Below are 57,671 nucleotides of genomic sequence, written 5' to 3' on the forward strand. Positions count from 1 at the left end.
CGAACAGGATGGAAACGAATCTCCATCCTGTTCGATAGGTCTTACCAGATCCTCATCCAGCCCAACTTAAGTGAACTGCATTAGCTCGAAAGCGCCGCTCTTTTGTTGGGGTAAGTCCCTATTCCGCAGCCACCTTGGCCATCGGATTGTTCGGGTGCGTCGTCCAGTTGGCATAGACCGGCGATACCGGCCTGCCGGTGCGCTGGTCCATCACGCCTGCCGCCAGCGGTTCCATGGTGATGCAGTTCTCGACCGGGCAGACATTAACGCACAGATTGCAGCCGACGCATTCGGCCTCGATCACCTCGAAGTGCCTGACGCCGTCGACCATGCTGGTGATCGCCTGGTGCGAAGTGTCCTCGCAGGCGATGTGGCAGCGGCCGCATTTGATGCAGGCATCCTGGTCGATACGCGCCTTGGCGACGTAGTTCAGGTTGAGATACTGCCAATCGGTGACATTGGGCGTGGCGCGGCCGACGATGTCGTTGAGCGAGGCGTGCCCCTTCTCGTCCATCCAGTTTTCGAGGCCCGCGATCATTTCCTGCACGATCTTGAAGCCATAGGTCATTGCCGCCGTGCAGACCTGCACATTGCCGGCGCCGAGCGCCATGAATTCGGCAGCATCGCGCCAGGTGGTGATGCCGCCGATACCGGAGATCGGCAGGCCGCGGGTTTCGGGATCGCGCGCGATCTCGGCCACCATGTTCATGGCGATCGGCTTCACCGCCGGGCCGCAATAGCCGCCATGCGAGCCCTTGCCGTCGATTGTCGGCTGCGGCGCGAAGCTGTCGAGGTCGACACCGGTGATTGAATTGATGGTGTTGATCAGCGACACCGCGTCAGTGCCGCCGGCATGTGCCGCCCGTGCGGGCTTGCGCACATCGGTGATGTTGGGCGTCAGCTTGGTGATGACGGGCATGCGGGTGTTCTGCTTGCACCAGCGCACCACCATTTCGATATATTCCGGCACCTGGCCGACGGCGGCACCCATGCCGCGTTCCGACATGCCGTGCGGGCAGCCGAAATTGAGCTCGATGCCGTCGGCCTCCGTCTCCTCGACCACCGGCAGGATCGCCTTCCAGGCCTCCTCGACGCATGGCACCATCAGCGAGACGACGATGGCGCGGTCGGGCCAGTCCTTCTTGACCTGCTTGATCTCGCGCAAATTGACCTGCAGGTCGCGGTCGGTGATCAGCTCGATGTTGTTGAGGCCGAGCAGGCGGCGGTCGGCGCCCCAGATCGCGCCGTAGCGCGGGCCGTTGACGTTGACCACCGGTGGGCCTTCCTCGCCCAGCGTCTTCCACACCACGCCGCCCCAGCCGGCCTTGAAGGCGCGGATGACGTTGTAGGCCTTGTCGGTCGGCGGCGCCGAGGCCAGCCAGAACGGATTTGGCGATTTGATGCCGACGAAATTGTTTCTGATATCTGCCATGCTCATGCCCTCCCGTTCGAGGTCAGTGCCCGATTGATGCTCTCCGCAGCGTCGCGGCCTTGCGCGACCGCCGAGACGGTCAGGTCGTCGCCACCGAAGATGCAGTCGCCGCCGGCCCAGACCCTGGCGAGAGAAGTGCGCCCTTCCGCATCGACCTTGATGCGGCCGGCTTCAAGATCGATCGACGCACCGCTGCCATTAAGGGCGACCGGCACAAAACTCTGTCCAATCGCCTTGAACACCTGGTCGGCAACGAGCGTCAGTGTCTCGCCGGTGCCGGCAAGCCTGTCGCCGTTCAGCGCCGTGTATTCGAGTTCGACGGCGGTGACCTTGCCGCCTTCGGCGATCACCCGCTTCGGCTGCAGCCAGTGGCGGATGCTGACGCCGTTGGCTGCCGCCAGATCCTGTTCGAATTCGGAAGCGTTCATGTGCTCCTGGCCGCGCCGGTAGCAGATCGTCACCTCCTCGGCGCCGAGCAGCTTCGACTGTACCGCGGCGTCTATGGCCGTCATGCCTCCACCGATGACGACGACACGGCGGCCAACCGGCAGGCCGGAAAGGTCGCTGGCCTGGCGCAGTTCGGCAATGAACTCGACCGCGTTGATGACGCCGTCGGCCTCCTCGCCATCAGCACGCAGCGCGTTGACGCCGCCAAGGCCCATGCCGAGAAACACCGCATCGTAATTGCGGATCAGGTCCGACAGCTGGTAGTCGCGGCCGAGCGCCTTGCCGTTCTGGATGTCGATGCCGCCGATCGCGGTCACGTAGTTGACTTCGGCTTGGGCGAAATCGTCGACACTCTTGTAGGCGGCGATGCCGTATTCGTTGAGGCCACCGGCCTTCGCGCGCGCTTCCAGGATGGTCACGTCATGGCCGTGGCGGGCGAGCCGGTGCGCGGCGGCAAGGCCGGCCGGCCCGGCGCCGACCACGGCGATTGTCTTGCCGGTCGGCTCGGCGCGCGGATAAAACTGCTTGTTCTCGCCCATGGCGACATCGGTGGCGTAGCGCTGCAGGCGGCCGATCTGCACCGGCTTGCCTTCCGCCACCTCGCGCACGCAGACTTCCTCGCACAGCGTTTCGGTCGGGCAGACGCGGGCGCACATGCCGCCCAATATGTTCTGGTCGAAGATGGTCTTGGCCGAACCGATCGGATTGCCGGTCGAGATCTGGCGGATGAACAGCGGAATGTCGATCGAGGTCGGGCATGCATTCATGCACGGCGCGTCGTAGCAGAAATAGCAACGATCGGATTCGACCAGCGCCTCGTGGTGATCGAGCGGCGGATGCAGGTCGGAAAAATTGTCCGCATACTGGTCGGCCGAGAGCCTGCCGCCCGCAATGCCTTCCCTGAATTGGCCTTCTGGCATCGTCAGTTCCCCATGTTTTCTTTTGAGGAAGGCTAGCACGTTTTATTTTTTTATCAATTGGTCAATTTTCGGCGCAAGCCCCTGAAAAGGCTCGACAATAACATGATTTTTTTAGTCATGTTATTGGAGGCGAGGGCCACTTTTCAGTGCGCGCGAATGGCCGGGTTCAAGCTTACAGCCATGAATGGTCTTGACCTCGTCGGCTACCAGTTGCTGCAGCCGCCACAGATTGCGGTCATGGATGCCGAATTCCTCGAGATGGCTGACCGTGTTGTAGAGATATTCGGCGCCGGATCCAATATGCCCGCAGGCTCTGGCCAGCACGCTCGCCACTCTGTCCAGCGGCTGGTTCAGCGACGTTCCCCTGCCCTTCACGCCGACCCAGAAGCCAAGCGCGCGCAGCGTACCTTGCGGCGTATGCACCGGCAGCCACCGGACCGTCTCGATGCTTTCGTGGTCGCTGATCTCGCGTCGCAGCAGCCTTTCGATCTGCGCCGGCTTTTCGCCCTCCGGCAAGCGGTAGATCACGCCGTTGCAGCGTCCGCCCCGTTCGAGCGCCATCATCAACCCCGGCTGCTCGGCGCTGCCCCGCCAACGCACCATGTCGAGGCAAAAAGAGCGGTGCCAGCCAAAGGCCGTGGCGAGCTGTTGCTCGACCGACTCGAATTCCGGCTTCCAGATCAGGGACCCGTAAGCGAACACCCATAGTGGTCCCTCATCGGCTTCATTGGACAGCCGCAAGGCAAGGGTGCGGAAATCCTCGTCGTTCATGTCTGTCCAACTCGGGTCCGGGCCGGGATCGGCCTCTTCCCGATGGCACAGTGCGACAAGCTCGGGCGTGAGCGACATCAAGCGCATGGACGACAACCCCTCATCACCGCAGAGAAATCGAAAACCAGAGCTCGCGCAACCAGGGAACGCTTGGCACACACACCCATTGTTGTCCGGGCGTGTCGGATTTCCGTCGTGAGGATCGTCCTAAGATGGACGACGATCGATCCATGAAAGGTGAGGAGACCGAAAATGCCGAAAACCCCGATGCCCTTCTTCTGGTACGAATTGATGACATCAGATCTCGACGCCGCCGAGGCGTTCTACACCCAAGTGGTCGGCTGGACGGCGCAGCCCTTCGATAAGGCACCCGGCATGCCGCGCTATATCGTGATGAATGTCGGCGAACGTGGCGTCGGCGGACTGATGACCTTGCCCGAGGATGCCGCCAAGATGGGCATGCCGCCTGCCTGGCTTGGCTATATTCACACCAAGGATGTCGACGCCGCCACGGCATCGCTGGAGAAAGCCGGCGGCACCGTTCACCGCCAGCCCGACGACATGCTGGGTGTCGGCCGCTTTGCCGTCGTCGCCGATCCGCAAGGCACGACCTTCATGTTCCTGCAGCCGAACGGTCCCGACCAGCCTGTCGTGCCGGCCGGCACGCCGGGCCACATCGGCTGGCACGAGCTTTATACGAGCGACTGGAAAGCCGCGTTCGATTTCTATTCCGAGCAGTTCGGCTGGATCGACGCCGGCGATTTCGACATGGGTCCGATGGGCACTTACCAGACTTTTACGGCTGGCCCCGAATCCGGCGGCGGCATCATGAACAAGCCGGAGCAGATCCCGGTGCCGGTCTGGCAATTCTACTTCAACGTTGCGGCCATCGACGCGGCCGCAAAACGGGTCACCGACAATGGCGGCAAGATCCTGATGGGCCCGATGGAGGTCCCCGGCGGCAGTTGGATCGTCCAATGCCAGGACCCGCAAGACGCGCACTTCGCCTTGATGGCGCCAGTCCGCTGACCGCGATCGAAAACCGCTGACACAAAGCGCGGGTTTTCATCAGACCACCAATGAAGGCCTCTACCCCTGCCTGGCGCCGTCTCATTCCGGCGCCAGCACCGCAACCTTCAACTCAGCTTTTTTCGCGCCGCTGAACTGGACGGTGGCCGGGCCGGGCGCAAGCTTGAAGCGCACGCTCTTGCGGATGCCAGGGCATGTTTTCACGCCACTATAGCCCGCCGACTTGATGGCCTGGCCATCCTGGATGACATCGATCCAGGCCTCCCCCGAGAGACTGATCTGGATGGCTCCCTCGGATGGCACTTCCACGCTGGCGACGGCCCCAAACGTGTCTGATGCCGGCGCACGTTCGGGCGCCACCGCAAAACCGGCTTTCTCTACCGGCACCAGCGCCAGGTCCGCAGCCGCACCAACCGCCAGCGCCGCTCCGGACGGCGTTGCCGGTGCCGCGGCAAACAGGGTCTGCTCCCGCGTCACCGGCCATTTGAAGGCCTCACAGCCGGCGTCCTCGGCCATGGCGAAGCTGGTGCCTGCGACGATCGCGAACAGGCTGATGACGACTTTTTTCATGGCAAGACCCCCACACATTCAGATTGTTGTACACGCATTAATACAACCATAGAGGTATTAATGCAACCCTGGCGAGAAACATTTGAAGGGAATTGGGAACATTCCCAATCACTGATTGTTGATGGCAAACCAGGGGAAATGAATGGTCCAATGCCGGGCGATAAACTATGGCCGATCCCGGAAGCTAAAGGGAGTTTTAGATGAAGCTTTTCGACGGCCTTGCCAAATATCAGCCGCAGGCACTCGGCATTCTGCGCATCGTGACCGCGCTGCAGTTCATCGAGCATGGCAGCCAGAAACTGTTCAACTTCCCCGTCAGCGCCGATCCCCACGCCCTTTCCGGGCTGACCATGACCGCCGGCATCCTCGAATTCGCCGGCGGCATCCTGCTGGCGCTGGGCCTGTTCACCCGGCCGGTCGCGTTCCTTCTGGCCGGCGAAATGGCGATCGCCTATTTCATGGCGCACGCGCCGCGCGACTTCTTCCCGGTCAACAATGGCGGCGATTCGGCGATCTCATTCTGCTTCATCTTCCTCTATCTGGTGTTTGCGGGCGCCGGCGCCTTCGCGCTGGACAACCGCCGCAGCGCCTGACGCCCAGAAGAAGGGGCGGGCCTAGTGCATGTCGCCCAAAAGTGCCCGCGGTTTTGGGACAACGACATGTACAAAACAGGAATCTGAAGCGCATCGGCGAAGCCGAAGCGCTTCAGGCACGCATCCGTTCGAAATTGGCGTCGAAAAGCGGCACCACCTGAATGCGCGCCGCATGGCGCTTGCCCAGCAGCTCGATTTCGAAGCCGTCGCTCTCATCGGCGATCTCCTTCGGCACATAGCCGATGGCGACGGATTTCTTCGAATGATGCGCATAGCCGCCCGACGTCACCCAGCCGCGCACCGCACCATCGAACCAGATCGGCTCGTCGCCAATGACATCGGCATCGTCGGCATCGACGATAAAGGCGCGCAGGCGCAATTTGCCGCCCAGCTTGCGCTCGGCCAGCGCCGCGGCCTTGCCGATGAAATCGGCGTCCTTGCCGTAAGCAACGAAGCGGTCGAGCCCCGCTTCCAGCGGTCCGTAGATCGGCCGGTACTCGCGCCCCCATGAGCCGTAATTCTTGTCCAGCCGCAGCGCATTGAGGGCGCGCGAGCCGAACAGGCCGATGCCGAATTCCTCGCTCGCCGCCATCAGCGCTTGATAGGCGGCGCGCTGGTATTCCGGCGTCACCCAGATTTCGTAGCCGAGATCGCCGGTATAGCTCACACGGCCGACCAGGCACGGCGCCATGCCGATATCCATCCGGCCAATGGCCATGAAGGAAAATGCCGCATTGGAGACATCCGAACGCGTGGCCTTTGCCAGCACATCCCGCGCCTTCGGCCCCGCGATCGACAAGCCGCTGAGCTTCTGGCCCAGCGCCTCGATGCGGACCGAGCCGTCGTCTGGCAGGTGCTGCTCGAACCAGCGCATGTGGTATTGCTCGGCGATGCCGGAGCCGGCGAGGAACCAGCCGTCTTCCCCCAGATTGGCCAGCGTGAAGTCGCCGATCAGCCTGCCGTCCTGCTTCAGCATCGGCGCCAGCGTCATGCGGCCGGGTTTCGGCAGTTTGCAGGCAAGCATCCGGTCGAGCCAGGCGGCCGCCCCCTCACCCGTCACCTTGTATTTGGCGAAGCTCGAAATCTCGGACAGGCCGACACCGTCACGAACCGTCGCGACCTCCCTGGCGACCTGCGTGAAGTCGCTCGAGCGGCGCCACGAGAATTCGTCCTTGACGCCTTCCGGCGCGTACCACAGCGGCACTTCCAGCCCATAGGCAACGCCCCATTGCGCACCCCCAGCAGACAGCAGATCATAGATCGGCGTCGTCTTCAGCGGCCGCCCGGCGGGCAACTCCTCATTGGGGAAGCGGATCGAAAAGCGCCTGGAATAATTCTCGCGCACCTTGGCGTTGGTATAGGCCATCGTCGCCCAGTCGCCGTAGCGCGCGACATCCATCGCCCAGATATCGGCGCCGGGATCGCCCTCGATCATCCAGTTCGACAAAGCGAGGCCGACGCCGCCGCCTTGCGAAAAACCGGCCATGACGCCGCAAGCGACCCAGAAGCCCGGCAGCCCGCGCACCGGCCCGACCAGCGGGTTGCCGTCCGGCGCGAAGGTGAAGGGGCCGTTGATGATCTGCTTGATGCCGGTGTTCTGGAAGGCCGGGAAATGGCGGAAGCCGACCTCCAGCGACGGCGCGATGCGGTCGATGTCCGGCGCCAGCAGTTCATGGCCGAAATTCCATGGCGTCTGGTATTCGGACCACGGCTTGTTGGCCTTCTCATAGGTGCCCATCAGCATGCCGCCGCGCTCCTGGCGCAGGTAAAGCTCGCCATCGAAGTCGACCGCGTGGATGATCTCGGTGCCGGTCTTGGCGTTCCAGGCGGCGACCTCCGGCATATCCTCGGTGATCAGGTACATGTGCTCCATGGCCAGCACCGGCAGTTCGAGACCAACCATGCGGCCGACCTCGCGCGCCCACAGGCCGCCGGCATTGACGACATGCTCGGCCACCACCTCGCCCTTGTTGGTGATGATGCGCCACAGCCCGTCAGGACGCCGCACAATGTCCTCGACCTTGGTGAAACGCTCCACTTCCGCCCCAAGTTTCCGCGCGGCCTTGGCATAGGCATGGGTGACGCCCGAGGGGTCGAGATGGCCGTCCTCCTTGTTCCTGACGGCGCCGACGAACTGCCTGGGGTCGAGAAGCGGCATCAGTTCGGCCGCCTCGTTGGGCGAGATCTCCTCCAGCTCGATGCCGAGATAGCGGCCCTTGGCGACGACGCCGCGCAGCCAGTCCAGCCGCGCCTCGGTTGCCGCCAGAAGCACGCCACCGGTCAGATGCACGCCGGTCGCCTGCCCGGAAAGCTCCTCGATCTCCTTGTAGAGGTTGATGGTGTATTTCTGCAGCTTGGCGACGTTAGGGTCGCCATTAATGGTGTGCATGCCGCCGGCCGCGTGCCAGGTCGAGCCGGACGTCAATTCGTCGCGCTCCAGCAGGACAACATCGGTCCAGCCGTGGCGGGCGAGATGGAACAGCACGGAGCACCCGACGACGCCACCGCCAATGACCACGACCTTTGCATGCGATTTCATGAGTTTTGCTCTGTTATCAGTGAGTTGGATGGGTGAGTGGATTCAAGCTGGGAACGATCACGGCTCGCCCTGCCCGATCGCTTCCTTGCGCCTGGCCATGTAAGCCTCCAGCGCCTCGCGCACGGCGATATCCATCACCGGCTCGACATAGTCTTCCAGCGCCTTCTTCCACAGCCGCGTCGCGCGCGCCGTCGCGTCGAGCCCGCCAGCCTCCTGCCACGCCTCGTAATTCTGCCAGTTGGACAGCATCGGCTGGTAGAAGGCGGTGGCGTAGCGCTCCAGCGTGTGCGGTTCGCCGAAGAAATGGCCGCCGGTCGGCACCGCGCCCAACGCCTCGACGGCGAGCTCGGCCTCATTGACCTCGATCGGGCGCAAGAACTCCATCATGTGCTGGATCATCTCGACATCGATGATGAATTTTTCGAACGACGCCGTCAGCCCGCCCTCCTGCCAGCCGGCGGCGTGGTAGACGAGGTTGCCGTGGCCGAGCACCGCGCCCCACAGCGCCATCAGCGTCTCATAGGCGCCCTGCGCATCGGCAGCGTTGGAAGCCGAGCCCGGCGTCGTGCGGTACGGAAGCCCGTAGCGCCGCGCCAGTTGCCCCGACGCAATGTTGGCCTTGGTGTTCTCAGGCGTGCCGAAGGCCGGCGCGCCGGACTTCATGTCGACATTGGAGGTGAAGGCGCCATACATGACCGGCGCGCCTGGACGGACAAGCTGCGTCAGCACGACGCCGAACAGCGCCTCGGCGTTCTGCTGCGCCAGCGCGCCAGCCAGCGTCACCGGGCTCATCGCCCCCATCAGCGTGAACGGCGTCACCGCCACCGACTGGCCGAACTCGGCCATGGTCATCAGTCCTTCGGCCATCATCTCGTCGAAGCGGCGCGGCGAGTTGACCGAGATGATCGTGGTGATGCCGGGATCGTCGCGCATCTGATCGAGCGTCAGCCCGCGCGAAATCGCCATCATCTCGATGCCGTCAAGCGCCCTGCCCCTCCCGATCGCCGAGACATGGAAACTCTTGTCGGTCAGCGTCAGATTGGTGAAATAGGTGTCGAGATGGCGGGAATTGGCCGGCAGTTCCACCGGTGCGCAGACCTGGTTGCCCAGCATGTGGATGCAGTTGAAATGCTGCGCCAACCGGGTCAGATCCGCATAGTCGCGCAAATTGCCGGCGCGGCGGCCGCGCTCCATATCGTGCACATTGGGCGGTCCGGCAACCAGCGTGAAATTGATGGTGTTGCCGCCGAGATGAACCGCGTTGGCCGGGTTGCGCGGCGTCAACACATAGCTGGACTGCGTGGTCTTCAGCACGTCTTCGACCAGGCCGCGATCGATGCGGACATTCGCCGAGGCATGATCGACTTTGGCGCCGGCCTTCTCGAACAGCGACAGCGCCCGCGGGCTCATCACCTCGATGCCGAAATTCTCCAATATGTGCATCGACGCCTGATGGATCTGCTCGATCTGGTCGGGCGACAGCATCGCCATTGGCGGATAGGGATTTGTCACCCGCCTGAGCGACAGTTGCGGGATGGCCGATGGCCCTCTGTTGCTGGTGCGCTCGGCGCCGCGTTTGCGTCTTGGTTCGTTCATGCCGGTATCAAAGCCCCGGCAAACCGGGCAAGCTGTCAGAAATACGTCGTCTGCGGGCGCGATTTTAGCCACGGCGGCATTTCTGCAATGTCTGTTTAGAAAAAGCGACGAAGTGCGTCGGATTATCGATACTGGATTTCCTTAGAGACTGCGCCGGCGAAGCGTTAACGGACGCCGCAAGATTCCCTTTATGATTTCGGCCTATTGCTCTGCCCATGCGTAGTTCGAGTTTTAGTAAAATTGGTGCGGTTTGCGTGCTGCTGGCGCTTTCGGCCTGCGCCACGCCGCCCAGCCACATCAACAATGTCTGTGCCGTCTTCGACCAGAATGACGGCTGGTTCGACAACTGGCAGTCGGCCGCCGAGCGCGCCCAGCAGAAATACGGCATCCCCGTTCCCGTGCTGATGGCGACGGTGCGCAAAGAATCCGGTTTCAAGAGCAATGCACGGCCGCCACGCACCAAGCTGCTCGGCTTCATTCCGTGGAAGCATGTCTCGTCGGCCACCGGCTTCTCGCAGGCGCTGGACGGCACCTGGTCGCAATATCAGCGCGAGACCGGCAACTGGGCGGCACGGCGGACGAAATTCGCCGACGCCGTCGACTTTGTCGGCTGGTATCATTCCAAGACCGCAGACAGGTATGGCGTTGCCCGCAACGATACCTACAACCTCTATCTTGCCTACTATCTCGGCTGGACCGCCTATGGCCGCGGCAACCGGGGCGATGCCGGCGTCCAGGGCTATGCCCGGGCCACCGACAAGATGGCGCGGGACTATGCGCAGCAACTGAGCGAGTGCGGCAACTGACTTTGCCGGAGCATTACGCAGCCAAGTGAAATCACTTGGCGCTGCGAAAAGCGATGTCGCCCCTCGAGCAGAAAAGATCTCAGCGATTCACTTGCTTGGGATCAGATGAAGGATTGCCTTCCCTGATTTTACCGCCGTCGTCGATAGCTTTCGGTCGAACGTCGCCAACTCGCCGTCATGCGACTTGGCCAGCGCCAGCAGATAACTGTCGGTTACTTGCGTCGAAGTCAGGATCTTGCCCGCGTCGATCTCTCTGGAACTGACAAGGCTAATGTCATCGGGCCAGAACTGGTGTCCGGCAAGTGCGTGCAATTTGCCGACGATCGGCGCGACGACGGCAGGGGAGCCAGGAGAGTTGGGGTATTTGGGGTTGCCCACGATCCTGATAACGCCATTCTCGGTGATGGGGCATGTGGCCCATGAGTGATGCCCGGTGGATTCGAACCACCGATGGGCATCGTCATGCGCGACATGAGCCGGATCGATCAGCGCAATCAACACATTGACGTCGAGCAGGAAGGTCACGGCAGCTCGTCGCGAAGCGCATTGACCGTTTCGAGATCGACCATCGGCCCGCCGGGCCGCGACGAAAGCAAGGGAATGCCGTTGCGCTCACCGCCCGCCTGCGGCCGACGCAGCGAACGGCGAACCAGATCGGAAATGACTTCTCCCACGCTGCGATCCTGCTGCCGCGCCATAGCCTTGGCGGCAAGAAGGACATCATCATCGATTGCAAGTGTCGTTCTCACAATTCGTCCTCCTTTCCAAGCATCAAACATCACGCATCACATAGAGCAACAGACTGAGATTCTCAAGGGACGCATGTTTTGCGCAGCATATGAAATTGATGGCATTGCCTGATGCCGGTCAGTTCGGTTTCCTAGAAACGCCCGGCTTTGGGGTATCGCCGGTTTCCGAAACCTCGTCGCGGACCTCGTGACGGCGGGCTTTCGAAACGGCTTCCGTCTCCTCGCCGGCCTGCCTCGCTGCATCGGCTTCCGCGCTGCCCGTCTTGCCGCGCGGACGCTTCGGTGGCGTGCCGGCAAAACCGGGGCCATCGCCATGCGGCGCGTCATCCGGCACGCCTTCGTGCGCGGCGTGCTCCTTGTCGAACTTGATCACCGGCTCCATCGTTGCCAGCACGTCGTCGGAGAGCCAGCACAGGCTCATATGGCCGCCGCCGAGATGCTTGACCGGTGGCACCTTGGTCTCGCACAGATTGTCAGGCACCAGCTTCTTGTAGCCGCAGCGGGTCTGGAACGGGCAGCCGGACGGTGGGTTCATCGCCGAGGGAATGTCGCCCTCCAGCACGATGTGCCGCTTGACCACGCTGGTGTCAGCGATCGGGATCGCCGACAGCAGCGCCTCGGTATAGGGATGGTAGGGCGGCGCGAAGATCTGGTCGGTCGTGCCTTGCTCGACAATATAGCCGAGATACATGACCACGACGCGGTCGGCGATGTAGCGCACGACCGACAGATCATGGCTGATGAACAGCATTGTCGTCTTGTTCTTGCGCTGGATGTCCATCAGCAGTTCGGTCACCGCCGCCTGCACCGACACGTCCAATGCCGAGACCGGCTCGTCGGCCACCACCACCTTGGCGTCGCCGGCAAAGGCGCGCGCCACGCCGATGCGCTGCTTCTGGCCGCCCGATAGCTGGCGCGGCTTGCGGGTTTCGAATGCCCGCGGCAGCTTCACCAGGTCGAGCAGTTCCAGCATGCGCTTGCGGCGATCGGCAACCGTCTTGCCGACATTGAACTTCTCCAGCGTGCGGATGATCTGCGAACCGACCGAATGGCTGGGATTGAGCGTGTCGAACGGATTCTGGAACACCATCTGGATCGACGACACCGTGTCGACGCTCCGCTTCTCGATGCCCGTCGACTGGATTTCCTTGTTGCCCAGCGTCACCGTGCCGGCACTTGCCGTCTCCAGCCCAAGCAGCACCTTGGCCAGCGTCGACTTTCCGCAGCCGGATTCGCCGACGATGGCAACCGTCTCGGATTCCCGCGCCATGAACGAGATCGTCTCGTTGGCCTTGACGACGCGGCCCTCGCTCGAGCCGAACACCTCGCTGCCGCCGACCCTGTAGTATTTTCTGAGATCCTCGATCTTGAGCACCGGAGCGCCGGGCACGACGCGCTCATTGACCTTCTTGGCGCCGGGCGGCAGCGCCTCCCAGTCGATCTCGTTGAAGCGCACGCAGCGCGAGAAATGGCCTTCGTGGCCCGCGACCTCGATCATCGGGATTTCGGCGGCGTTGCAGACGCCCTCGACGAAATGGTGGCAGCGAGGGCCGAAATTGCAGCCCTTGGGCCGCTCGTGCGGCAGCGGTAGCTGGCCGGGGATCGAAATTAGCGGCCGCGAATTCTTGTCTGCGCCGGGCAGCGGGATCGAGCGGAACAGCCCTTGCGTATAAGGGTGGCGCATCCGGTCGAACACGTCCTTGATCTTGCCCGTTTCGACCGCTTCGCCCGAATACATAACCGTGATGCGGTCGCAGGTTTCCAGGATCAGGCCGAGATTGTGCGACACGAAAATCATCGACGTGCCGAACTTCTCGCCGAGCCCCTTGACCAGGTCGACAATGCCGGCCTCCACCGTCACGTCGAGCGCCGTCGTCGGTTCGTCGAGCAAAAGCAGCGCTGGCTTCGACAGCAGCGCCATGGCAATGACGATGCGTTGCTGCTGGCCGCCCGAGAGCTGGTGCGGATAGGAGCGCATCATGCGCTCGGGATCAGGCAGCTTGACCGCGCGCACCATGTCAAGCGCGCGTTTATGGGCCTCTTCCTTCGACGCCTTGTCGTGGATCAGCGGCACTTCCATCAATTGCTGGCCGACCTTCATCGCCGGGTTCAGGCTCGCCATCGGCTCCTGGTAGATCATCGCGATCTTGTTGCCGCGAATGGAGCGCAACTCCTCGTCGGAGAGCTCGCCCATGTCCTTGCCCTGGAACTTGATCTTGCCGCCGACGATCTTCCCGATGTTGGAGAGGTCGCGCATGATGCCGAGCGACACGGTCGACTTGCCGCAGCCGGATTCGCCGACGATGCCCATCGCCTCGCCGGGCATGACGGTGCAGGAAAAATCCATGACCGCCGGGATCTCGCCCTTGCGGGTGAAGAAGGAGATCGACAGGTTCTCGATCTCGATGATCGGCGCGTTGGCCGGCCCATTGGTTGGCGTCGCGGGATTTCGAACTGCCTCGTTCATGGGTCGCTCCAATCCTGGTTCTTCTAGGCCTGTTTCTATCAGGCGCATCGGGTCGAAACCCGCGAGATCAGTCTTTCATCGATTGTTCGCGCAGCGAGTCGGCGAGCAGGTTCAAGCCCAGCACGAACGACATCAGTGCGATCGTCGGCGGCAACGCCGGGTGGATGAAGGAGCGCAGCAGGCGGCTGGCGTCCTTGATCGCAGTGCCCCAGTCCGGACTTTCCGGCGCCAGGCCAAGGCCGAAATAACCGAGCGTGCCGAGCAGGATCGTGGTGTAGCCGATGCGCAGGCAGGCGTCGACGATCAGTGGCCCGCGCGCATTGGGCAGGATCTCCCATAGCATGATGTACCAGGGCGATTCACCGCGCGTCTGCGCCGCCGCCACATAGTCACGCGTCTTGATGTCCATCACCAAGCCACGCACGATGCGGAACACGCCGGGGCTGGACGCGAACACCACCGCCACGAAGATATTGAGCTGGTTGGGGTCGATATGCACGATCTTCAGCGGATCGGCGTCGAAGACCAGGCCGGCATAGATCCAGCCGCCGAGGATCAGGGTGATGCCGAGCAGGATGTAGAGCCGGTCGGGCCGGTTTTTGTAGCGGGTCCAGAACAGCACGCTGAAGAAGATGATCGGGAACAGGAAGAAGACGCCGGCCATGCCATAAGGGATCGGCGTGTCCATGATGCCCGGCGTCACCAAAAGGTAGAACAGCAGGATCACAGGGAAGGCCAGCACGAGATTGGCCAGGAACGACAGCACGGTGTCGATCTTGCCGCCGTAGTAGCCGGCGGGCAGGCCGAGCGTGATGCCGACCATCAGCGCGAAGCCGGTTGCCGCAGGCGCGATGATCAGCACGATCTGGCTGCCATAGACCATGCGCGAAAACACGTCGCGCGCCAGCTTGTCGCCGCCGAACAGATAGGTCAGCCCCGATTTCGGTTCGACGGCGCCCGGCAGCACATCCTTCATGATGGGAATCTGGGCCAGCGGATCGAAGGGAGAAACGGTCGCGGCGAAGATTGCCGTGAACAGCCAGAACAGGCAGATGCCGACGCCGACGATGCCGACACCGCTGTCGAACAGCTGGCCGTAGAGCGCCAGCTTCTTCTTGTAGGCGAAGCTCGCGCCCATGACGATGACGAGCGCGATCCAGACCGGCCAGAAGCGCGACAGCACTTCGAGAACGACGGTGAAGCCACTGATGTATTGAACCGGCATCCGCTTCGCTCCCTACTGAACTCTGATACGCGGATTGAGAAATGCGTAGCCGACATCGGAAATGAGCTGCGTGATCAAGACGATGAACACCGAGACCAGCGAGCAGCCGAGCAAAAGGTCGATGTCGTTGTTGCCGGCCGCCTCGACCAGCGTGTAGCCGAAGCCCTGGTAACGAAACATCACCTCGACGATGACGACGCCGGTGAGCAGCCAGGGAAACTGCAGCATGATGACGGTGAACGGTGCGATCAGCGCGTTGCGCAAGGCATGTTTGACCACGACGCTGCCGAAGGAAAGACCCTTCAACCTGGCAGTGCGGATATATTGCTGCGTCATCACTTCGACCATCGAGGCACGCGTCATGCGGGCGATGTAGCCGATGCCGTAAATCGCCAGCGTCATCACCGGCAAAGTGAAATTATAGAAGGTGATGCCCTGGCTGGCCGAAGCCGCCGAGCCGTTCAGCCAGCCTAGCCATGAGGCGAAGATGACGGTGAAGATGACGCCCGACACATATTCAGGCGTCGCCGTCGAGGCGATCGATGCCACCGACAGCACGCGGTCGGTTCGCGACCCCTCGCGCATGCCGGCCAGAATGCCGATCAGCAGCGAGATCGGCACCATCACCACCAGCACCCAGAACATCAGGATGCCCGTAGCGCCAAGTGCCGGAAACAGTTTTGAGGCGACGGTCGCCTTGAACTTGGTCGAGCAGCCGAAATCGCCCTGGAAAACGCCGGCGAAGGTCGGCACGAGTGGATCGTTGCAGAAGGAGAAACGCTGCGCCGGCTTGCCGGTCGCCGGGTCTGTCACAGGTTGCTTGGGCACCACGCCCAACCACTGCCCATAGCGGACGAAGAAGTTCTGCCGATAGCCATGATTGACCAGCCAGCTCTCGAGCTGCTCGGCCGACGTATGCATTTCGGTCTGACTGATCGCCAGCTTCTTCAGATTGGGTTCGAGGTTGATCAGGAAGAAGACGACCATGGTCAGGCACAGCATCGTCAATGCCATGGTGCCAAGACGCCTGATAACGAAGGAAAGCATGGCGGCCCCCTGCCGATGGGTTGGGGTTTGAGCCGGCTATGAAAGCCAACCCTACCGTGACCGGCGGGGCTGGCTGTCAAACAGGCCTTCGGATGCGATCAACCCTGTTTTTGTTGCATGGCCTTGCCCGCGAGTCCGCAACTTTTTTGAGAAAGTGCGGACCAGCAGGGACGGACGATGCAAAGAGCGGGGGAAGGGAGCGAGCCTCTTCCCCCAATGCCGGTGCGATCAAGCCTGGTCGAGCCAGATCTTGCCGTAGTCGCGCTCGAAGGTCGGGTGCATCTTGTAGTTCTGCACCGCCTTGACCGAGTGGCTGTAGAGCTTGCGCCAGTACGGCTGGATCATGATGCCGGAATCCTGCAGGATCTGCTCGATTTCCTTCATCATCTCCTTGCGCTTGGCGGCGTCGGCAACGGCGAGCGCCGCATTGAGCTTGGCATCCCAGTCCGGATTCGACCAGCCGGCCTCGTTCCAGGCCTCGCCGGTGCGATAGGCGATGGCCAGAACCTGGACGCCGAGCGGGCGCATGTTCCAGTTGGTCATCGACAGCGGATACTTCGTCCAGTCGTTCCAGAACGTCGAACCCGGCAGAACGGTGCGCTTCACCTTGATGCCGGCGTCGCGCAGCTGGGCGGCGATCGCATCGCCGGTGTTCTTGTGCCAGTCCTCATCGACGGTGATCAGCTCGTGTTCGAAGTCGGCCTGGCCGGCTTCCGCCATCAGCGCCTTCGCCTTGGCCGGATCACGGGCAACCTTGGGCAGCTCGTAATATTCCGGATGGATCGAGCAGACATGGTGGTTTTCGGCGACCGAACCGGCATTGCCGTAGCCGAGCTGCAAGACGACATTGTTGTCGACCGCAAGCTGCAGCGCGTTGCGCACCTTCTGGTCGCCATAGGGCTTGTTGTTGACGTTGGTGCGGCAGACGATGGTCGACGCGGTGACGATCTCCGACTTCACCAGGTCCATGCCGTCGAGGATCGACACATAGTCGGCCGAAGTCTCGAAATTGGTGTGCACTTCGCCGGCTTCGAAAGCGCTGACCATGGCTGCCGGATCGGTGCCGTAGTCGATGAATTCCAGGCCATCGAGGAACACTTCGCCATCCCACCACTTGTCGTCGGTGCGGCGCTTGTAGACCACCTTCTGACCGACATCGTAGGAGACGAGTTCGAACGGACCGGTGCCGATCGGGCAGGCCTTGAAGTCGCCGCCCTTCTCGTCGAAGGTCTTGTGGACGATGAGGCCGGGATAGTCGCACATGTTCGGAATCAGCGCGATGTCCGGCTTGGTGAGCTTCAGCACGACCGTGTGGTCGTCCGGCATGGTCACGGCGCTTTCGTCGAGCTTGTCGTCCTTGACCAGCGAGCCAAGACGGCCTGGCATGGAATTGCCTTCGGCTTTCTTGTCGGCCCAACGCTTCAGGTTGAAGACGACGTCGGCGGCGGTGAAGGCATCGCCATTCGACCAGGTGACGCCCTTGCGCACATGCAGCGTGTACTGCGTGGCATCGTCGTTGACGTCCCAGCTTTCCAGCAGATAGGGGCGGAACGTGTATTCGGACGTGTACTTGACCAACGGCTCGAGCGCCTGGCGCTCGGCATTGGCGATTTCCGACCAGTCGGCCTTGCGCGGGTCCTTGGGATCCTTGATCCACTGGGCGATCTTCAGCGTGCCGCCCTTCTTGCCCTTTACCTCTTCGGCCTTCGCCGGCGTCGGATCGGCGAGCCCGAGCAAGCCGTAAGCCATTGCCGTCGATGCGCCGAAGACGCTGGCCATGGCCAGGAATTCGCGGCGGTCCACCTTGCCTGCCTTGGCTTCTTCGGCCATGGCCAGGATGTGATCCGGAACGCGATCGCCATTACTCTTATAAATTGTCATGACTTAACTCCCATTGTTGGCTTTCCGCCTTTTAACATTCCGCATCCAGGCCATGATGTCAAAGACGGCGTGGATTGAGAACATGTTAGGGAATGTGCAACTTTGAAAGGGGAGCGGTTCGCGTGATAACGACAGTCTTGGCGCAAATTTGCTACTGTCCGACGGATTCTTCTGGAATCTCGATAGTCGATTAAACTGAGACATTTACTCCAGCCCGGACAGCGCCAGAATCGATCCATCATGAGGCAAAAGCCCTGCCGAACTATCAGTATTCCTTCTCGTAGAAGATGCCGCCCTTGGCTTCGCCGGCATCGTTGGCCTCGCCGCGCAGCTTGACGCCGCGCCCGACATTGAGGTCGATCGTCGCCTTGCCCGAGCCCGGCTTGTCGCCCTTCTGGATCGTGACATAAGTGCGGTCGTTGAGGTATTTGCCGGCCGAAACCGCCGTGCCGCCCTGGTCGTCCGTGGTGACGTCGAGATCGTCGACGCCAATGGCGCTGCGCAGGTTTTCCAGCAGCGACGTCGAGCCGCCGACGCCGGCCAGTTGCCCAGCGGCCTCTGCGAGCTGGGCGATCTGCAGCGGCGACAGGTTCGACATCGAGCGGCCGAAGATCAATTGCGCCAGCACCTCGTCCTCGGGCAGCGCCGGCACCGAGGAGAAGGTGAATTTCGGATTGGTCGCCTCGCCCGACACGATGATGGTGACGGTGGCGCCGGTCGTCGTCGTGGTCGCCGTCAAATTGAGATAAGGCACCAGCGAGCCGGAAAACCCGACCGTGCCTTCGGTAAAGGTCAGCCGCTTGCCGAGGATCGACAGCCGGCCACGCTGCAAGGTGAAGGTGCCGACCGCTTGCGGCGACGAGGCCGGGCCGGTCAGCTTCAGCGAGCCGCCAAGTTCGGCATCGACGCCCCTGCCCTGGATGAATATCTGGTTCGGGGCGTTGACCGTGACATCGAGCGCAAGGCCGCTACCGCCGCCCTTGCCGCTAGTCGTCGGCGGCCGCAGCGCCTTGTCCTGTGCCTTGACCGCACTTGGCGCATTCTTGTGCTTGACGTCGAGCGCCGCCAGCGAGCCCGGCAATTTGTCCGGAACCGTGATCACCGTCTTGGCGAGATTGACGGTGCCGGCGATGACCGGTGCGGAGGTCAGCGGTCCCTTGATCGTCAGGTCGCCCCCGAGATTGGCGGTCACCACCCTTCCGTCCGTATAGCGGCCGTCGACCAGCTTGATCGACAAATCGGCCGGAAAACCCTGCGCCGGGTTGATGCCGACCGTGCCGCTGGCCGACAGGCTGCCGCGCGTGGACAGCGTTCCGGTCAGCCGGTTGATCCTGGCGACGCCGCCGGCAATCGAGACATCGGCGGCGAGATCGTTGACGGCGAGGCCGGAGCGCGCATCGACAAGGCGCGCACCGGAGGTGCTGACGCTGCCACCGATGACGGGCGATGTCGCGGGACCGCGCACCTGCACGTTGACATTGGCGGTTCCAGACAGCGACAGGCCCTGCGCGGCAAGCTTCTGGCTGAGCAGGCCGAACGGCACGGCTCCATTGAAATCGAGCGCCAGCGTCGGCGTGCCTGCCGTCGTCACCGTGCCGCCGCCCTTGAGACCTAGGCCGGCTGCACCGCTGACATTGGCGTTGAAGGTCAGCTTGCTGGCGGCAAAGGTGCCGGATGAGGAAATATTCACCGCGCCGACACCAGCACCTCGGGTCTGCGAGGTCTGCACCCCGGCCGCGTCGATCTTGAAGGCAATGGCAGGGTTCGCCGGCGCGCCCGTCACCTTGACCGTGCCCGAAATCGAGCCGGCGGCGTCGAGCCCCGGCGAGAAACTGTTGGCCAGCGACATCGGCACCCGCGCCAGTGTCGCATTGATGTCGAGCGCCGTGCCGACCTTGCCGGTCACCGTCGCCGTGCCACCCCCAAGGTTGAGCACCAGCCTGTCCAGCGTCGTCGTGCCATTGGCGATGCTGACGGTCGAGGCTTGGGCAATGGCCGCCTTGATGCCCTGGACGGTCGCCTGGCCGGAGGCAAGCTCGATGGTCGTCGTGCCGTTGGTCACTTTCACGCGGCCAGCAGCCTGTGCCGGAATGCCCTTGACTGTGGCGCCGCCGGAAAAACCGGTCCAGTCGCCGTCGCGCTTCAAATCGACATCGATGCCGCTGATCACGGTGCCGCCCGAAATGACGGTGTCGGCGTGGATCTTTCCGGAGATCACGGGCGCCGCCAGATAGTTGGCGACCAGCGCATCGATCGAGACGGCTTTCGCCTGCAGGTCGCCGCGCGTAATCGACGCTGTCGCCGCCTTGATGGCGACCTGGGGTGCTGCGCCATTCTTCGAGAAGGCAATCGTGCCGCGTACGTCGCCTTCGGCCTTTTCCAGCGCCAGTGCCGCGAGCGGGCCGATATCGGGCAGGTCGAGCGCGATGGTGCCGACCGGCACGAACTTCTCGTCCAGCGCCAGATCTCCGGAGATCCTGTTCTTGCCCAGCGACAGCAGCAGCCCGTTGATGGCGCTCTTGCCGTCAGCCGTCGCCAGCACCGCGCTGCCTTGCAGCGCCTGGCCGGCGACATTGCCGGTCAGTTGCACGTTGGCTGCCGGATTGGCGGCATCGGCCTTGCCGGTGGCGGTCAGCTTCAACCCGGTGATCTCTCGCGCCGCCACCAGCAGCCTGTCGCTGTCGACCGTCAGTGACAGGTCCGGCGCGGTGGCCGGCCCCTGTGCCTTCAACGCAAAGGCGATGGCGCCCTTGGCATCCTTCGACAGCAGAGAGATGTCGCTCAGCGCGCCCTTGATGTCGGCGGCCACCTTGTTGTCGGCAAGGCTGGCTTGCCCGTCGGCGGTCAGCGCACCCGAGGTCAACTTCAATCCGCCTATGTTGATGCTGCCCCTGGGATCGCGCTTCAGCGTGGCGCTGATCTCAGCGCGTTCGCCAAGGATGCCGCGCGCCGCCGCCGGCAAGGCCGACGATGGGGCATCCGCCTTGAGATTGAGGTCGATGGCACCGTCTCGCAGCGATACCTGGCCGGCGACCTGGCTGTTCAACGCATCGCTCTTCAGCGAGCCGCTGTCGATGGCAAACAGGTCGGCCGTCAGGCGGCCGCTGACGGCTGCCGTGACCTTGCCGGCGATCAGCGGCGCGATCACCGGATTGTCGAGACCGACCTTGTCCACCGACACTGTGCCGGAAACCGGCCCTGCACGGTTCTTGAGATCGAACGCATCCGAATGCAACGCCAGGGCAAGCCCGTCCACCCTCGCCGGACTGGTGACGATCGAGGGCAGGATCGCGGAGACATCCAGGCGGGCCCGCGTGCTCTCGCCCGCCACCTTTGCCGACAAGGACTGAACCTCGATCTTGACCGGGCTCTCGGCGCTGCCGACAGTCAGGGGCAAGCTGGGGCCGGATGATATGAGATCGAGCACAAAATCGCTGGCGCCGTTCGGGTTGAGGGTGCCGGTCGCCTTGCCGGAAATCTTGTCGCCGGTCAGCGTCGCCTGATCGAGCATCACGCCGCCGGCAATCGTGTAGCTGCCGGCCGCATCGACGGCGAGCGGTCCGAGCCCGGCCTGCCGGGTCTGGCTGGTTTCGATTCCGGCCAGTTGCGCATTGAAGCGGACATCGGGCGCGGCCGGCGGTCCGGTCACACCAGCCGTGCCGCTGAGCGTTCCCACAGCATCGAGGCCGGGCGAAAATTCATTGGCGAGCGCCGCGGGCAGTGCCGAAAATTGCGCCGCGAGGTCGAGCGTCTGGCCGGCGGTACCCGACAAGGTCACCGAACCGCCGCCGACATCGAGCGCCAGCCTTTCGATGCTGGCCGTGCCGTTGGCAATGCTCAGTGTCGACGCCTGGGCGATTGCCGCCTTGATGCCGCGAACAGTGGCTTCGCCCGAGGCAATCTCGATGCTGGTCGTGCCGTCGGCGATCTTCACCCGGCCGGCAGCGGTTGCCGGAATGCCAGCTATGGTGGCGCCGCCGGTGAAATTGGTCCAGTCGCCATCGCGCTTCAGGTCGACGCCGATATCGCCGATTTCGGTGGTTCCCGAGGTGACGCTGCCGGCCTTGATCGAACCGGCGATCGCAGGCGCCTTGAGATAATTGGCGATCAGCGCATTGACAGTGATGGCCTTGGCCGTCACCTCACCGCGCGCGATCGACGTGCTCTTGGCATCGATCGCAACGGAGGGCGCGTCGCCCTCCTTGGCAAAGCGGATGGTGCCGTCGATATCGCCCGTCACCGCTTGCCCGGCCAGTGCGGCCAGCTGGTCGATGGCGGGTGCATCGAGCGTCAGCGTGCCGAGCGGCATGAATTTGTCGTCGAGCGCGAGATCGCCCGAGACCTTGTTGTCGCCCAGCGAGACCAGGAATCCGTTGATCGAACGCTTGCCTTCGCTTGTCACCAGCGCTGCTTTGATGTCGAGCGGCTGGTCGTCGACGGAGCCGGTCAGCGATACGTTGGCGGCGGGACTGTTGATATCGGCCTTGCCGTTTGCCGTCAGCTTGATGGTCTTCACCGTGCGGCCCGATGCCGTCAGGCTGTCGCTATCGGCGGTAACCGTGAAATCCGGCGCCGTCATCGCGCCACTTGCCGACAGCGCGAAATCGACGCTACCGGCAACCGGCACGCCGACTGTCGGCGACAGCACGGAAACATCGCCCAGTTTGCCCTTGATGTCGGCCTGGATGTCGGTGCCTTGCATGCTGGCCGTGCCGGCGGCGCTGAGCGTGCCGGACGTGAATTCGATCGAGTTGGCGGCGAAGGATCCCTGCGGATCGCGGGTCGCGCTGGCTGAGAATTTCACCCGGGCGCCTAGCACCGAGGCGATCTGCGGCGGAAAGGCCGTCGCCACGGCATCCGCGTTCATCTTCAACTGCATCGACAGGTCGGCAAGCGCCACCGTCGCCGTCAGCGAGGCGTTGAGCGCGTCGGAACGCAGCGTGCCCCGGTCGATGGCAATGGCATCCTTGCTGACCGACCCGGCCAGAGCGACATCGATCTTGCCGGTGATCAGCGGCGCCAGCGTCGCCACGTCGGTGTTGAGGCCGCCCGCCTCCAGCTTGACGGTGACCGGCCCGGCGCGGTTCTGGATGTCGAAGCCGTCGGAATGGATCTGCGCCGCCAGATCATCCAGCCGCGTGCCGCCGGCGACGATGGAGACGAAGGAGGCGCCGATGTCGATGATCGGCGCCTTGCCGTCGCCGAAGGCGCGGGCGGTGGCATTGCTGATCGCCAGCGTGATCGGCTGCGCCTTGCTGCCGACGCTGATCACCACGGGTGGACCCTTGGCGGCGAGTTCGACCGAGAGGTCGCTGGCGCCGGCAGGATCGACAATGCCGGTCGCGGTGCCGTGCACCGCATCGCTGTCGATGTTGGCGCGGTCGACACTGACGCCACCGGCCGATGTGGCGGTGCCGGCAACGTCGAAACTGGTCTTGCCGGCAAACAGCGGCTTCAAATTCTCCGGCAGGAAGCGCGCGAAATCACCGTCGCCCTTGGCCTCGATATGATTGCCCTTGTCGGTCAGTTGATGGCGACCCGTCAGCTGGGTGACGATCTTGCCGTCGACTGAGAACGTGCCGATGCCGTTCCAATTGGCGAGCGGCCCGGTGCCCGAGACATTTATGTCGACCGGCGGCGTGTCGGGCAGCTTGAGCAGGTTGGCGATGATACCGCCTGCCGGCTCCGAGGCCTTGAGGTCGAGATCGAGCCTGTTGTCCGCCGGCGCAAAGTGGATCTTGGCGTCGACATTACCTTGCTTGCCGTCATGGCGGGTGATGTTGAGCACCGTCTCGACCGCCAGTGGCGCGGCATCGGCCTTGACCGATCCCTTGGCCGCAAGCTCTGCGATGCCGCTGCCGGCAAGGTCTTGCCCCAGCGCGATTTCGGGCAGGTCGATCTGCTTGATGTCGATGGAAACCGGCAGCGTCGTCGTGCCGCTCGGCGCCGGCTGTTGCGTGCCGGCCACCGGCAGGCGGGCCAGTTCGATGCGCTCGGCAGCGATACGGTCGGCGCTGAAGCTTTTCGACAGCAGCGCCAGCGGCGACCAGTCGACGGCCACCTTGCGCGCCACCAGCCAGGCGCCCTCGCGATCCTCCAGCACGACATGATCGACGCTGAGCGCCCCGGACCAGATGCCGTCTATGCCGCTGACCGTGATCTTGCGGTCGTCGTTCGAGGCCAGCCGCGAAATGATGCCGGCGAGATTGTCGCGGCCGCGCTCGGTCTTGGTCAGCACCACCAGCGCGCCGATCGCTCCCGCAACCACGATCAGCAGCGTGTAGAGAACAATGCGGAGGATGCGCCAGACTGTTTTCATCGCTCAGAATGCCTGTCCGATGCCGGCATAGATGCCGAAATGCGGGTCACCCGGATCGCGGTTGAGCGGCACGGCGGCATCGATGCGCAGTGGCCCGAACGGCGTGACATAGCGCAGGCCGACGCCGGCGCCGACCTTGACGTCGGCGAAATCGGGGACCGACTTGGTCGACACGGTGCCGGCATCGACGAACGGCACGATGCCGATCGTGTCGGTGATGGCGATGCGCATCTCGACCGAGGTTTCGAAGAATGACAGGCCGCCGATCGGCTGGCCGGTGAAGTCCTTGGGTCCGATGCCCTGATAGGCATAGCCGCGCACCGAACCGCCGCCGCCGGAATAGAAGCGCCGGTCGGCTGGCACATGTTCGAGGCTGGTGCCGACGATCGAACCGATAGCGACACGTTCGGCCAGGACGAACTTCGAAGCCGAATCCAGCGACTGATAGGCCGACCCTTCGCCCCTCAGCTTCAGGAACGCCGCACCGCTCAAAATGTCGTAGCTGGGCTCGGCATAGGCCAGCACCCGGAAGCCGCTTGTCGGGTTCAGCCGGTTGTCCCGGTTGTCGTAGACATATTGCAGCGGAATGCTGGCGATCAGGTATTTGTGTTTGCCGAAAGCGTCGTGGATGCGGGAATAGTCGAGCGCCACTTCCGCCGAAACCGTCTGCTTCTTCGTCAGTTCGTAGGACAGGCCGGTGCTGCCCTTGACCGAGAAATGGTCGTAGGCGTCAGGATGTTCGAGCACCGTCTTGACGCTGGCGAAGAACTTGGATGCCGGCCCGATCACCCCCGGCTTCTCGAACATGATGCCGGCATTGTAGTTGAGTTCGCCGAGATCGTTGCTGCCGATGCCGCTGATCTTGCCCTCGATGCGAAGCTTCTCGGCCCGGCCGAACAAATTGCGGTGGCCCCAATAACCTTCCAGGCCCAGCCCCTCGGTGTTGGAGAAGGTGCCGCCGACGCCGAAATAGCGTGGCTTGCGCTCGCTGACCTGGACGCCGATCGGAATGTTGCCGTCGGCATCGAGCGTGTCGGCTTCCTTGAACGTCACGCTGTTGAAGACCTCGAGCGCCAGCAGCCGGTCGCGCGCGTCGTCGATTTCTTGCGGCGAGTATTGCCGGCCGCGCTTGAGGCCGGTCATGTATTCGGTGAAGTCGCGGTCGACCTTTTCGGTGCCTTCCACCGTGGTCGGGCCGTAGCCGGCGACCGGTCCGGCGGCGACCGTCAGCGTCACGTCCAGCGTCGAAGTAGCGTGGTCGGCGACGATCTGGCGGTCGGTCACCTCTGCCAGCGGCCTGCCTTGCTCCTTCAGCGTCCGCACGATCAGCGCCTCAGCCTTGAGCACGGCGCCGGATCCGGCGTCGCCGCCTGATATCAGGCCATAATCGGCGCTCATCAGTCCTGCCGCGTCGCCTTGCAGCCTGATATTGCCCAAGGTGAATTTCGGCCCGCTGGCGACATCGACAACCACCGGAATCGGCTGGGGGCCCTTGAATTCGGCATCCGGCGGCAAATCGTCGAGCGGCTTGCCGTCTATGGTGACGGTGACGACGCCTTCGTAACGGGCATCGGCATAAAGCGCGGCGACAAGCTGTTCGCGGTCGCTGCGCGCCTTGGCCATCAGCCCGAGCGAGCCTGAAACCGGACGCTCCTCGTCACTCTTCAGCGCCGAGGCATTTTCGAGCTTCTTGACCAGATCCTTGTCGGCGTCGGGGGCATTGATGGTCACGGCGTAGCGCAGGGGATCGACGATATCGGCATCCTCGTCGCTGGACGATCCCCACAGCTTGATGCCGAAAAGCTCGAAAGCGGCCGCCGGGCGCGATTCGGCGACGAGCACGGTCGAGCACATCATGGCCAGCAGCAGGGCGCGCGGAAGCGCACGCCCTGGCGCGCGACCTCCTGACATCTGCTCTTCATGCGCCGGCATTAAGACAACCTAGATTACAAAACTAAAATTGGAATGAAGTTCTGAAGCGCTCGTAAAGGGGCCACAATCCAATTGTCTGAAATAGGGCGGGCTTGGAATTCACACCTTTTGCGTCGCCGCAAGAATGCGTGATCCCCTGTCCTATGGAGGTACTACCGGTCATCGGCCGGAAAGGAAACCGCTGGCAGGCGGAACCCTGCCGCGTCCTTGTGTTGACAAGCCTGACTGAAGCTTGATCATGCCCGGACGTCAGCTGTGTCTGGAGGGGTGTTATGGCAATGCGCGCGGCTCGTGGTCTGTCTATCCTGATTCTTCTGTTTTTCGCCTGGGCCAATGTCCTGGCCTGGAGCAGCGCCGCGCAAGCGGCCGAGGCCCGGCGAATAGCGACAACGGACAATTCCGACTATTTCGGCTTTGATCTCAGGTCCGACCAGAATGTGACAATCGACCAGTGCAAGACGACGTGCCTGGGAGACCCGGCCTGCCGCGCCTTCACCTACAACAAAAAAGCCAAATGGTGCTTCCTCAAATCCGACTACAACCAGTTGAAAACCTTCAACGGCGCGGTCGCGGGCAAAGTCGTCAACATCGATGGCGATCCTGATATCGGCGCGCCGCCGGAACTCGCTTTCTTCCCCAACTGGATGGCCGATCAGGCCCAGCAATACCGCAACAAGCTGCTCGGCCCGGCCTATGACAGACCGACAGAAGGCATGGCTGCCTTGCTTAACGCCGCCGAACAGGCCGTGCTGACCGGCGATCACCGCTCCGCCATGCTGAAATACGAGGCCGCGGTCTCGGTGCTGCCCGATGATGGCCAGCTCTGGCTCAACCTGGCGCGTGAAACGCTGGCCGTTCAGCCCGCAGCAAGCACCTCCGAAGCATCCACTTTGCCGGCGAACGGCACGTCGGCCGCTTTCAATGCCTATAAATTGCTGCGCACCACCAAGACGCGCGCCGAAGTGCTGGCGCTGCTCGGCAATGGGCTCGACAAGCGCGATCTCTACCGGCCGGCGCTGCAGGCCTATGAGGCCAGCCTTGCCCTGAACCCTTCGCCGGCGGTCCAGGCCGACTATGCCGATCTCAAGGCCCGCAAGGGTTTTCGCGTCATCGACCATACCGTCGACGCCGACACCAGCGCGCCGCGCATCTGCGCGCAATTCTCCGAGGATCTGGTCAAGACCGGCGTCGACTACGCGCAGTTCGTCACCGTCGACAACGCGCCACCCAAGGGCGTCGAAGCCAAGGACAAGCAGATCTGCGTCGAAGGACTGGAGCATGGCCAGCACTACGACGTCACCTTCCGCGCCGGCCTGCCGGCGGCCATCGGCGAAGTGACCGCGGCACCCGTGGTGCTGTCGATCTATGTGCAGGACCGCGCACCGTCCGCCCGCTTCACCGGTGACAGCTTCGTGCTGCCGGCCGGCGCGCGCCGCGGCATTCCCGTCGTCACCGTCAACATGAACGCCGCCGAGATGAAGCTCTACCGCATCGGCGACCGTTCGTTGGCCCAGCTTCTGTCGGGCTACCAGTTCCTGCACCAGCTCGACGGCTATGACATCTCCAACATTTCCGAGCAGATGGGCGCGCCGGTCTGGCAAGGCCAGCTCGACATCGCCAATGATCTCAACAAGGAGGTCACCACCTCCTTCCCGGTCGACGAGGCGCTGCCGCAGCGCAAGCCCGGCGTCTATGTGCTGACCGCCCAGGCCGTCAACGACAAGAGCGACGACTACAATTCGATGGCCACGCAATGGTTCGTCGTCTCCGACATCGGTCTGTCGACCTATACCGGCCAGGACGGGCTCAACGTCTTTGCCCGTTCGCTGGGCAGTGCCAAGCCGATAGCAGGCGCCGAACTGACGCTCGTCGCCAGGAATAATGAGGTTCTCGGCACGGCGACGTCGGATGCCGACGGCCATGCCGTCTTCAACCCCGGCCTGACGCGCGGCGACGGCGGCATGGTCCCGGCCGTGCTGATGGCCAAGCAGGGCGACAATGACTTCGTCTTCCTCGACATGGGCCGGGCCGGCTTCGACCTGTCCGACCGCGGCGTCACCGGGCGCGCGGCGCCTGGTGCGCTCGACGTCTATGCCTGGACCGAACGCGGTATCTACCGCGCCGGCGAGGATGTCCATGTCGCCGCCCTTGCCCGCGATGGCGCCGCCAAGGCGGTCGAGAACCTGCCGCTGACCTTCGTCTTCTCGCGCCCCGACGGTGTCGAAAGCCGCCGCATCGTCAGTGACGGCGCTTCGGCCGGTGGCCATGCCGTCGACCTGCCGCTCGAACCCAACGCCATGCGCGGCACCTGGTCGGTGTCGATATACACCGATCCCAAGCAGCCGGCGGTGGCCAGCCAGATGTTCCTGGTCGAGGATTTCGTACCGGATCGCATCGAATTCGACATGAAGGCCGACAAGCAGGAGATCGCCCAGGGCGAAACCGCCAACATCGACATCGACGGCCGCTTCCTCTATGGCGCGCCGGCGGCGGGCCTGGCGCTGGAAGGCGAGCTGACGCTGTCGACTTCGCGCGACTGGGACCGCTTCCAGGGCTTTTCCTTCGGCCTCGCCGACGAGCAGTCGGCCGAACCCACGGTCACCCCCCTCGCCGATCTGCCGGTGGTTGGCGACGACGGCAAGGTGACCTTCCCGGTCTCCGTCGACCAACTGCCCTCGACCACCAAGCTGGTCGACGCCAAGGTGACGGTGAGGATGCGCGAAACCGGCGGCCGCGCCATCGAGCGTTCGCTCAACATTGGTACCCGCCCGCAAGGCCATATGATCGGCATCCGCCCGGATTTCGCCGACAATGAAGTGCCGCAGGGCGGCACCGCCAAGTTCAGCCTGATCGCCGTCGATCCCGACGGCAAGCGCGAGGCGCTGAAAGGCGCGCAGTGGACGCTGGTCAAGGTCGAGCGCAATTACCAGTGGTACCGCTCCAACAATTCCTGGAACTACGAGCCGGTCACCTTCACCAAGTCGATCGCCAACGGCCAGGTCGACCTCAGCGCCGACGGCGACGCGACGGTCTCCGTGCCGGTCGATTGGGGTCAGTACCGCCTCGAAGTCGAGACATCGGATCCCGAGGGACCGGCGACAAGCTACGAGTTCGATGCCGGCTGGTATGTCTCCTCGACCACCACCGAAACGCCTGACGGCCTCGAAATCGCCCTCGACAAGGACAATTATGCCGCCGGCGAAGTGGCCAGGCTGAAAGTCTCGCCGCACTTTGCCGGCGAACTTCTCATCAACATCGGTTCCGACAAGCTGTTGAAGACCGTCACGGCATCCGTGCCGGCCGGCGGCAGCACGGTCGACATCCCGGTCGGCGACGACTGGGGCGCCGGCACCTATGTCACCGCAACCCTGTTCCGGCCGGGCGAGGCGCAGGAAACGCGCATGCCGGCGCGCGCCATCGGCGTGAAATGGCTGAAGGTCGATCCGGGCTCGAAGAAGCTCGCCATCACCCTGACGCCGCCGGACAAGACCATGCCGCGCCAGCAGCTGTCGATCCCGGTTTCGGTCGCCGGCGTGCAGCCGGGCAGCAATGCCTATGTCATGGTTGCCGCCGTCGATGTCGGCATCCTCAACCTGACCAACTACAAGGCGCCGGATCCGGAGGAATGGTTCTTCGGTCAGCGCATGCTGGGCATGGAGATCCGCGACATCTACGGTCGCCTGATCGACGGCTCGCTGGGCAACACCGGCAAGCTCAGGACCGGCGGCGACGGCGCCAACATGCAGGCGCAAGGCAGCCCGCCGACCGAAAAGCTGGTCGCCTTCTTCTCCGGTATTGTCGAGCTCGATGCCGACGGCAAGGCGCGGATCGACTTCGACATCCCGCAGTTCAACGGCACCGTGCGCATCATGGCCGTCGCCTGGACCAAGGACGCGGTCGGCCATGCTCAATCCGACGTCATCGTGCGCGATCCCATCGTGATCACCGCCGGCCTGCCGCGCTTCCTGGCGCCTGGTGACGCGGCCGTCATGCGCCTCGATGTCGCCGACACCGATGGTCCGGCCGGCGACTACGCGTTCTCGATCGAAACGACGGGCGACCTCTCGACCGGCGACAAGCCCCTGCCCCAGAAGCTGACGCTCGCCCAGGGCAAGCGCCAGACGTTGACTGTCCCGCTGATCGCTCAGACGGCCGGCAATGCCTCGCTCACCATCAAGCTTGCCCATGCCGACGGCACCAAGGTGGAGCAGACGCTCTATGTGCCGGTGCGCCCGGCGCAATTACCGGTGACCACCCGGCTGGTGGTCGACCTCAAAGGTGATGGTGGAGCGCTGCGCGTCGACAAGGAACTGTTGGCGGCAAGCCTGCTCAACGGCGCCTCCGTCAGCGTCGGCGTTTCGCAGGCCGCCGCCTTCGACGTGCCGTCGCTGCTGATGACGCTCGACCGCTACCCCTATGGTTGCGCCGAGCAGACCACCAGCCGCGCCATGCCGCTTCTCTACGTCAATGAATTGGCTTCCGGCGTCGGCATGGCCAGCGATCCCGATATCCATGGCCGCATCCAGGATGCCATCTACAAGGTTCTGAGCTATCAGGCCTCGGGCGGCAGCTTCGGCCTGTGGGGCCCGGGCTCCGGCGATCTGTGGCTCGATGCCTATGTCACGGACTTCCTGACCAGGGCGCGCGAGCAGAAATACGATGTGCCGAGCCTGGCCATGAACCAGGCGCTGAGCAATCTGCAGAACTCGCTCGGCTACGACCAGAGCGTCCAGGACCGTGGCAGCGAGATCGCCTACGCCCTCTACGTTCTGGCCCGCAACAAGAAGGCCTCGATCGGCGACCTGCGCTACTATGCGGACACCCAGCTCGAAGCTTTCTCAAGCCCGATGGCCGTTGCCCAGCTGGCGGCAAGCCTGGCGCTCTACGGCGATACACCGCGCGCCGAAGCCACCTTCAAGACCGCCTTGCAGTTGGCAAAGTCCACCACCGACTACGACTACTACCGCTCCGACTACGGTTCGCGGCTGCGTGATGGTGCGGCGATGCTGGCGCTTGCGGCGGAATCCAAGCCGGTGCCGACGATCGTGCCGGAACTGATCAAGCTGGTGACCAGGGAACGCGCCGAAGCCCGCTGGACCAGCACCCAGGACGAATCCTGGATGCTGCTGGCGGCCCGCGCGCTCAGGGAAGGCAATGATTCGATCACGCTGGCCGTCAATGGCGCCGCACACTCCGGCGGCTATTCCAACCAGGTCGAAGGCTCTGACCTGGCCGACAGCCCGCTGACCATCGCCAACACCGGCAAGACCCCGCTGCAGGCCGTCGTCACCACCGTGGCGTCGCCGGTCCAGCCCTTGCCGGCCGGCGGCGAAGGCTTCACCATCAGCCGCACCTACTACAAGCTCGATGGCACCGAAGCCAATGTCACCGAGGCGACGCAGAACGAACGCTATGTCGTCGTGCTTAAGGTCAACGAGCAGAACAAATGGCCGTCGCGCCTGCTGGTCACCGACCTGTTGCCGGCCGGCTTCGAGATCGACAATCCCGGCCTGGTGTCCAGCGCCCAGTTGACGAACTTCTCGTGGCTGACGCAGACCGATGCGGCCCATCTCGAATTCCGCGACGACCGTTTCGTCGCGGCGTTCAACCCGGCCGACGGCGACCATGACCACAATCTGACCCTCGCCTATGTCGTGCGCGCGGTGACGCCGGGTACCTATGCGCACCCGGCGGCAACGGTGGAGGACATGTACCGGCCGCAATATTCGGCCCGCACCGCCACCGGCATGATGGAGGTCAAGGCGCCGTAAGGCGCTGATGGTGATGGACGCGATAAGCAAAGTGCCCCCTCACCCGCCCTCCGCTTCGCTCGGTCGACCTCTCCCCGAGGGGAGAGGAGACGACCAGCGCCGGCGCCAGTCTCTTCCCCCCATCGGGGAGAAGGTGGCCGCGAAGCGGCCGGATGAGGGGGCGTCTTTCCAGCCATGAAGATACTTCGCAAACTCGCTATTGGAGCCGCAGGGGGCGCCTGCCTTTTGGCGCTCTCCGCAGCCAGCCTCTGGGAACTCGACCGTGCTTTCCCACCCCCGCTTCCAGCCGAACTCACGGTCTCCACCGAAGTCCAGGATCGCGACGGCGAATTGTTGCGCGCCTTCGCCACGCCGGACGGGTACTGGCGGCTCGAAACCCGCCTCGACCAGGTCGACAAGCAGTTCGTCGACATGCTGGTCACCTATGAAGACAAGCGTTTCTGGGACCATGGAGGTGTCGACGTGCTGGCGCTGGCCCGCGCCGCCGGCCAGTTCGCCACCAGCGGCCACATCGTCTCCGGCGGCTCGACGCTTTCGATGCAGCTTGCCCGGCTGATCGAGCCGCGCGAAAGCCGCAGCCTCGGCTCCAAGGTCAGGCAGATGCTGCGCGCCATCCAGATCGAGCGGCGATTGTCGAAACGCGAAATCCTCGAACGCTACCTGACGCTGGCGCCTTATGGCGGCAATCTGGAAGGCGTGCGCGCCGCCTCGCTCGCCTATTTCGGCAAGGAGCCGAAACGGCTCACCGTTTCCGAATCCGCCCTGCTCGTCGCTCTGCCGCAACTGCCGGAAAAGCGCCGGCCCGACCGCAATTTGAAGATCGCCCACGCCGCCCGCGACCGGGTGCTGACCCGAATGGTCTCCTCCCGCCTGCTCGGCGAGCGCGAGGCTGCGCGTGCCGCCCTCGACGATGTGTCGGGCCTGCGCCGCACCCTGCCGGCGCTCGCCGCACACGCCGCCTATGCGGTGTTGCCCAAGGCCGTCCCCGGCCAGCCCTTGCAACTGACGATCCGCAAGAGCGTCCAGGAAGGGCTGGAACAGGTGGCGAGGGACGCGGCCACCAAGCTTGGGCCTCGCCTGTCGGTCGCCATGGTGCTGGCCGACTCCCGCACCGGCGACATTCTTGGTGAAGTCGGCTCGGCCAATTTCTTCGACGCCAGCCGCTCCGGCTGGATCGACATGACCAAGATCGTCCGCTCGCCCGGCTCGACGCTGAAGCCCTTCATCTACGGTCTTGCCTTCGAACAGGGCCTGGTGGCGCAGGAGACGCTGATCGACGACAGCCCCGTCGATTTCTCCGGCTATCGGCCGAAGAATTTCGACATGGGCTATCAGGGCGACGTCAGCATCCGGCAAGCGCTGCAACTGTCGCTCAACGTGCCGGCGATCCGCGTGCTCGACGCGGTCGGGCCAACGCGGCTGATGGCGCGCTTCCGCCAGGCAGGGGTAAACCCCATACTGCCGGTTAACGAGGCGCCGGGCCTAGCCATCGGTCTTGGCGGCGTCGGGGTGACATTGCGCGACCTCGTCCAGCTCTACACAGGGCTCGCCAATGGCGGCAAGACGCACACGCTGCATGATGGCACCGAGCCTGCCAATGCCGAGCGCACCAGCGCCACCATCCTCGACGGTCAGGCCAACTGGCAGATCATCGACATATTGTCGGGCGTCAAGCCGCCCGAGGGTGCCTTGCAGCGCGGCATCGCCTACAAGACCGGCACGTCCTACGGATACCGCGACGCCTGGTCGGTCGGCTTCGACGGCCGCTATGTGCTGGGCGTCTGGGTCGGCCGCCCCGATGCCGGCGCGGTGCCCGGCCTTTCCGGCTATGTCTCGGCCGCTCCCATCCTGTTCGAGGGTTTTGTCCGCTCGGGCCTCGCCACCGTCCCCTTGCCGGGCAAACCGCCCGGCATGTTCAGCCCCAGGCGCGAGGACCTCCCGGTGACGCTCGCCCGCTTCGGCGCCGGGTCGGACGGCCTGGTGCAGGCGACGGTGAGCGAACCCGCACCGACCATCATCTTCCCGCCCGACGGCGCCCGCGTCGATCTCGGCACCAATTCGGCCGACGCCTCGCCACTGGTGCTGAAGCTGCAAGGCGGCCGTGCGCCGTTCCGCTGGCTGGCCAATGGCAAGCCACTCACCGGCATCGACCGCCGCCGCACCGCGACCTGGCAACCCGATGGCGCCGGCTATTCGACGCTGACCGTGATCGACGCCGCGGGACGTGCGGCGAGTGTGAAGGTGTTTGTCGAATAGATCGCGCCAAGAAGCGATTCATGGAATTGGCTTTCCACAGGCTCAGCGGATAGCAGGATACTCACCCCATGCCTGTTCCGAGGCACCCCCCTCTGGCCTGCCGGCCATCTCCCCCGCAAGGAGGGAGATGGGATGTCCTTTCCGCTTTCGCCAACTGTCAAAGACAATACGCAACGGCAAAGCTGCCAATCTCCCCCCTTGCGGGGGAGATGCCCGGCAGGGCAGAGGGGGGTGCCTCGCGCAATCCTCGATCGTTAGCAGCCTCAGCACTGGCAGCAACAATCCTTATCGCGGCAGTCACCCTCCCCGCTTTCGCCGACGCCCTGCCCGCCGGCTTTGTCCGGCTCGCCGATGTCGACCCTTCGATCCGCCAGGACATCCGCTACGCCGGATCGGACAATTTCCTGCACCGCAAGGTAAACGGCTATGACGCGCCGGCCTGCATCCTCACCGAGCAGGCGGCCCAGGCACTCGGCCGTGTGCAGAAGGCGATCGTCGCCAAAAGCCTGACGCTGGTCGTGTTCGATTGCTATCGCCCTGCCCGCGCCGTCGCCGATATGGCTGAATGGACGAAACAGGGCGGGCCGCCCGATCCGCAATGGTATTCGAGGGTCAGGCGCAGCGACCTGATCGCCAACGGCTATGTCGGAGAGCTGTCGACCCATTCACGAGGCTCGACCGTCGACGTCGCCATCGCCCGGACGGACCGCAGGTCCAGCCCCAACCCGGCCTGTGGCGCGGTTGATACCGACACGCTCGATTTCGGTACCGGCTTCGACTGCTTTGATCCGATGAGCGAAACCGCCCACCGCGGCCTTGCCAGTGAAGCGGCGGCAAACCGCAAGATGCTTGTCGACGCCATGCGCGCTGGCAGCTTCAAGAACTATGCAAGGGAATGGTGGCACTTCACGCTGAAAAGCGAACCGTTCGCCAGACAGCGTTTCGACTTTCCCATCACCGCCGATTGATGCACCGGACCAAATTCCACACCTTGCCTCGGCACCGCCCCTTGCTAGATAGGCTGAGTGGCCGGGCCATGGATTCTTCCTTTGGCCGCAAGAGGAAAATATTTCTCCTAACGGCGAAATGGCGTCGAACATTTTCTCAAGAGGGGCAAAAAAGGCAACATTGAATGCATCTAATTTCTACCAATTCGGTAGATTTGGCGCGGGTTCAACGGAGGCAGAAATGACCAAACCTCATTTCAGGAAACTGCTCGGCGCACTGGTCGCCACATCTGTCCAGTTCGGCACGCTCGGTTTCGCGTTTGCCGATACCACCATTCTCAACGTGTCCTACGATCCGACACGCGAGCTCTACAAGGCCTATGACGAAGCTTTCGTCGCGCATTGGAAGGCCGAGACCGGAGAGACGGTCACCGTCCAGCAGTCGCATGGCGGATCGGGCGCCCAGGCCCGCGCCGTGATCGATGGCCTCGACGCCGATGTGGTGACGCTGGCACTTGAAGGCGACATTAATGCCATCGTCTCGAAGGCGAAGAAGATCAATCCGGACTGGCGCACCAAATTCGAAAACAATTCAGCGCCTTACACCTCGACCATCATCTTCCTCGTTCGCAAGGGCAATCCCAAAGGCATTCACGACTGGAGCGACCTCGTCAAGGACGGTGTCCAGGTGATTACGCCTAATCCGAAAACTTCCGGCGGCGCGCGCTGGAACTATCTCGCCGCCTGGGCCTACGCTAACGCCAATGACGGCGGCGACGAGGCCAAGACCAAGGAGTTTGTCGGCAAGCTCTACGCCAATGCCCCGGTGCTCGACACCGGCGCGCGCGGCTCGACCGTGACCTTCGCGCAAAAGGGTCTTGGCGATGTGCTTATCGCCTGGGAAAACGAGGCCTATCTGGCGCTCGACGAGTTCGGTGCCGACAATTTCGACATCGTCTACCCGCCGACCTCGATCCTGGCAGAACCGCCGGTGGCGGTGGTCGACGCCAATGTCGATGCCAAGGGCACGCGCAAGGTCGCCGAAGCCTATCTGAGCTGGCTCTATTCCAAAGAAGCACAGACGATCATCGCCAAGAACCATTATCGTCCTGCCAAGCCCGATCTGGTGCCGGCCGAAGACCTCGCCAAGCTGCCGCCGATCAAGCTCGTAACCATCGACGATCCACAGTTTGGTGGCTGGAAAAAAGCACAGCCTTATCATTTCGGCGATGGTGGTATATTCGACCAGATCTACAAGCCCCAGTAAGCAGTCGATATTCAGGACGACATGACCACAGCACCCGCCCAGGCGGGGTGGCGATTCAGGCAGCCGAGCGTCATTCCGGGTTTCGGATTGACGCTCGGCTTCTCGCTTGCCTACCTCACCCTCATCATCCTCATCCCGCTATCCGGGCTGCTCTGGCGCTCGGCCGCCCTTGGCTGGCCTGAATTCTGGGCGATCGCCACCGATCGCCGCACCATCAATGCGCTGAGAATCAGCTTCGGCACCGCCTTCGTCGCAGCTGCGGTCAACGTCGTCTTCGGCACGCTGGTCGCATGGGTGCTGGTGCGCTACCGCTTCCCCGGCCGCCGCATCGTCGATGCCATGGTCGACCTGCCCTTCGCCCTGCCGACGGCTGTGGCCGGCATCGCGCTGACCACGCTCTACGCGCCGAACGGCTGGATCGGCAAATTGCTGATGCCGCTCGGCATCAAGGTAGCCTATACGCCGCTCGGTATCGTCATCGCGCTGATCTTCATTGGCCTGCCCTTCGTCGTGCGCACCGTGCAGCCGATCATGGAGGAGATCGACAAGGAAGTGGAGGAAGCCGCCGCCACGCTTGGCGCCAATCGCTTCCAGATCATCACCCGCATCCTGTTTCCGGGCCTGGCGCCGGCCATCGTCACCGGCTTCGCGCTCGCCTTCGCGCGTGGCGTCGGCGAATATGGCTCGGTCATCTTCATCGCCGGCAACTTGCCCTACAAATCAGAAATCGCACCGCTGCTGATCGTTATTCGGTTGGAGGAATACAATTATCCGGCGGCAACCGCGATCGCGGCGATCATGCTCGCTTTGTCGTTCATCATGCTTTTGGTCGTCAACCTCGCACAGTCATGGAGCCGCAAGCGCTATGGCTGACCCGGAGATCAAATCCTACGAACCGCATCATGAAAGCCAGTCGGCGGCGGTCACGGAAAGCCGCCCTGCGCGCCTGGCTCTGATGGCCGTCGCCTTCGCCTTCCTCGGCATTTTCCTGCTCTTGCCGCTGATCATCGTCTTCAACGAAGCCTTCGCCAAGGGCATCGGTGCCTACACCGAAGCGCTCGGCAGTGCCGACACCCGCTCGGCGATCCGGCTGACGCTGCTGGTGGCGGCGATCTCGGTGCCGCTCAACATCGTCTTCGGCATCTCCGCCGCCTGGGCGATCGCCAAGTTCGAGTTCAAGGGCAAGGCCTTCCTGACCACGCTGATCGACCTCCCCTTCTCGGTCTCGCCGGTCATATCGGGCCTCGTTTATGTGCTTCTGTTCGGCGCCCAAGGGCTGCTCGGCACCTGGCTGAAAGCGCATGGCATCGTCATCCTGTTTGCCGTGCCGGGCATCGTGCTGGCCACAATCTTCGTCACCTTCCCCTTCGTCGCCCGCGAGTTGATCCCGCTGATGCAGGAACAAGGCAATGGCGACGAGGAGGCAGCGCTTTCGCTCGGCGCCAATGGCTGGCAGACCTTCTGGTACGTGACCTTGCCCAACGTCAAATGGGGGCTGCTCTACGGCGTGCTCCTGTGCAATGCGCGTGCCATGGGCGAGTTCGGCGCGGTATCGGTGGTGTCGGGTCACATACGCGGCCTGACCAACACCATGCCGCTGCATGTCGAAATCCTCTACAACGAGTACAACGCCGTCGGTGCCTTCGCCGTCGCTTCATTGCTTGCGGGCCTGGCGCTCGTCACGCTGGTCTTGAAAACACTTCTCGAGATGCGCTACGGCGCCGAGATCGCCGCAACACGCGGGCACTGACAAAGGGACCACTATGGAAGTTCGCGTTGCCAACGTGCGCAAGGAGTTTGACCGGTTTCCGGCGCTTCACGACGTCTCGCTCGACATCAAGTCGGGCGAACTGATCGCGTTGCTGGGACCGTCCGGTTCCGGCAAGACGACGCTGCTCAGGCTGATTGCCGGGCTGGAGCGGCCGACACGGGGAAAGATATTCTTCGGCGACGAGGACGCCTCGCACAAGTCGATCCAGGAGCGCAATGTCGGCTTTGTCTTCCAACACTATGCGCTGTTCCGGCATATGACGGTGGCGGACAATATCGGCTTCGGCCTGAAGGTCCGGCACGGACCGTCGCGCCCGCCGGCGCAGGAGATCCGCCGTCGCGCCTCCGAGCTTCTGGACCTCGTCCAGCTTTCAGGGCTCGAAAAGCGCTATCCGGCGCAGCTCTCCGGCGGCCAGAGGCAGCGCGTGGCGCTGGCGCGCGCCATGGCGATCGAGCCCAAGGTGCTGCTGCTCGACGAGCCGTTCGGCGCGCTTGACGCGCAGGTGCGCCGGGAATTGCGCCGCTGGCTGCGCGAAATCCATGACGCCACCGGCCATACCACCGTCTTCGTCACCCACGACCAGGAAGAGGCGCTGGAGCTTGCCGACCGCGTCGTGGTGATGAGCCAGGGCCGCATCGAGCAGGTCGGCACCGCCGACGATATCTACGACACGCCGAACTCGCCCTTCGTCTATGGCTTCATCGGTGAATCAAGCTCGCTTCCCGTCAAGGTCGAGAATGGCGAGATCTGGCTCGCCGACCGTCCGATCGGGATTGCCGCGCCCAACGAGCCCTCGGGCGATGCGACGCTCTATTTCCGCCCGCATGATGTCGAACTGCTGGACGGCTGCAGCGGCTGTATCGCCGGCACGGTCGCCGCCAGCCGCCGCGTCGCCGGCACGCGCCGGGTCGAGCTTGAGATCGGCGGAGAGCGCCAGCGGGTCGAAATCGAACTGCCCGTCGACCACCCCGCGGCGCAGAAAAGCCGGGTGGCGTTTCGCCCCGGACGCTGGAAACTTTTTCCGGCGGCTTGATCCTCTGGTCGAGGGCTACGCCAGCCAGTTCTCGACCTTCAGGCCTTTGATCCGGTTGAACTCGCCCGTGTTGGCGGTCACCAGCGTGGCGCCCAATGCACAGGCATGAGCGGCAATAAAAAGATCGTTGTGGCCAATGGTCTGGCCTGCCGCTTCAAGCTCGGCGCGAAGTCCGCCATACTCGGCATCCACCGGCACATCGAGCGGCAAGACTGGAATCTCGGCCAGCAAGTCTTCAACCTTCTTGAGCAGCTTGGCCGATCCCTTCCTGGCGCAGCCATATCGCAATTCCGAGGCGACCACGATGCTGGTGCAAACCGCGTCATCTCCCTCGCGCGACATTGCCCTCGCGGCCTTGCCAGCCGGGTTTCGGATCATGTCGCTGATGATGTTCGTATCCAGCATGAACCGCATCTAGAAAATGTCCTCGGATTTGACTGGCGTGTCGTCGATCTCGGGGAAGTCGTCTTCAGGATCGAGCGGCGGCTCTTTCGCCCACTGGGCGAGCAACGCGGTGAGGCCAGGTTTGCGAACCGGCTCGATGACAAGACGATCGCCTTCCCGGCTGATCAGGACTTTTTCGCCGGGAAGCTCGAACTCGACAGGAATGCGCACCGCCTGGCTGCGGTTGTTGCGAAACAGCTTCGCCTCCTTGGGCGGCGTTGTTGAATGACGGTTCTGGGGCATGTTGCAGCTCTTTTGTATATGCCATTTGTATATGCCAAACAGCGCCACGGTGCAAGGCCCGGGAAAACTCGGCACAGGAGACATCGCCTGCCATCGCACCCCGGAACGTTTCGGTCTGATGGCGGTCGGCTTAATTCATGCTTCGAGCGACACGACTATCCTTTCGTCACGCCTTTCAGCGACAGCACCAAGGTCATTGGGTTTTTCGGCGAAGCCGCAAAACCGTAGTGTTCGTAAAAGGCTTTCGCCTCATCCGATATGGCATGAACAAATATCCCGCGAATCCCGAGGATCGTCGCGGCGCGACCTGCCCGTAAAACGGCGTCTTGCAGCAGCGCGGCACCCAGCCCCTTGCCTTGCCAGCCCGCGTCGACGGCAAGACGCCCGAGCACGACCATCGGAATGGGATCAGGCATGTTGCGACGAATGGCGCCGGGTGCCTGCGCGAGATCAAGCCCGCCCGAAGAGAGGCAGGAATAACCGACAACGCGCGCGTCTTCCGCCACCACATAGGTACGCGACGCGCCGCTGACCTGGTTGGCTCGCGCCCTCAGGCGAAGCCATTGGTCGAGACTTTCCGTCCCGCTTCGAAAAAGGTCGAGATCGTGATTTTCGGCCAGAGGCGCGGGCGCCGATAGTATCATCCCTGCCACGGCCTGGGCACGTTCATAAGGCGTGCAAAACCTTCACCGCTTGGCGTCTCATCGAGGATGTCGAGATAGTGCCGATAGCTCTCGGGATCCACCTTGATCAGTGCCTGGTCGAGCAGCGTGTCCTCGGCCGCACGATATGCAGCATCGATCATAAAGTCGGAGCGGGTCTTCCCGCGTATTTTCGCAGCACGGTCGATCAATATGCGCACATCCTCTCGGATGCGCAGATTGACAGGCTTGGCGTGGGTCTCGGGTGTGGTCTTTGTCATGGCAGCGCTCCTTGTCGCTCCCGTAGCACACCTGCATACACAATGTGTATCTTTTTTCGGAACAGTCAAACGAATTGGAACGATCGGCGTCCACCGAGGCGAAGTCGCACTTGAAAGAAAAAACTACGAACCTTCTATTCCGGGGATAGGTTTTCTAGAAGCGATGCATTGATCCCCGGACCCATGCCTCGTCGCACACCACGCACCCCGGCTATGGTCCGACCATAAACACATTGCATCGGAGCCTGTTTTCATGAAGCGATTTTTCCTCGGGCTTGCCACCGTCGCCGGCCTGTTCCTCGCATCCTCCCCGGCCTGGTCGGCTGACAAACTGCTCAACGCATCCTATGATGTCGGCCGCGAACTGTTCGTGCAGGTCAACAAGGCTTTCATCGCTCAGCATCCGGGCGTCACCGTCGACCAGTCGCATGCCGGCACTTCGGCGCAGGCGCGCGCCATCGCCGAGGGCCTTGGCGCCGATGTCGTTACCTTCAACCAGGTCACCGACATCGACTTCCTGGTCAAGAAGGACCTCGTGTCGGCAGACTGGCAGAAGAACTTTCCCGACAACGCCTCGCCCTTCTATTCGCTGCCGTCCTTCCTGGTACGCGCCGGCAACCCCAAGCATATCAAGGACTGGAACGATCTCGTGCGCGACGACGTGCAGGTGATCTTCCCCAATCCGAAAACCTCCGGCAATGCGCGCTACACCTATCTGGCGGCCACCGCCTACGCCAAGGAGGCCTTCAAGGGCGACGACGCCAAGGTGAAGGAGTTCATCACCAAGCTGTTCAACAACGTGCCGATTTTCGACACCGGCGGCCGCGCCGCGACCACCACCTTCGTGCAGCGCGAGATCGGTGATGTGCTGATCACCTTCGAGTCGGAGACGCGCGGTATTCGCAAGGAGTATGGCGACGGCAAGTTCGAGCAGGTCACGCCTTCGGTCAGCCTGCTGGCCGAATTCCCCGTCGCGATCGTCGACAAGGTTGCCGACGAGCACGGCACGCGCGATCTGGCCAAGACCTATCTCGACTTCCTCTACACGCCGGAGGGCCAGGACATCGCCGCCCGCAACGGCCTCAGAGCCCGCGACGCCGCTGTGGCGGCAAAATACAAGGCCGATTTCCCCGATATCCGGCTGCTGACGGTGGAAGACGTCTTCGGCGGCTGGGACAAAGTACAGAAAGAGCATTTCGCCGCTGGCGGCCTGCTCGACCAGACCTACGGCAGCCGCTGAAGGCCGCGATATCTGCGGAGTAGACGGAAAAGCCGGCGCCCTGCCGGCTTTTTTCGTTTTTGAACGCCGAAAACCTGGTTATCAGCAGAATATCCGCCTTCTCAGTGCAAAACGTTACAAAGAATCAACGCGTTTATGCCTAACGTGCAATTTGGTGGCTGTTTGCGAAACATCATCGCAGGGCGAAGACGTCATTATTTGCACACAAACAGCCGGCAGATGCGAGTGGTTGGGGCTTTTATGGGTTGATCTGGGCATGCTGACAAAAAAAGGCAAATACGGCCTCAAGGCCCTCGTGCATCTGTCTGGCCTGCCGGCCGGCCAATTGGCCTTCGTCAATGACATCGCTGTGGCCAACAATATCCCGAAGAAATTCCTCGATGCCATCCTGGGCGAGTTGCGCAATGCCGGCTTCGTCCAGAGCCGCAAAGGCAAGGAAGGCGGCTACCGCCTTGCCCGGTTGGCTTCCGAAATCAAGATCGGCCATGTCGTGCGCGTGCTTGACGGGCCGCTGGCGCCGATCCCTTGCGCCAGCCGCACGCAGTATCAGCGCTGCGAGGATTGCGACGAGGCGACCTGCCAGGTCCGCCACATGATGCTGGAGGTGCGGCAGGCTATCGCCGAGGTGCTGGACAATCGCAGCCTCGCCGCCATGCGCGATGCGGACAATGACGATTTTCCGGTCGAGCTGACGTCGCAGATCTAAACCACCGACTGCAAGCTGACCGCGCTCAGACAGACATGAGATTCTTCCATTGAAGAGGGAGTTCTCCAAATCCCGGGTTGCGAAGACCTGAAATCACAGGAGAACCCCATACAGTTTGGCCTACCCGTTCAAATTGGACGCAGCCTCGAATACATCGCGTGCGGACGTCGTACCCGCCACGTGCTCCGTACCCGCCACACCGAGGTCCATCCATCCCGCATTCACGGCCTCGTACATTTCTTCGGCAGGTCCGCTGTGGCCCTTCGGGATGCCGAATTGCTCGAGCGCTTCCGCCCACCCCGCACGCGGGATTGCAAAGGCTTTCACGTCGAGATTCAGGACTTCGCCCAATTGCTCGGCGACGTCGTCCGCGCTGACCATCGAACCAAGCTCGACGATGCGCTGCCCTGACCACATTGGCCCGGTCAAAAGCGTTGCGAATTCCGCGCCGATGTCGTTCGTCGCGACCATTGTCGATTTCCGGTTTGTCGGATTGTAGAAAGCCGGCAGCGTTCCGCCCTGCGCGACCTGCAACCCGAAAAGAAAATTCTCGAAGAATCCGCCTGCGCGCACAAAAGCAACTGGCGATGTCAGGTCGCGAAAACCTTGCTCCAGAAGGGACAAGGCCGCGATTACCCCGTGCCCGCTGGTTCTGTTCGCCCCCATAGACGAAAGCGCAACCACTCGCGGCGGCGCTGTCTTGGTGAGCGCCTCGACATAGCTTGCAATCACGCCCTTTGCTTCCTTGTAATCGGGCGAAGGCGCCCAGACAGGGGGCAGCATGACGAACGCGCCTTCGACGCCTTCGAGCGCTCGCTCGATGGCTGCCGAATCGTTCCAATCGCCGTCAACGAGCTCCACGCCCCGGTTCGCCCAGCTCAACGCCTTCTCGCGGTCGCGAACCAGCGCGCGCACCTTCTTGCCTTGCGCTAGCAAATGCCTTGCCGTCGCGCCGCCCACGTTTCCCGTGATTCCCATTACTAAGAACATGTGTTTTCTCCTGATGTTTAGGGACAGAGCTGCCCCTGTTGGTTCAATGGATGAGCGGCAGAATGGCCCGGATACGGGGATCGCGCAGATAGAGGCCGCCCCAGGTCATCGCGCCCAGAAGCAGGGAAATGATTTCCGGCGGCGACCCCAACTCACCGATGCGGAGATGGGCGCAGATGGCACCTCCCAGAAAGCCAGTCACCAGGATCGCGCCGAGGACGGCGGTGACCGGGATGGCATAGAGGATGGCGCAGGCGAGTATGATCGGACCCACGACACGGGTCAGGTCCATCGCGAACCCGGTTTCCTGCAACATGCTCGCGATCCGTGCCGGCGCGAAAAGCTGAACAGTGCCGTCTGCCATCAAAGCGATAACGACAAACGCGCTCATTATCCGGCCGGCCCACAGGGCGCGATGCAAGGTCATAGTTTCAGGTGTCTGATGCAGGTTCAGGGTTTCCGACACTTGTCATTCTCCATTGGGAAGATCCCATGTTCCAAGCTTACTGTGCCCCCAAGACGTGATAAACACCGAGGAAATGAACCGACTGTTCTCTTTTCGGGGAACAATACCGGGGCACGAAAATGCAAAATCTCGAACCCATCCTCATTTTCATAACGGTAGCGGAAATGGGGAGCTTCACCCGCGCAGCCGACAGCCTGGGCATCCAAAAGGGGAGAGCCTCAACGGCGGTCCGGAAGCTGGAAGAAGATCTCGGTGTCAGGCTCCTGCACCGGACGACGCGCAGCGTGCGGTTGACGGAAGACGGACGCGCATTTCATGCCCGTGCCCGCGATCTGCTTGCTGAAGTCGATGATCTGCACTCGATGTTCGCCGGCGATCGCGTGGCACTTCGCGGGCGTTTGCGGGTCGACCTTCCAACCGAAGTGGCGCGCACAACGATCGTGCCTGCCTTGCCGGATTTCATGGCGGCGCACCCCGAGTTGGAGCTGGAGGTGTCGAGTACGGATCGGCAAGTCGATCTGGTTCAAGAGGGGTTCGATTGTGTATTGCGGCTTGGACCCATTCGGGACGAGACGCTGATTGCCCGCCCACTGGGCCTGTTGCGCATGGCCAACGCTGCCAGCCCCGCCTATCTGGCGCGCCATGGCGTCCCTCGGTCGCTGGAAGATCTCCAGCGTCAGGAACATAGGACAATTCACTTTTCGACGGTGCTGGGCGCGAGACCCTATGGATGGGAATATCCGGACGGCGACAGCTACGCGACGCTTCAGTTGCCAGGTGGGCTACACGTCAACAGCGCGCAGACCTACGAAGCCGCCGCCCTCGCCGGCCTTGGTGTGATTCAGGCGCCACTCTTGGGCATTGGCCGATACTTGGAGAGTGGAGCGCTTGTCGAGATCATACCCGATTTTCGTCGCCGGGCGCTCGCCGTGTCCCTCGTCGTTGCGCATCGGAGCAATCTGTCGCGCCGAGTCCGCGCATTCATGAAATGGATCGAAGATGTGCTGACGCCATATATGGAATAGCGACACGAATATCTTCGTCCGACCCTCGAAATCAACATTTCTGAAGTTGTGTCTGCCGATCGGCGGTCCGGCGTCGCGGGCGCCGGCTCAAGCACGGACATGAGTACCGGGCCGTGCTCAGCCCCGCGCTGGCGCCGGAGGCGTCTGTCACCCCGGCAACGGACACCGCCAGGGATGGCGCCAAGAACATGGCCGTGCAGGCTCACTACATCCTGCTCAAGCGTGACCGCCTGCTGGAGGCGCTGAGGCTCTACCCCGAGCAGATGCTGACGTGGTCCCGCCGGCAGCGGCTGACCGAGGCCCAGGACAGCACCGGCATCGGCACTGACGATGAAAGTTCATGACCGGCGTATCAGTCGGACCGCGGCAGCGACGAGCTCACCGACCGGGCGCGTCGCATCGAGCGTCAGGGCCCGCTCCTCCACTGCCGGCGGCTCGAGGATGGCGAACTGGCTGTCGACCAGGCTTGCCGGCATGAAATGGCCCTTGCGGTTGCCGACACGCTGCCTGGCCGTGGCAGGGTCGATCTCCAGATAGAGGAAGACGATTTCCGGGCAGAAGCCGCTCAACCGTTCGCGGTAGCTGCGCTTCAGTGCCGAGCAGGCGGCAACCACGCCCTGTCCGCCGCCCACCGACTCCGCGATGCGCTCGCCGATCGCGTTGAGCCAGCCTTCGCGCAGTTGATCGGTAAGCGGTTCGCCGCTTGCCATGCGTGCGACGTTTTCCGGCGGGTGCAGCCTGTCGCCCTCGATGAAGGTAACGCCCAGCGCGGCCGCCAGCGCAATACCGACGGCCGACTTGCCGCAGCCGGCGGCGCCCATCACCACGATGGCCGGAGACACCGAGCCGGGAGCGCCCGCTGGCGCCTGTGCTGCCTTTTCGTCCACTGTCAGCGGCTTGCCGGCGCGCGGCCGTAGAGCAGCAGCATGGCGACGATGACGACACCGTAGATGATCTGCCGCCCCGCCTCCGGCATCTGCATGACGGAGAGGATGGACTGCAGCAGCGTGATGAGGATGACACCGGCGACAGTGCCGAGATAAGAGCCGCGTCCGCCCAGGATCGAGGTGCCGCCAAGCACCACCGCGGCGATCGACGGCAGCAGATAAGCGTCGCCCATCGACTGCGCCGCCTTGGAGGCATAGCCCGCCAGAAGCACGCCGCCGAAAGCCGAGAGCCCGCCGGAGACGGCGAAGGCGATCATCACCACGCGCCGCGTATCGATGCCGGAGAGATAGGCCGCGCGCTCGCGGTTGCCGATGCCGTAGACGGTGCGGCCGAAGCTGGTACGGGTCAGCACGAACACCATCGCGGCTCCGATCAGCGCCCAGATGATGACCGCGTTGGGCACGCCCGGAATGGCGAAGCCGGTCGCCAGGTAGCGCATCGCGCCCGTCGCCGAATCCTGCGGCGAGAAGCCGCCGGTGTAGACCACCATCAGCCCTTGCGCGACGGCGTTGGTGGCCAATGTGATGATCATCGAGGGGATGCGCAGATAGGCGACGCCGATGCCGTTGACGACGCCGATCAGCATGCCGCAGAAAATACCGAACGGAATGGCCAGCGCCACGCCGACCGGGCCGTAGGCCGCCGCAGCGCAGGCCATCATGGCGCCCGCCGCCACCGCCCACGGCACCGACAGGTCGATCTGACCGAGCAGGATGACCAGCATCATCCCGGTGGCGATGACGCCGAGGAATGAAGCCACCTTGAGCTGCTGCAGAAGATATTCAGGCGACAGGAAGCTTCTGGAATAGAGACTGCCCAGGAACAGCAAGAGAACGATGCAGGCAAAGGCCGTCAGCACCGCCGGATCGGCACGGCGGATGAATCTGGGCATGCGGCCGGCAATGCCGCCAAGCGTCGTTTCGCTCACAGGAACCACTCCAGCCGGTTGCGGACCCGAAACAGGGCGAAGGCGCCGAGGCTGACGGCGACCAGCAGGATAACGCCCTGGAACAGCGGCTGCCAGAGCGGATCGAAATCGAAGACGAACAACAGGTCGCCGATGGTGCGGAAGGCCAGTGCGCCGAAGATGGCGCCGATGGCGCTGCCCTTGCCGCCGAACAGCGAAACGCCGCCGAGCACCACGGCGGCGATCGAAAACAGCGTGTAGGAGTTGCCGCTGGCATAGGCCGCTTCACCCGTATAGGTGAAGAAGGTCAGGAACAGTCCGCCGATCGCCGCCAGCAGGCCGGCCAGCGTGTAGGCGGCGAACTTGCCGCGCCGGATCGGCACACCCGACATGTAGGCCGCCGTCTCCGATGAGCCCGCCGCGTAGGCGGCGCGGCCGAGCACCGAGCGGCTGAACGGCACCCAGATCACCAGCACGACGGCCAGCAGGACGACCAGGCTCGCCGGCACCACGCCAAACACACGGCCGGTCAGCGCATCGGCCAGATCCTCATTGACCGAGCCGCCCGGGAATGGCCGCAGCAAAAGGCCGATGCCGTAATAGACGGCCCCCGTGGCAATGGTGGCGACAATCGGCTGCAGCCGGCCATAGATGACGATGGCGCCGTTGATCGCGCCGCACAGCAGCCCTACCGCCAGCACGGCGATGACACCGAGCGTCGTCTGCATCGGCGTGCCGACCACCAGCCAGGAGGCGAGGCAGTTGGTGAGCAGGAAGATCATACCGACGGACAAGTCGATGCCCGCGGTGATCACCACCAGCGTCTGCGCCATGGCGACAAAGGCGAGCAGCACACCCTTGTTCGACGCCGTCTGCACGACATTGGCGGTGAAGCCCGCCGGATGGTTCGAGGTGTAGATGACGAACATGACGATGAAGATGCCGAACGCCAGCAGCGTTCCGCGCTGCTCGGCCAGCCAGTAGCGCCAATCTTTCACGCGCTTGCTCCCAGGCCCACTGGGCTCTCCTCGCCATGGATGTTGAGCGCGCTTGATATCAGCGCCCGCTCGGTGATCTCGGCACCGACCAGCTCGCGCTTGACCGCCCCGTCATAGAGCACCAGCACGCGATCGCAGCAGCCGATCAGTTCGTCATAGTCGGTCGAGTAGAACAGGATCGCCGCACCCGCGTCGGCCAGTTTGCGCATCAGCTGGTACAACTCCTGCTTGGTGCCGACGTCGATGCCACGCGTCGGATCGTTGAGCAGGATGATGCGCGGCTGGCGCATCAGCCATTTGGCGATGACCACTTTCTGCTGGTTGCCGCCCGAAAGCGCGCCGACCGGAATGTCGAGGCCCGCCGTCTTGATCGCCAAGAGGCCGACCATGTCGTCGATCAGCCGCTGCTCGGCGGCGCGATCGATGATGCCGGCCTTCGACAGCCGGTCGAGCGCCGCGAACGACAGGTTCTCGCGCACCGTCATCGGCAGCATCAGCCCTTCGGTCTTGCGGTCCTCGGGAATGAGCGCCATGCCGATGCCGTCGTCGCGCGCAACGGATGGACTGGTGATCGAGACAGACTTGCCGTCGATCAGGATCTGGCCGCTGAGGCCCCGCAGCACGCCGAAGAAGGCGAGCAGCAATTCGCGCTGGCCCTGGCCGTCGAGGCCGCCAAGGCCGACCACCTCACCTGCCCTGACGGTCAGCGAGATATCGTGCAGCCGGTCGGCCCATGAGAGCTTGCGGGCCTCGAGCCTGGGGGCCGCGGTGGCAGGCACGGCCGCCGGCTTGGGCGGAAAGATATGGCTGTATTCGCGGCCGATCATCAGTTCGACCACCTCATTGTCGCTCTTCGAGCCGGCTGCATAGCTGGCGACATTGCGGCCGTTGCGGAACACCGTGCACTGATCCGCCAGTTCGGCGATCTCGTTCATGCGGTGCGAGATGTAGAGCAGCGCCAGCCCTTCCGAGCGCAACCGCTTGAGCACCGCGAAGATCTTCGAGACATCCGCGGCGGTCAGCGCGGAGGTCGCTTCGTCGAGGATGAGGATGCGCGGCTTGCGTGCCAATGCCTTGGCGATCTCGACCATCTGTCGGCGCGACAATGGCAGGTCCTTGACCAGCGCCAGCGGGTGGATGTCGGCGGCGCCGGCGCGAGCAAGTGCTTCTTCGGCGATGCGGCGCTGCGCCTTGCGGTCGATCATGCCGAAGCGTTTGGGCGGATCGGAAATGACGATGTTGTCGGCCACGCTGAGCTCAGGGACCAGCGACAGTTCCTGGAAGATGCAGACGATGCCGGCCTTGTTGGCGGCCCCCGGAGAAGCGAAGGTCGCCTCGCGCCCATCCAGCGTCATGCGGCCCTCGTCGGGCGCCACGACACCTGCCATGACCTTGATCAGCGTCGACTTGCCGGCGCCGTTTTCGCCGAGAATGGCGTGGATGCTGCCGGCTTCGACAACAAGCTCGGCCTTCTCCAGCGCGCGTACACCGCCATAGCGCTTGGATATGCCTTCCATACGAAAGAGCGGAGCCGCACCGTCCATCGGCCCTCCCAGGGCGATTGTGGAATTGAGACAAGCGCCGCGGCTCAAGCAGCGGCGCCAGGTGACAGCCAGCGATGATTTACTGGTTTTCCTTGGTCTGACCCATGATTTCCTGGGCGCTGAAATTGATGCCGCAGGTCGGGAAGGAATTGCCGACGAAGAAATTATCGGATTCCTTGGGGAAATAATCCGTGCCTTCCTTCAAGTTCGGGTCTTCGGCGATCGCCAGCGGCAGCTTCACCTCTTGTGGCACCACCTCGCCTTCGAGTGCGGCGATCGCGGTCTTGATGGCGACGGCGACCTGAGCCGGACCCGAGCCTGCGGACGAGCACTTCAGCCCGTCGGCCGAATGCGCGGCGCAGAACTTGCGGAAGCCGTTCTCGGTCTCGCCGCCAAACGGCACGAACGGATGCTTGGCGTCGATCATCGCCTGCACGATGCCGGTGTCGCCGCCCTGCCCGGTGATGCCGTCGAACGGACCGTTGGTGGCGATCGCATCGGCGGTCACTTTCTGTGCCACGCCGTCATCCCATTTGCCGGCGACTTCGGTCACGTCCCACTTCTTGCCGGACGCGTCGAAGACCTCGTGGATGCCGTTGTGACGATCGGTGTCGACGGAGGTGCCGGCGACGCCGCGCACTTCCAGGATCTTGCCGCCGTTCGGTATCTTGGCGACCAGCCACTTGGCCCACAATTCGCCAAGGCCCTTCTGATCGACATTGACGTTGATGGCGTCCTTGGTGTCGAGGATGTTGTCGAAGGCGACCAGCACGATGCCGGCTTCCTTGGCGCGCTTGATGACCGGACCGAAGGCCGTCGGGTTCTGGGCGTCGGTAACGATGGCGTCATAGCCGGAATCGATGAAATTGTTGATCGCCGAGATCTGCGCCGGCACGTCCTCGCCCGTCGAGACGACCTTGAACTCCTTGATCTTGGCTTTGACTTCAGGTTGTGCGGCGTAGGCCTTGGCCGTCTGCACCATCTGGATGCGCCAGGTATTGGCGATATAGCCATTGGCAAAGGCGATGCGGAACGGCCCTTCCTTCTTGGGATATTTGAAGAATTTGGTCTCCGCGTCCCACGGCGCGAAACAATCCGCCTGAGCGGCGGGACCCGACACGATTTCGGGTCCGGCGGCCATGGCGGCCGAATTGAGCATGACGAATGCAGTGGCGGCAACGACGCCACCAACAAGTGACTTGATCATCGATAGTCCTCCCGATTGCAGTTCAGATTGTTCGTTTCGCAATGCGAATTTTCGCGCGATGGACCGGCACCTCCCGCCTCGCCATGCGCGTCCTTGGCCGCCCGTGGTGGCCGACCCGGTTCCTCCCTTGTCGCCGCCAGCAGTACGAAGACTATCATATTATCCATAATAAACAAGTATTAGTTGTCGCTTATGTATAATAAACAGGTACGCCCTGTCGTTTATGCACCTGCTTGCAGGAAGTGGTAGCGCTACCAAATTGGCGTGTAAACCGGCATTCGCACAGTCGCTTCTGTGCGTTTCAACGCGCCGTGCTCTCGCGGCGCTTGAGCTCGAAACCGAGGTCGACGATCCGTTGCTCCGGTCTGTTGCCGGCGATCGCCGCAAGCGCCATGGCAACGGCACGCCGGCCGATCTCATAACGATGGGTGCGGATGCTGGTGACCGAAGGAAACGCCACCTGCATCATGTCGAGATCGTTGAAACCGACGATGCCGATCGTCTTCGGCACCGCGATCGAGGCGCGATGGCATTCGAACAAGACGCCGAGCGCGATATCGTCATTGTTGCAGAAGACACCGTCGAGTGTCGGCACCTTGGCCAGCGCATCGCGGAACATCTCGCGGCCGAGCGACACGCTGGACAGCACCGGCGTAGTGGTGACGAGGCGCGGATCGAACAGGCCCGCGGCCTCCATCGCCGCGCGATAGCCGGCAAGGCGCCGCTGCGAACGCGGATCCATGCGCGCGCCGATGAAGCCGATGCGGCGATAGCCGGCCTCGATCAGATGCTCGGTCGCCGCCCTGCCGCCATCGAGATGCGAGAAGCCGACCATCATGTCGACGGGATCTGGACCGGTTTCCATGACTTGCACCACAGGGCAGCCGGCACTTTCCAGCAGCTTTCGCGAAGCCGGTGTCTGATCGATGCCGGCGACGATCAGCGCGGCTGGCCGTTGCGAACCGAACACCTGCAGCAGCCGCTCTTCCTCAAGACCGGAATAGTGGGTGTTGCCAAGCTGGATGCGGAACGGGCTGGCCGACAGGCTGTCATAGATGCCACGCACCACCTCGGCGAAGACGTTGTTGGTCAGCGACGGCACCAGCACGCCGAACACTTCGGCGCGCGCCGAGGCCAGCGCCCGGGCATTCGGGTCCGGCACATAGCCCAGCTCGTCGACGGCGGCCTGGATCTGGCGGCGCAGCTCTTCGGACACACGCTCCGGCTCGCGCAGGGCGCGCGACACGGTGATGGCACCAACGCCGGCCTTGCGCGCGACATCCGCGATGGTAGGGCGGCCGCCGCCCCGGCGCGAGCGCGGCTTGGTCAAGGGCGCACTCCTGGCGACGGGCTTGTGCAGCCAAGCGCCTTTAGAACCATATTCAGGGTCTTTGCCACCGTCGTCATGCCAAATCGGCCTGTTGCCGCACCAATCCGCCTTCCGGCGTCGCGCAGCCTTGGGTGGTTGTCAAGCCGCGCAGCTCCCGGACATTGGGCAGGGTGAGCTCAGGCCATCACGGCTGTGCTGCGCCGTGCCTTCCACAACAGCAGCCCGATCGCCAGTATGTTCAGCAAATTCCAGGCGATGCCGTTGAGGAACGCAGCCGCATAAGAGCCGGTCAAATCGTAGATCCAGCCCGACATCCAGCCGCCGATCGCCATGCCGAAGATCGTCGCCATCAAGACGATGCCGATACGCTGGCCAGCCTCTTTGGCCGGCATATAGTCGCGCACGATGATCGCGTAGCAAGGCACGATACCGCCTTGCGACAGGCCGAACACCAGCGACACCACATAGAGCGAGGCAAGCCCGTCGAACGGGATGTAGAACAGCAGCGACAGGCATTGCAGCACCGAGCCGATCATCAGTGTCCACACCGCGCCGATACGGTCGGCGAGAAAGCCCGATGCCAGCCGGCTGACGACGCCGCCTGCCATCATGATCGACAGCATGTCGGCGCCATGCGCCACGCCGTAGCCGAGATCCATGCAATAGGCGACGATATGCACTTGCGGCATCGACATCGCCACGCAGCAGCCGAGGCCGGCGACGACCAGCAGCACCTGCAACGCCGCCGGAGACAGCGGCATCGACTGCACCGGCCGGCTTCCGGGCGAACCGGCAGCAGCCGCAACTGGGGCACCACGCCGCAGCATCAGCACCAGCGGCACCATTGTCACCAGGCAGAAGATGCCGATTGCCGCATAAGTGAAGCGCCAGCCTTCCGCCTTTATCAGTGTCGGCATGATGGTCGGCCAGATCGCTCCGGCGAGGTAATTTCCGGCGGCCGCCGCGGTCACCGCGACACCGCGCCGGCGATTGAACCAGTGTGATATATCGGCGATCAGCGGCCCGAAGATCACCGACGTGCCGACACCGATCAGCACTCCTTGGGCAAGCGTGAATTGCAGGATCGAGGTCGACAGCGCCGCGAGCAGCAGGCCGGCGGAAAGCGCGATCGAAGAGAGCAGCGCCGGGATCCAGTAACCCATCCGGTCGATGGCGCGACCGACCAGCACGTTGCCGGCGGCGAAACCGACCATGGTCGCGGTGTAAGGCATGGACGCCGCGGCGCGGTCGACGCCGAACTCGGCCTGCACCGCGGGCAGCACGACGACGACAGCCCACATGCCGACGGCGCCGATCGTCGCCAGCAGCATCGAGATGGCAAGCCGCATCCAGGCATAGGAGCTGTCGATGCCGGGGCCGGCCTGGAGGCTGTCGGTTCGGGTCAAGGCGTTTCCTGTCGGCGGTCTCGGAGATCGGCTGCCGTTTGCGCCACTATCGGCGCATTCTCAGGCCGCAGCAGCGCCACAGCGGGCAAATCCGTGGCTCCAGAGCCAGGGCGGAACCGATGCCGATGTGCGGAGTTTCCTGGCAGCCCACCCTGCAAAGGAGTCCTGCGATGACCGCCACCAGGAAAAAATGGTCGGCCGAGGTGACCGAGCACAGCGACGCGATGGATCTTGAGGATCACGTCTTCGAATCCGACGACGCCAGGAAGATCGCCGCCTCGCTCAAGCGATCCGCCGAACACAGCCACCGGCGCAAGGCCGAGCCGTTCCAGTCGGCCATGTCGATGCTGAACTTCTACATCAACCGCGCCGGCAAGAACTTGCCTGCCGCGCGCAAAAAAGTGCTTGAGGACGCCAAGGACGAACTGCGCAGCGCCTTCGGACGGGACAAGGATGATTAGCGGCGGCCGGTCCAGCCCTACGGGGCGCGGATGACGCCGTCTGTGTTGGCGAGCAGTTTGCGCACGGCATTGCGCGCCGCGTCCGGCCGCTGCAGGCGGATGTTCTTCTCGATCGCCTCGTGCAGCTTCTGCGCGTGGTTGAGATCGTCGATCTCCCGCGTCGTATAGGCAAAGAGATGATCGAAGGCGGATTCGATGAGTACGCCGAGCGGTACCAGCAGGTCGTTGCCCGAAGCCCGCAGGATGGCAAGATGGAAGCGCGTGTCGGCGCGGGTCCGCTCCTGCAGGCTCGTCGCCTCTCCCATCTCACGGCAGGCCAGGCTGATCTCGGCCATCTGCTCGTCGGTTCTTCGCATGGCGGCAAACGCGGTCGCTTCTGGCTCGATGATGTGGCGGAATTCCTGCACCGTCTTGAGGAACACCTCGCGATCCGGCGACGTCGCGTACCAGGCCAGCACATCGCGATCGAGCAGGTTCCAGCGCTCCTTCGGCTCGACCCAACTGCCGATCTTGGGACGTGAGGCGAGCAGGCTCTTGGCCATCAGCATCTTGATCGCTTCGCGCACCGCCGAGCGGCTGACGCTGAAGGTCTCCGACCATTTCGCTTCATTGGGCAGGATGGTACCGGGCGGATAGTCGCCGCGCACGATCCTGAGGCCAATTTCGCTGGCCAGCGAGGCGTGGACGCTGGAGCCTGGAATCCGCGCGGCGTCCGCCCGGCGAACGCCGCCCGGACGGTCCCCGGAGGCCGCTTTCCCCAACGATTTTTCCTTGTTCGGCTTCGCGTCCCGCATGGGTTCCAGAAAGTCCGTATTAACCAGGCTGTCAAGCGCGGCAAGCGGCTTGCACCGCAAAGCCGCCCGCTGTGCACAGATCAGCCTCGCTTGCTTCGCGGATCAGTCCTGCTTGACGTATCTGCGCCAGCTATGCTCCGGGCGGAAACCGAGCACGTCGCGCGCCTTGCGGTTCGACAGCAGCGTCTCGTATTCACCGAGTTCGGCCTTGACCGGCACGCCGGGGTAGAACCGCTTCAAGAGTTCGGCGGTCGGTAGGTCGGACGAGGTGTCGTCATTGGCCGCGTTGAACACCTGATAGCCGAGCCCGTCCTTCTCTATGGCGCGCAACGTGATCTGGCCAAGGTCGCGCGCGTCGACATAGCTCCAGGCGATGCGCTTGCGGAAACCCGGATCGGCGAACCATTTCGGAAACAGCGAATATTCGTGCGGCTCGATGACGTTGCCGATGCGCAGGGCATAAATGTCGGTGCCGTTGCGCTGGGTGAAGGCCCGCGCCGTCTTCTCGTTGACGACCTTGGACAAAGCATAGCTGTCCATCGGGTCGACGTCATACTCCTCGTCGAGCGGGAAATATTTGGGATCGCGTGGCTCGTTGGCGAACACGAGCCCATAGGTCGTCTCGCTGGAGGCGATGATAACCTTGGGGATGCCGAGCTTCACCGCCGCCTCGATGACATTGTAGGTGCCGAGCGCATTGATGCGGAACACCTCGTTGTCGGTGGTGATCATGATGCGCGGGATGGCGGCGAAATGCACCACCGCATCGACCGCCTGCGGGCGCAGCGAAGGGTCGAATTCGTGCAGGCCCATATAGCTCGACAGTGCGTTGAACACCTGCCCGCTGTCGGTGATATCGGTGATCAGCGTGCGCACCTTGGGATTGTCGAGCGGCCTGGTGTCGATGTTGAGCACCTGGCAGCCTTGCTCGACCAGATACTGGACGACATGGCGTCCGGCCTTGCCGCTGCCGCCGGTGAACATGATCCGCTTCGTCATTTTGCTCTCCACATCCTCAGGAATTTATGTGTATTGTCAGACAATATCGCCATCCGCAACCACCCACGCCTGCAAAACGGCAGCGCCTGACATCAATCATTGCAACAGGACTTGAAGACATGAACACGACTGCCGCGAGCGAAAAGATCGGCTTCATCGGCCTTGGTCTGATGGGGCACGGGATCGCCAAGAACATCGTCGACAAGGGCTACAGCCTGACGTTCCTCGGCCGCAAGAACCGCAAGCCGGCGGAGGATCTGCTCGGTCGAGGTGCGAAGGAAGCATCAACCTCGCGCGATGTGGCGGCGGCGTCTGATATCGTCTTCATCTGCGTCACCGGTTCGCGCGAGGTCGAAGCCATCATTCGCGGCCCGGGCGGCCTCAAGGAGGGTTTGAAGAAAGGTTCGGTCGTCGTCGATTGCTCGACCTCAGACCCAGTCTCGACCATTGCGCTTGCCGCTGAGCTCAATGCACTCGGCATCGATTTTGTCGACGCACCGCTCAGCCGCACGCCGAAGGAAGCCTGGGAAGGCACGCTCGACGCCATGGTCGGCGCACCGGACGCCCTCTTTGCCAGGGTGAAACCGGTAATCGAAACCTGGGCCGGCCGCATCGTCCATATCGGCGACACCGGCGACGGCCATCGCATGAAGCTGCTCAACAATTTCATCTCGCTCGGCTACGCCGCGATCTATTCCGAGGCACTGGCACTGGCTGAGAAGGTCGGCATCTCGCCGCCGCGCTTCGACAGCGTCATTCGCAATGGCCGCATGGATTGCGGCTTCTACCAGACCTTCATGCGCTGGACGCTGGAAGGTGACCGAGACGCGCACAAATTCACCATCGCCAATGCCTTCAAGGACCTGACCTATCTGGAATCGATGGCGGGTGCGGCCGGCATTGCCAACCCGCTCGGCAACGCTACCAAGAACTCCTTCGCCGGTGCCCATGCAACCGGCCCGGCCGAGCAATTCGTACCGATGCTGGCGACGCATATCGCTGGGGTGAACGGTGTCGACCTGATGCCGATGAAGGATGGCAAGAAACAGACCATTTAACCGATTGCCCAACGCTGGCGCCGATCACCGCCGCCACCGCCCTATCCCATCGTCGGTATCTGCAAGCAGCTTGTGCACGGCGTTGCGCGCAGCGGCGGGGCGCTGCAGGCGGATGTTCTTTTCGATCGCCTCATGCAGCTTCTGCGCCTGGCGCTGATCGGCGACCTGCTGTGTCGTGAATGCGAAGAGATGGTCGAGCGCCGACTCGATCAGCACGCCGAGCGGCACCAGAAGGTCGTTGCCGGAAGCGCGCAGGATGGCCAGATGAAAGCGCGTATCGGCGCGGATACGCTCCTGCAGGCTCAAGGCCTCGCCCATGTCGCGGCAGGCCTGGCTGATTTCCGCCATTTGCTCGTCGCTGCGCCGCATGGCGGCAAAGGCCGACGCTTCCGGCTCGATGATATGACGAAACTCCTGCACGGTTCGCAGGAACGCCTCGCGGTCGGGCGCCGTCGCGTACCAGGCCAGAACGTCGCGGTCGAGCAGGTTCCAGCGCTCCTTCGGCTCGACCCAACTGCCGATCTTGGGGCGTGAGGCCAACAGGCTTTTCGCCATCAGCATCTTGATGGCTTCGCGCACCGCCGAACGGCTGACATTGAAGATCTCGGCCCATTT

At 63.3% G+C, this 57,671-nt stretch carries 46 protein-coding genes (1 of these 46 running past the window's edge); 16 read left to right on the plus strand and 30 right to left on the minus strand.

What is annotated here, in order from left to right; translation table 11 throughout:
* Positions 1 to 118: 118 nt before the first annotated feature.
* The 3 genes from preA to NKH95_RS28645 all read right to left on the minus strand — a co-directional run bounded on the left by preA (position 119) and on the right by NKH95_RS28645 (position 3,657).
* Positions 119 to 1,432, minus strand: coding sequence for an NAD-dependent dihydropyrimidine dehydrogenase subunit PreA (preA, locus tag NKH95_RS28635; RefSeq protein ID WP_027035003.1), 1,314 nt, complete (start codon positions 1,430 to 1,432; stop codon positions 119 to 121).
* Positions 1,433 to 1,434: 2 nt separating this feature from the next.
* A complete protein-coding gene (locus NKH95_RS28640) occupies positions 1,435 to 2,799 on the minus strand; it encodes an NAD(P)-dependent oxidoreductase (RefSeq protein ID WP_023813204.1) in 1,365 nt (454 codons plus the stop codon).
* Between the two features lie 120 nt (positions 2,800 to 2,919).
* Positions 2,920 to 3,657, minus strand: coding sequence for a gamma-glutamylcyclotransferase (locus NKH95_RS28645; protein WP_128303445.1), 738 nt, complete (start codon positions 3,655 to 3,657; stop codon positions 2,920 to 2,922).
* 165 nt (positions 3,658 to 3,822) lie between these two features.
* Between NKH95_RS28645 and NKH95_RS28650 the strand changes: the two genes are divergently transcribed.
* Positions 3,823 to 4,599, plus strand: coding sequence for a VOC family protein (locus NKH95_RS28650; protein WP_128303444.1), 777 nt, complete (start codon positions 3,823 to 3,825; stop codon positions 4,597 to 4,599).
* Positions 4,600 to 4,680: 81 nt separating this feature from the next.
* On the opposite strand, the gene NKH95_RS28655 is transcribed toward NKH95_RS28650, so the two are convergent.
* Complete coding sequence (locus NKH95_RS28655; protein WP_206638022.1) at positions 4,681 to 5,169, minus strand: hypothetical protein; 489 nt, start codon at positions 5,167 to 5,169, stop codon at positions 4,681 to 4,683.
* A gap of 200 nt (positions 5,170 to 5,369) precedes the next feature.
* Here NKH95_RS28655 and NKH95_RS28660 point away from each other — a divergent pair, with 200 nt between their 5' ends.
* Positions 5,370 to 5,762 (plus strand): DoxX family protein, encoded by a 393-nt coding sequence (locus NKH95_RS28660; protein ID WP_128303442.1) that lies wholly within the window; start codon positions 5,370 to 5,372, stop codon positions 5,760 to 5,762.
* Between the two features lie 112 nt (positions 5,763 to 5,874).
* Here NKH95_RS28660 and NKH95_RS28665 read toward each other — a convergent pair whose 3' ends face one another.
* Complete coding sequence (locus NKH95_RS28665) at positions 5,875 to 8,301, minus strand: GcvT family protein (RefSeq protein ID WP_128303441.1); 2,427 nt, start codon at positions 8,299 to 8,301, stop codon at positions 5,875 to 5,877.
* Between the two features lie 57 nt (positions 8,302 to 8,358).
* Complete coding sequence (locus NKH95_RS28670; protein ID WP_352441156.1) at positions 8,359 to 9,897, minus strand: trimethylamine methyltransferase family protein; 1,539 nt, start codon at positions 9,895 to 9,897, stop codon at positions 8,359 to 8,361.
* A 215-nt stretch (positions 9,898 to 10,112) separates the two neighbouring features.
* On the opposite strand from NKH95_RS28670, the gene NKH95_RS28675 reads away from it, so the two are divergent.
* A complete protein-coding gene (locus NKH95_RS28675; protein WP_352441157.1) occupies positions 10,113 to 10,703 on the plus strand; it encodes a transglycosylase SLT domain-containing protein in 591 nt (196 codons plus the stop codon).
* Between the two features lie 87 nt (positions 10,704 to 10,790).
* Here NKH95_RS28675 and NKH95_RS28680 read toward each other — a convergent pair whose 3' ends face one another.
* From NKH95_RS28680 to NKH95_RS28715, 8 genes are all read right to left on the minus strand, one after another.
* Complete coding sequence (locus NKH95_RS28680; RefSeq protein ID WP_023813212.1) at positions 10,791 to 11,228, minus strand: TA system VapC family ribonuclease toxin; 438 nt, start codon at positions 11,226 to 11,228, stop codon at positions 10,791 to 10,793.
* Positions 11,225 to 11,452, minus strand: coding sequence for a ribbon-helix-helix domain-containing protein (locus NKH95_RS28685; protein WP_023813213.1), 228 nt, complete (start codon positions 11,450 to 11,452; stop codon positions 11,225 to 11,227). The genes NKH95_RS28680 and NKH95_RS28685 overlap by 4 nt, the downstream gene beginning before the upstream one ends.
* Before the next feature lie 118 nt (positions 11,453 to 11,570).
* A complete protein-coding gene (locus NKH95_RS28690) occupies positions 11,571 to 13,919 on the minus strand; it encodes a dipeptide ABC transporter ATP-binding protein (RefSeq protein WP_352893980.1) in 2,349 nt (782 codons plus the stop codon).
* 67 nt (positions 13,920 to 13,986) lie between these two features.
* On the minus strand, positions 13,987 to 15,144 hold the full coding sequence (locus NKH95_RS28695) for an ABC transporter permease (protein WP_023813215.1): 1,158 nt from the start codon (positions 15,142 to 15,144) through the stop codon (positions 13,987 to 13,989).
* Between the two features lie 12 nt (positions 15,145 to 15,156).
* Positions 15,157 to 16,191 (minus strand): ABC transporter permease, encoded by a 1,035-nt coding sequence (locus tag NKH95_RS28700; RefSeq protein ID WP_027035014.1) that lies wholly within the window; start codon positions 16,189 to 16,191, stop codon positions 15,157 to 15,159.
* Between the two features lie 228 nt (positions 16,192 to 16,419).
* Positions 16,420 to 18,072: an ABC transporter substrate-binding protein gene (locus NKH95_RS28705; protein ID WP_352441159.1), complete on the minus strand. Its 1,653-nt coding sequence runs from the start codon at positions 18,070 to 18,072 to the stop codon at positions 16,420 to 16,422.
* A gap of 265 nt (positions 18,073 to 18,337) precedes the next feature.
* Positions 18,338 to 24,391 carry a translocation/assembly module TamB domain-containing protein gene (locus NKH95_RS28710; RefSeq protein WP_352893981.1) on the minus strand — a complete coding sequence of 2,018 codons (6,054 nt, stop codon included), beginning with the start codon at positions 24,389 to 24,391 and terminating at the stop codon, positions 18,338 to 18,340.
* Positions 24,392 to 24,394: 3 nt separating this feature from the next.
* On the minus strand, positions 24,395 to 26,323 hold the full coding sequence (locus NKH95_RS28715; RefSeq protein ID WP_352893983.1) for an autotransporter assembly complex protein TamA: 1,929 nt from the start codon (positions 26,321 to 26,323) through the stop codon (positions 24,395 to 24,397).
* Between the two features lie 272 nt (positions 26,324 to 26,595).
* Here NKH95_RS28715 and NKH95_RS28720 point away from each other — a divergent pair, with 272 nt between their 5' ends.
* The 7 genes from NKH95_RS28720 to NKH95_RS28750 all read left to right on the plus strand — a co-directional run bounded on the left by NKH95_RS28720 (position 26,596) and on the right by NKH95_RS28750 (position 39,368).
* Positions 26,596 to 32,094 (plus strand): alpha-2-macroglobulin family protein, encoded by a 5,499-nt coding sequence (locus tag NKH95_RS28720; RefSeq protein WP_352893985.1) that lies wholly within the window; start codon positions 26,596 to 26,598, stop codon positions 32,092 to 32,094.
* A gap of 174 nt (positions 32,095 to 32,268) precedes the next feature.
* The gene (gene pbpC, locus NKH95_RS28725) at positions 32,269 to 34,350 is read left to right on the plus strand and encodes a penicillin-binding protein 1C (RefSeq protein ID WP_352893986.1); all 2,082 of its coding nucleotides are present in this window, start codon (positions 32,269 to 32,271) and stop codon (positions 34,348 to 34,350) included.
* Between the two features lie 209 nt (positions 34,351 to 34,559).
* Positions 34,560 to 35,318: a M15 family metallopeptidase gene (locus NKH95_RS28730; protein ID WP_352551700.1), complete on the plus strand. Its 759-nt coding sequence runs from the start codon at positions 34,560 to 34,562 to the stop codon at positions 35,316 to 35,318.
* A 220-nt stretch (positions 35,319 to 35,538) separates the two neighbouring features.
* A complete protein-coding gene (locus NKH95_RS28735; RefSeq protein WP_127271865.1) occupies positions 35,539 to 36,564 on the plus strand; it encodes a sulfate ABC transporter substrate-binding protein in 1,026 nt (341 codons plus the stop codon).
* A gap of 21 nt (positions 36,565 to 36,585) precedes the next feature.
* Positions 36,586 to 37,437, plus strand: coding sequence for a sulfate ABC transporter permease subunit CysT (cysT, locus tag NKH95_RS28740; protein ID WP_013530875.1), 852 nt, complete (start codon positions 36,586 to 36,588; stop codon positions 37,435 to 37,437).
* Positions 37,430 to 38,314 (plus strand): sulfate ABC transporter permease subunit CysW, encoded by an 885-nt coding sequence (gene cysW / locus NKH95_RS28745; protein WP_127270916.1) that lies wholly within the window; start codon positions 37,430 to 37,432, stop codon positions 38,312 to 38,314. The genes cysT and cysW overlap by 8 nt, the downstream gene beginning before the upstream one ends.
* A 13-nt stretch (positions 38,315 to 38,327) precedes the next feature.
* Complete coding sequence (locus tag NKH95_RS28750; RefSeq protein WP_023813221.1) at positions 38,328 to 39,368, plus strand: sulfate/molybdate ABC transporter ATP-binding protein; 1,041 nt, start codon at positions 38,328 to 38,330, stop codon at positions 39,366 to 39,368.
* A gap of 15 nt (positions 39,369 to 39,383) precedes the next feature.
* Here NKH95_RS28750 and NKH95_RS28755 read toward each other — a convergent pair whose 3' ends face one another.
* The 4 genes from NKH95_RS28755 to NKH95_RS28770 all read right to left on the minus strand — a co-directional run bounded on the left by NKH95_RS28755 (position 39,384) and on the right by NKH95_RS28770 (position 40,977).
* Positions 39,384 to 39,782, minus strand: coding sequence for a type II toxin-antitoxin system VapC family toxin (locus NKH95_RS28755; protein ID WP_023813222.1), 399 nt, complete (start codon positions 39,780 to 39,782; stop codon positions 39,384 to 39,386).
* Entirely contained in the window at positions 39,783 to 40,055 is a 273-nt protein-coding gene (locus tag NKH95_RS28760; RefSeq protein WP_023813223.1) for an AbrB/MazE/SpoVT family DNA-binding domain-containing protein, read from the minus strand.
* Positions 40,056 to 40,210: 155 nt separating this feature from the next.
* Positions 40,211 to 40,696, minus strand: coding sequence for a GNAT family N-acetyltransferase (locus NKH95_RS28765; protein ID WP_128303536.1), 486 nt, complete (start codon positions 40,694 to 40,696; stop codon positions 40,211 to 40,213).
* Positions 40,696 to 40,977 carry a type II toxin-antitoxin system TacA family antitoxin gene (locus NKH95_RS28770; protein WP_023813225.1) on the minus strand — a complete coding sequence of 94 codons (282 nt, stop codon included), beginning with the start codon at positions 40,975 to 40,977 and terminating at the stop codon, positions 40,696 to 40,698. Before NKH95_RS28770 ends, NKH95_RS28765 begins: the two co-directional genes overlap by 1 nt.
* 253 nt (positions 40,978 to 41,230) lie before the next feature.
* Here NKH95_RS28770 and NKH95_RS28775 point away from each other — a divergent pair, with 253 nt between their 5' ends.
* Together NKH95_RS28775 and NKH95_RS28780 are read left to right on the plus strand one after the other, a co-directional pair.
* Positions 41,231 to 42,217: a sulfate ABC transporter substrate-binding protein gene (locus NKH95_RS28775; RefSeq protein ID WP_023813226.1), complete on the plus strand. Its 987-nt coding sequence runs from the start codon at positions 41,231 to 41,233 to the stop codon at positions 42,215 to 42,217.
* Positions 42,218 to 42,473: 256 nt separating this feature from the next.
* The gene (locus tag NKH95_RS28780; RefSeq protein ID WP_023813227.1) at positions 42,474 to 42,923 is read left to right on the plus strand and encodes an RrF2 family transcriptional regulator; all 450 of its coding nucleotides are present in this window, start codon (positions 42,474 to 42,476) and stop codon (positions 42,921 to 42,923) included.
* A gap of 120 nt (positions 42,924 to 43,043) precedes the next feature.
* On the opposite strand, the gene NKH95_RS28785 is transcribed toward NKH95_RS28780, so the two are convergent.
* Both NKH95_RS28785 and NKH95_RS28790 read right to left on the minus strand, forming a co-directional pair.
* Positions 43,044 to 43,913 (minus strand): NmrA family NAD(P)-binding protein, encoded by an 870-nt coding sequence (locus NKH95_RS28785; RefSeq protein WP_023813228.1) that lies wholly within the window; start codon positions 43,911 to 43,913, stop codon positions 43,044 to 43,046.
* A gap of 43 nt (positions 43,914 to 43,956) precedes the next feature.
* Positions 43,957 to 44,379: a DoxX family protein gene (locus NKH95_RS28790; protein ID WP_352893989.1), complete on the minus strand. Its 423-nt coding sequence runs from the start codon at positions 44,377 to 44,379 to the stop codon at positions 43,957 to 43,959.
* A gap of 119 nt (positions 44,380 to 44,498) precedes the next feature.
* On the opposite strand from NKH95_RS28790, the gene NKH95_RS28795 reads away from it, so the two are divergent.
* Positions 44,499 to 45,404 carry a LysR family transcriptional regulator gene (locus NKH95_RS28795; RefSeq protein WP_352441166.1) on the plus strand — a complete coding sequence of 302 codons (906 nt, stop codon included), beginning with the start codon at positions 44,499 to 44,501 and terminating at the stop codon, positions 45,402 to 45,404.
* A gap of 113 nt (positions 45,405 to 45,517) precedes the next feature.
* Positions 45,518 to 45,748 (plus strand): hypothetical protein, encoded by a 231-nt coding sequence (locus NKH95_RS28800; RefSeq protein WP_023813231.1) that lies wholly within the window; start codon positions 45,518 to 45,520, stop codon positions 45,746 to 45,748.
* Here the strand turns inward: NKH95_RS28800 and NKH95_RS28805 are convergent.
* The 7 genes from NKH95_RS28805 to NKH95_RS28835 form a co-directional block, all read right to left on the minus strand.
* Entirely contained in the window at positions 45,743 to 46,291 is a 549-nt protein-coding gene (locus NKH95_RS28805) for a gluconokinase (RefSeq protein WP_352893990.1), read from the minus strand. The two genes, NKH95_RS28800 and NKH95_RS28805, sit on opposite strands and share 6 nt — an antisense overlap.
* A gap of 2 nt (positions 46,292 to 46,293) precedes the next feature.
* Entirely contained in the window at positions 46,294 to 47,280 is a 987-nt protein-coding gene (locus NKH95_RS28810) for an ABC transporter permease (RefSeq protein WP_127295464.1), read from the minus strand.
* A complete protein-coding gene (locus NKH95_RS28815; RefSeq protein WP_127295462.1) occupies positions 47,277 to 48,257 on the minus strand; it encodes an ABC transporter permease in 981 nt (326 codons plus the stop codon). The genes NKH95_RS28810 and NKH95_RS28815 overlap by 4 nt, the downstream gene beginning before the upstream one ends.
* Entirely contained in the window at positions 48,254 to 49,801 is a 1,548-nt protein-coding gene (locus NKH95_RS28820; protein WP_023813235.1) for a sugar ABC transporter ATP-binding protein, read from the minus strand. The genes NKH95_RS28815 and NKH95_RS28820 overlap by 4 nt, the downstream gene beginning before the upstream one ends.
* Before the next feature lie 79 nt (positions 49,802 to 49,880).
* Complete coding sequence (locus NKH95_RS28825) at positions 49,881 to 51,008, minus strand: sugar ABC transporter substrate-binding protein (RefSeq protein ID WP_352441169.1); 1,128 nt, start codon at positions 51,006 to 51,008, stop codon at positions 49,881 to 49,883.
* Positions 51,009 to 51,309: 301 nt separating this feature from the next.
* Positions 51,310 to 52,338 carry an HTH-type transcriptional regulator GntR gene (gene gntR, locus NKH95_RS28830; RefSeq protein ID WP_352611330.1) on the minus strand — a complete coding sequence of 343 codons (1,029 nt, stop codon included), beginning with the start codon at positions 52,336 to 52,338 and terminating at the stop codon, positions 51,310 to 51,312.
* Between the two features lie 176 nt (positions 52,339 to 52,514).
* Entirely contained in the window at positions 52,515 to 53,687 is a 1,173-nt protein-coding gene (locus NKH95_RS28835) for an MFS transporter (protein WP_502895376.1), read from the minus strand.
* Between the two features lie 227 nt (positions 53,688 to 53,914).
* Between NKH95_RS28835 and NKH95_RS28840 the strand changes: the two genes are divergently transcribed.
* On the plus strand, positions 53,915 to 54,205 hold the full coding sequence (locus NKH95_RS28840) for a DUF3175 domain-containing protein (protein WP_031213606.1): 291 nt from the start codon (positions 53,915 to 53,917) through the stop codon (positions 54,203 to 54,205).
* A 17-nt stretch (positions 54,206 to 54,222) separates the two neighbouring features.
* On the opposite strand, the gene NKH95_RS28845 is transcribed toward NKH95_RS28840, so the two are convergent.
* Both NKH95_RS28845 and NKH95_RS28850 read right to left on the minus strand, forming a co-directional pair.
* Positions 54,223 to 54,999, minus strand: a complete 777-nt coding sequence (locus NKH95_RS28845) for a FadR/GntR family transcriptional regulator (RefSeq protein ID WP_352893993.1) — start codon at positions 54,997 to 54,999, stop codon at positions 54,223 to 54,225.
* Between the two features lie 102 nt (positions 55,000 to 55,101).
* Entirely contained in the window at positions 55,102 to 55,998 is an 897-nt protein-coding gene (locus NKH95_RS28850; RefSeq protein ID WP_352551681.1) for an NAD-dependent epimerase/dehydratase family protein, read from the minus strand.
* 119 nt (positions 55,999 to 56,117) lie between these two features.
* On the opposite strand from NKH95_RS28850, the gene NKH95_RS28855 reads away from it, so the two are divergent.
* Complete coding sequence (locus tag NKH95_RS28855; RefSeq protein WP_352611333.1) at positions 56,118 to 57,056, plus strand: NAD(P)-dependent oxidoreductase; 939 nt, start codon at positions 56,118 to 56,120, stop codon at positions 57,054 to 57,056.
* Positions 57,057 to 57,080: 24 nt separating this feature from the next.
* On the opposite strand, the gene NKH95_RS28860 is transcribed toward NKH95_RS28855, so the two are convergent.
* On the minus strand, positions 57,081 to 57,671 hold the 3' portion of the coding sequence (locus NKH95_RS28860; RefSeq protein WP_023813243.1) for a FadR/GntR family transcriptional regulator. 192 nt of this gene lie beyond the right edge of the window; 591 of the gene's 783 nt are visible here — the last part of the coding sequence; its start codon lies off the right edge, out of view — the gene reads right to left on this strand; its stop codon occupies positions 57,081 to 57,083.

The organism is Mesorhizobium sp. M0848 (assembly GCF_040319805.1).
In the GTDB taxonomy this organism is placed as follows: domain Bacteria; phylum Pseudomonadota; class Alphaproteobacteria; order Rhizobiales; family Rhizobiaceae; genus Mesorhizobium.

Coding starts and splice junctions, on each gene's coding strand:
- cysT (WP_013530875.1), top strand. CDS start 36,586: ATGACCACAGCACCCGCCCAGGCGGGGTGGCGATTCAGGCAGCCGAGC.
- NKH95_RS28645 (WP_128303445.1), bottom strand. CDS start 3,657: ATGCGCTTGATGTCGCTCACGCCCGAGCTTGTCGCACTGTGCCATCGG.
- NKH95_RS28755 (WP_023813222.1), bottom strand. CDS start 39,782: ATGCGGTTCATGCTGGATACGAACATCATCAGCGACATGATCCGAAAC.
- NKH95_RS28670 (WP_352441156.1), bottom strand. CDS start 9,897: ATGAACGAACCAAGACGCAAACGCGGCGCCGAGCGCACCAGCAACAGA.
- NKH95_RS28845 (WP_352893993.1), bottom strand. CDS start 54,999: ATGCGGGACGCGAAGCCGAACAAGGAAAAATCGTTGGGGAAAGCGGCC.
- pbpC (WP_352893986.1), top strand. CDS start 32,269: ATGAAGATACTTCGCAAACTCGCTATTGGAGCCGCAGGGGGCGCCTGC.
- NKH95_RS28660 (WP_128303442.1), top strand. CDS start 5,370: ATGAAGCTTTTCGACGGCCTTGCCAAATATCAGCCGCAGGCACTCGGC.
- NKH95_RS28850 (WP_352551681.1), bottom strand. CDS start 55,998: ATGACGAAGCGGATCATGTTCACCGGCGGCAGCGGCAAGGCCGGACGC.
- NKH95_RS28770 (WP_023813225.1), bottom strand. CDS start 40,977: ATGACAAAGACCACACCCGAGACCCACGCCAAGCCTGTCAATCTGCGC.
- NKH95_RS28720 (WP_352893985.1), top strand. CDS start 26,596: ATGGCAATGCGCGCGGCTCGTGGTCTGTCTATCCTGATTCTTCTGTTT.
- NKH95_RS28675 (WP_352441157.1), top strand. CDS start 10,113: ATGCGTAGTTCGAGTTTTAGTAAAATTGGTGCGGTTTGCGTGCTGCTG.
- preA (WP_027035003.1), bottom strand. CDS start 1,432: ATGGCAGATATCAGAAACAATTTCGTCGGCATCAAATCGCCAAATCCG.
- NKH95_RS28855 (WP_352611333.1), top strand. CDS start 56,118: ATGAACACGACTGCCGCGAGCGAAAAGATCGGCTTCATCGGCCTTGGT.
- NKH95_RS28695 (WP_023813215.1), bottom strand. CDS start 15,144: ATGCCGGTTCAATACATCAGTGGCTTCACCGTCGTTCTCGAAGTGCTG.
- NKH95_RS28780 (WP_023813227.1), top strand. CDS start 42,474: ATGCTGACAAAAAAAGGCAAATACGGCCTCAAGGCCCTCGTGCATCTG.
- NKH95_RS28735 (WP_127271865.1), top strand. CDS start 35,539: ATGACCAAACCTCATTTCAGGAAACTGCTCGGCGCACTGGTCGCCACA.
- NKH95_RS28640 (WP_023813204.1), bottom strand. CDS start 2,799: ATGCCAGAAGGCCAATTCAGGGAAGGCATTGCGGGCGGCAGGCTCTCG.
- NKH95_RS28775 (WP_023813226.1), top strand. CDS start 41,231: ATGAAGCGATTTTTCCTCGGGCTTGCCACCGTCGCCGGCCTGTTCCTC.
- NKH95_RS28705 (WP_352441159.1), bottom strand. CDS start 18,072: ATGACAATTTATAAGAGTAATGGCGATCGCGTTCCGGATCACATCCTG.
- NKH95_RS28690 (WP_352893980.1), bottom strand. CDS start 13,919: ATGAACGAGGCAGTTCGAAATCCCGCGACGCCAACCAATGGGCCGGCC.
- NKH95_RS28655 (WP_206638022.1), bottom strand. CDS start 5,169: ATGAAAAAAGTCGTCATCAGCCTGTTCGCGATCGTCGCAGGCACCAGC.
- NKH95_RS28835 (WP_502895376.1), bottom strand. CDS start 53,687: ATGCGGCTTGCCATCTCGATGCTGCTGGCGACGATCGGCGCCGTCGGC.
- NKH95_RS28760 (WP_023813223.1), bottom strand. CDS start 40,055: ATGCCCCAGAACCGTCATTCAACAACGCCGCCCAAGGAGGCGAAGCTG.
- NKH95_RS28785 (WP_023813228.1), bottom strand. CDS start 43,913: ATGTTCTTAGTAATGGGAATCACGGGAAACGTGGGCGGCGCGACGGCA.
- NKH95_RS28750 (WP_023813221.1), top strand. CDS start 38,328: ATGGAAGTTCGCGTTGCCAACGTGCGCAAGGAGTTTGACCGGTTTCCG.
- NKH95_RS28820 (WP_023813235.1), bottom strand. CDS start 49,801: ATGGACGGTGCGGCTCCGCTCTTTCGTATGGAAGGCATATCCAAGCGC.
- NKH95_RS28795 (WP_352441166.1), top strand. CDS start 44,499: ATGCAAAATCTCGAACCCATCCTCATTTTCATAACGGTAGCGGAAATG.
- NKH95_RS28840 (WP_031213606.1), top strand. CDS start 53,915: ATGACCGCCACCAGGAAAAAATGGTCGGCCGAGGTGACCGAGCACAGC.
- NKH95_RS28650 (WP_128303444.1), top strand. CDS start 3,823: ATGCCGAAAACCCCGATGCCCTTCTTCTGGTACGAATTGATGACATCA.
- NKH95_RS28825 (WP_352441169.1), bottom strand. CDS start 51,008: ATGATCAAGTCACTTGTTGGTGGCGTCGTTGCCGCCACTGCATTCGTC.
- NKH95_RS28730 (WP_352551700.1), top strand. CDS start 34,560: ATGCCCGGCAGGGCAGAGGGGGGTGCCTCGCGCAATCCTCGATCGTTA.
- NKH95_RS28710 (WP_352893981.1), bottom strand. CDS start 24,391: ATGAAAACAGTCTGGCGCATCCTCCGCATTGTTCTCTACACGCTGCTG.
- NKH95_RS28665 (WP_128303441.1), bottom strand. CDS start 8,301: ATGAAATCGCATGCAAAGGTCGTGGTCATTGGCGGTGGCGTCGTCGGG.
- NKH95_RS28715 (WP_352893983.1), bottom strand. CDS start 26,323: ATGCCGGCGCATGAAGAGCAGATGTCAGGAGGTCGCGCGCCAGGGCGT.
- cysW (WP_127270916.1), top strand. CDS start 37,430: ATGGCTGACCCGGAGATCAAATCCTACGAACCGCATCATGAAAGCCAG.
- NKH95_RS28700 (WP_027035014.1), bottom strand. CDS start 16,191: ATGCTTTCCTTCGTTATCAGGCGTCTTGGCACCATGGCATTGACGATG.